Origin of the sequence: Shinella daejeonensis, from assembly GCF_024281235.1 — a bacterium.
Lineage (GTDB): Bacteria > Pseudomonadota > Alphaproteobacteria > Rhizobiales > Rhizobiaceae > Shinella > Shinella daejeonensis.
Genome location: NZ_JAHWXY010000012.1, coordinates 1 through 57291 on the forward strand (window position 1 = coordinate 1; position 57291 = coordinate 57291).

A 57291-nucleotide genomic window follows, 5' to 3' on the forward strand; every position below is an offset into this window, starting at 1 on the left:
GTTCGTCGTCTTGCTTGTCATAGACCCTACTTCTCACGAGTTGGGGTCTCCGGCAAAGCCGGGGCGGTTCATGAGACCGACATCGGCGATATGCGCATGCATCATCCGCTCGACACTCGTGGCATCGCCGTCGAACACGCTTACCGCCACACCGGGATAGGCGTTGATGAAGCTTTTCAGCGCGGGAGCGATCACTTGCGCAGCAACACCCTCCGGGCAAGCGATTGTTACGAGGCCGGTCTTGCCTTCGCTGACCTCCACCATTCCCGCGACCGTGCGTTCAAAGTTCTCAACCAACCGCTCCGCCGACGGTAGCAACGCCGCGCCCACCGATGAAAGCTGGACTGCCTTGCGAGCACGGTCGAAAAGTGGTGCGCCCAGTTTGCCTTCCAACTGACGGATCGCCATCGAGAGGCCGGGTTGTGTCAACAGCAGCACCTCGGCAGCACGCGTAAAGCTTTGAAGGTTTGCAACGAGCACGAATGCACGCATTTCCTGAATTGTAATGCCGCGCTCTGTCAGCATAAGCGGACCTGTTCCCTCATCACGATAACTGATTTTTTCCAAACCCGCTCGGGGTTTAGCGTTGGCTCCCACTGTCATCAAGCACGGAGACCGGCCTTGCACCATCCAGACACAGACCCCGCAACGAAGGCAGGTCCCAGCGAAACGCCGGAAAGGGAATCTCCGGACCTCCAGCGGCTCCGCCGTTATCGATTAGACCAAATCCGTCGCGAACTGAAAGCTGCCGACTATGCCGGCGCGGTTTTTTCGATCCGATCAACGTCCGCTACTGTACGGATAGCCGCAACATGCAGGTCTGGACCCTGCGCAATCCAGCCCGGTATGTGTTCGTCGCGACCGAGGGGCCAGTCGTCATGTTCGAATTTGCGGGTTGTAACCATCTTCTCGTTGGCTTGGACTGTATCGACGAAATACGCCCTGCGACAAGCTGGTTTTACTTTACGTCTGGCCCCCGCATGGCGGACAAGGCGAAGTCATGGGCAGCAGAGATGGCAGACCTTGTCCGTCTCCATGGCGGCGGAAACAAGCGCCTTGCCGCTGACAGGCTGCTTCCGGCAGGCTTCCAGGCCCTAACAGCCCTGGGTATCGACGTCGTCGATGGCCAAGCCATCGCCGAACGGGCGCGATGCAGGAAATCCGTCGACGAAATCCAATGTATGGTCAATGCCATCGCTGTCTGCCAGACGGGCGTCGGCGCACTCGAAGCTGCATTACGCCCCGGCGTAACGGAAAACGAGCTATGGTCCGTGCTGCACGCCGCCAACATTGCGCTTGGCGGCGAGTACATCGAGACCCGGCTCCTGAGCTCAGGCGACCGCACGAATCCATGGTATCAGGAGACGAGTGAAAGGCCTGTCGAGGCCGGCGATCTGGTGGCATTGGATACCGATCTCATCGGCCCCTATGGGTATTTCGCAGACATGTCGCGGACGTTTCTATGCGGTGACGGCCGGGCAAGCGGACAGCAAAGAACCGCATATCGGATGTCATACGAGCAAATTCATCACAACATGTCGTTGCTCCGGCCAGGCGTGAGCTTCAAGGAACTTTCCGAGAAGAGTTGGAAGATGCCGGAGGAATATGTGAAGAACCGTTACATGTCGCTCTTCCATGGGGCGGGCCTCGGCGGCGAATATCCATACATACCCTACTGGCAGGATTATCCGACGAAGGGCTACGACGGCTTGATCGAGGAGAACATGCTCCTCTGCGTCGAAAGCTTCATCGGAAGTGAACACGGCGGCAAGGGCGTCAAGCTGGAGCAGCTTGTGCGCATCACCGAGAACGGCGCGGTTCCGCTGAGCTCGTATCCATTCGACGAGAGGCTTCTTGGCCGCGAGTTCTGATCGCGCGCAAACGTCGTCTTTCGCACCGTTGAGAGGAGCAGTCGTTTATGAAGAACCTGCGCCGCCTTATTCCCTCCACTTGCGAGTTGGTGGCCTTCGAGGCCGCAGCGCGCCTGCAGAGCTTCACGGCTGCCGGACAGGAACTCGGTATGTCGCAGACCGCGGTCTCGCTGGCGATAAAGCGGCTGGAAGACCAACTCGGTTTCAAGCTCTTTGTCCGAGGTCATCGTCGTGTCGAACTGACGCAGCGTGGTTGCCTGTTTTTCACCGATGTGTCGATCGGACTCTCTCATATTCAAAAATCAATATTGCGTCACTCCGAACCTACGGACTGTCGAAAGGTGACCCTCTCCGCTTCAGTTGCGTTTACATCTCTATGGATGGCTCCAAGATTGCAGCGATTTTACGAAGACCTTCCAGATGTGGAACTCTGCATCCACACAAGCGACCGCGACGTAGACTTGGCTTCTGAAGGAATGTCACTGGGTATTCGGCGTGGTGACGAAGCCGATTGGCCTCAATATGACCTGACCATGATCGCGCCAGAGGAAATCTATCCGATCTGTAGTACGGCCTACATTGACTGCTTCGGGACCCCGGATACCGTAGAGAGTCTGCTTGCCCATCGGCTTATCCATTTTTCAAATCCGAACAAAACGGCATGCACATGGCTGGAATGGTTGAAAGCTGGCGGAGTGAAGGTTGTCTCTCCTCTCTCGGGGCTTACAATCAATGACTATGTCTCCGTCATCCAATCCGTTGTTGAGGGCCAGGGGATTGCGCTGGGCTGGGCGCATTTGACCGACCGGCTTGTCGCGTCCGGATCACTGGTTCGCCTTACGGATTTTTCATTTCACACCGGAAAATCTTTCCACGTTGCCCTTCCCAAGAAGCAAAGCCACTCACGGCACATAGATGCAGTCCGGGATTGGCTTGTGAACCAACGTATGGTTCTCTCGCAGGATATACGGTGTGAACCTGTCCGGCTTCGGTCTGCCTGAAACACCCGTTTGCAGTATCAATGATGACGGCATTCTGCTTTCGTGGATATGCTGAACGAACATCTGACCACCTGCGGCAAGTCCGCCGCTTCGAGTTATCTGCGTTGCGCTTTAACTTTTTTCACAAGCAAGAATCGTATTCCGTGGAGCCGGAGCGGCAGGAAGCCTTTTTCACAAGACGTAACCATTTTTCACGGTCGCTGGCTGCGGGAGGCCGGAACCCCTGTTGGCTATGCGGCACTCATCGACGCTTATGATCTGAACGCGCCGATGCCCATCACGCTCTCGGCGATCGGCCAACGTCATAAAGTCTACCAGGCCGATGGGTGGAACCTCTATACGCCGCGCCACCGGCCGGATGCCGACCTTGAAGGGCATCTTGTCTTTGCCCCGCGGTATGAAGAGCTCGATCTCGCCGTCTTGAAGACGCTGTTCCACGCCACCGGCCCGGAACCGATCACCGCAATCGTAAAGGCCTCCCGACCGGAGCCTATGCGCGGCGGCTCTGGTTTCTCTATGAATGGTTGCTCGATGAGCGGCTGGACCTGCCCGATGCGACCCAGGGCAGCTATGCGCTCGTCGTCGATCCGGCGCGGCAGTGGGCCATCGATGCTACAACGTCACCACGTCATCGGGTCAAGAACAACCTGCCGGGAACGCCCGCCTTCTGCCCGATGGTCTTTCGCACATCCACGCTCGATGCGTTCGTGGCTCGTGGCCTGGGCGACGAGGCACGGCAGCTTGTCGCGGATGTACCGGCAAATTTACTATGAAAAAAGCTCAATTATTTCAATCGTTAGATCGGGCGGCAAGACAACATAGGAGAGCTTGATGCACCCGTTCGGGACGTGGGGGTCGAGTGTTCGAATCACTCCACTCCGACCAGCTAAGTCCTTTTACAACAAGGATTACCGCCATCCCGAAGGCTGATGGAAAATCGCTTTCGTGCTGTGAAGTCCGATTCGGCAAGCCCTTTGCGGGGAACCGGCCCGCTCTATCAATTCCTGTGCTTCGATCCTGCGCGTGCACCGCCGCGCGGGCCGGCGAAAGCCTTGGTGCGGAGCCGCGTCCGGGGTATGCGGCCGCCGCCGACGCGCCGGCGGGCGACAAGATGTGTCACATCGGTGTCAAGCGAAGGGGATAGGGAGCGGTGAATTTCCCGGAAGGACGCTCTGCCATGAAAACTCTTGTTTCCGCTGCCGCTCTGCTTGCCGCCAGCTTTTCCGCCATGCCCGCCCTTGCCGCAAACCTCGTGCTCTATACCAGCCAGCCGAACGAGGATGCGCAGGCAACCGTGGATGGCTTCATGGCCGCCAATCCCGACATCAAGGTCGATTGGGTGCGCGACGGAACGCCGAAGATCATGGCCAGGCTCCAGGCCGAGATCGCGGCCGGCAACCCGGTCGCCGACGTGCTGCTGATCGCCGATACCGTGACGCTCGAACGCCTCAAGCAGGACGGCAAGCTCGTCGCCTACAAGTCGCCTCAAGCCGTCAACTACGATGCGAGCCTCTACGACAAGGACGGCTACTACTATTCAACCAAGCTGATCACCACCGGCATCGTCTACAACACCGCAGCCGGCATGAAGCCGACAAGCTGGCAGGACCTGACAAAACCGGAAGCCAGGAACCTCGCCACCATGCCGAGCCCGCTGACCTCGGGCGCAGCCCTCATCCACGCCCAGACGCTGGCCGGCGTCGAAGGCCTCGGCTGGGATTACTACAAGGCGCTCGGCGAGAACGGCGCGACCGCCGCCGGCGGCAATGGCGCTGTCCTGAAGGCCGTCGCCGCGGGCGAAAAGGCCTATGGCATGGTGGTGGACTACATGCCGATCCGCGAAAAGGCCAAGGGCGCGCCGGTCGAGTTCGTCTTCCCGAGCGAAGGCGTCTCGGCGGTCACCGAGCCGGTCGGCATCCTCGCCTCGTCGAAGAACATCGAGGCCGCCCAGAAGTTCGTCGACCATGTCCTGTCGGTCGAGGGACAGCAGGGCTTCGTCAAACTCGGCTATATCCCGGCGCGCAACGGCATCGCCATGCCGGAAGGCTTTCCGGCGCGCGAAACCATCCGCGTCCTGCCGCTCGACGCCGCCACCGCACTGAAGGACACGCAAGCGGACCTGACGTCGTTCTCCGGCTATTTCAGCGCGAACTGAGGCCGGTCGCCGTCTCGATGTCGGGTTACGTTCGACCGGGAAACAGCCAGCCGGCCTTGCTGTTTCCGTTCATCGCCGGCGTTGTCGTCGTGCTCAGCGTGCTGCCGCTCGTCCGGCTTGCGATGACCGGCCTTTCCGCGCTGGCCGCCGGCGGAGCCATTTCCGTCCTCGCCGACCGGGCGCTTTGGGCGGCGGCCTATTACACGCTCGTCACCGCCCTGTGGGGAACGCTGATCTCGGTGGCGATCGGCGCATTCTTCGCCTTCGTGCTGACACTCACCGACATTCCCGGCAAGGGGCCGCTCGGCTTTCTCTTCGTATTGCCGATGATGATCCCGCCGCAGGTGACCGCCCTTGCCTGGGTGCAGATGTCCGGCCCCTCGAGCCCGCTGCTCAAGGCGCTCGGCATGGCCCCGCCGCTCGGCTCGCCGCAGCCGCTCTATTCGGCCGGCGGCATCGCCCTGCTTTACGGCGTGCAGCACGCGCCGCTCGTCTATCTCGCCCTGCGGGCCGGGCTGATGAGCGTCCCGCGTGACGGCGTCGAGGCGGCGCTGCTTTCCGGCGCCTCGCCCTTCCGCACGTTCCGCGATATCGTCCTGCCGCTCGCGCTTCCGGGCATGATCGCCGGCGCGGCGATCGCCTTCGTCTCCTGCATCGGCAATTTCGGCATTCCGGCGATCCTCGGCATCCCCGCCTCGATCTATACGCTATCGACGCTGATCTTCACCAAGTTTTCGGCCTTCACCGATCGCACCTTCGGCGAGGTGGCGCTGCTCTCCGGCATCATCGCGCTGATTTCGGTCGTGGGACTGGCCGTGCAGGAGCGCGCACTCGGCCGGCGCGACTACCGTATTGCCGGCCAGGCCGGCGCACGTGCCACCTTTTCCATCGGCGGATGGAAATTCATCTTCCTGCCCCTGCTCGCCGTTTTACTGTTCTTCATGCTGGTCGCGCCCTTTCTGGCCTTGCTCGCCGGCTCGCTGGTGCCCGCCTATGGCGTTCCGCTCACGTTCCAGACCCTGTCCTTCCATGCCTTCGAAGAGGTCCTGCTGCGCCAGACGATAACCCGCACGGCCTTCGCCAATTCCCTGTTCCTCGCCACGGTCACCGCCCTTGGCCTTCTCGCCCTGTCAGTGCTTGCCGGCTATGTGCTGTCGCGCCGGCGCGATGCGGCGGCGTCTCTCGTGGCGAGCCTCATCGAGATCCCCTACGCGCTGCCCGGCATCGTCGTCGCGGTCGCATTCATCCTCGTCTTCGCGGCTCCCCTGCCGGTGTTCAACGTCACACTCTACGGGACGATCTGGATCATCCTGATCGCCTATTTCGCCAGCTTCTTCGCCGTCAGCCTGAAGCCGGTCGTCAGCGCCTACCGCCAGCTCGATCCCGCGCTCGAAGAAGCCGCGCGGCTGGCCGGCGCCGGCTTCTTCACGCGCCTGAAGGACATTCTCGTTCCGCTCATCGCCCCGGCGGCGGGCGCCTCCGTCATCCTCGTCTTCCTCATTGCCTGCAACGAACTGACGGTCTCGGCGCTGCTCTGGTCCACCGGCACACAGACGCTCGGCGTCGTGATCTACAATCTCGACGACAGCGGCAGCTCCGATGTCGCCTCCGCGCTTTCCGTGCTCGTCGTCATGATGGTCGTCATCATGATGCTGCTGCTCGAAGGCATGGCCAAACACCTTCCGGCAGGGGTGGTCCCGTGGCGAAGCTGATCCTCAATAACGTCAGCAAGGATTTCGGCACGGGACGGCCGGCCGTCAGCGGGCTTTCGCTCGATGTGCGCGAAGGCGGCTTCCTCGCGCTGCTCGGTCCGTCGGGCTGCGGCAAGACGACCGTGCTGCGGATGATCGCCGGCTTCGAAACGCCGAGCGACGGCGCGATCCTTCTCGGCGAGCGGCTGTTGGCGGATCCCTCCCGGTCCCTGCCGCCGGAGCGGCGCAACATGGCGATGGTGTTCCAGTCCTATGCGCTATGGCAGCATATGAGCGTAGCCGACAATGTCGGCTACCCGCTGAAGGTGCGCCGCGTTTCGAAGGATACCTATCAGAGCCGGATCCGCGATGCGCTCGATACGGTGCGCCTTGCCGACTATGCCGATCGCCGTCCCGCCGAGCTTTCCGGCGGCCAGCGCCAGCGGGTGGCCCTGGCGCGCTGCCTCGTCACCCGGCCGGACGTCGTCCTGCTCGACGAGCCGCTCGCCAATCTCGACCGGCACCTGCGCCAGGAGATGGAGGAAACCTTCCGCGAATTCCATCGGCGTTCCGGCGCAACGATGATCTATGTCACCCACGACCAGCGCGAGGCCATGGCGCTCGCCACCGATATCGCGGTCATGTCCCAGGGCAAACTGCTACAGGTCGCCCCGCCCCGCGCCATCTACGCCCGTCCGGAGGGCCGCACCGTCGGCGGCCTGATCGGCCGCGGCGCGGTGCTTTCGCTCGCAGTCCCCGAACAGATGCCCCGGACCCTCGAATGGGACCTGCTGCGTGAGTTGCTGGAAAATCCTCCGCCCGGAAACCGGGCGACGGAGGATATCCTCGTCCGGCCGGAGGACGTGCGGCTCGGCGGCGAGGGAAGCGCCGCGCGCGTCCGGGCAGCGCTTTATGAAGGAGAGCGCTACAGCGTCACGCTGCAACTGGCGAACGGTCAGACCCTTCAGGCCTTCAGCCGTGACGAGCCGAGGCCGGGCGACATTGTCCTTGTGACGATCACCTCCGCCTGGCGGCTTTCGCCGGAGAATACGGCGCGGCCCGCCTGATCGTCCTCTTCCCGCTCCCGGCCGGCGGGTGGCAGGTCGAATTGGCCGACCAGTCCCGCAAGGACCGCCGATTCGTCGGAAAGGCGATGCGTCACGGCGCTGCTTTCCTCGACCATCGCCGTATTCTGCTGCGTGACCGTATCGAGCTGGCGGATCGTCGCGTTGATCTCGTGGATGCCGACCGACTGATCGCGGGCGGCGCGGGCGATCTCCTTGATCTCGGCGTCGATCGCATGGACCTTGCCGGCGATGTCGCGCAGCACGCCGCCGGTCTCGCGCACCAGACCGGCCCCGCGGGCCACCTCATCCGCGGAATGGGTGATCAGCGCCTTGACCTCACGGGCAGCGCTTGCGGTGCGTTGCGCCAGTTCCCGCACCTCCTGGGCGACCACGGCGAAGCCCTTGCCCGCCTCGCCCGCCCGCGCCGCCTCGACGCCGGCATTGAGCGCGAGAAGATTGGTCTGGAAGGCGATGTCGTCGATGACGCCGATGATGTTGCCGATCTCCCGCGAGGAGGTCTCGATCCTGCCGATCGCGTCGACGACATCGTCGACGACCTGTTCCGAGGCGGCCGAGCTTTTCTTCGTGTCAGCGGCGAGGCGCTCGGCAATCGTCGTGCGCTCGGCGGCGGATTGCACGGCCTGGGTCATTTCGGCAAGCGCGCCGGCGGCCTCGCCAAGCGACACGGCCTGACGCTCGGTGCGGCCGGAAAGCTGCAAGAGCGCTTCCTGCATCTCGCTGGCGTCGTCCCGGATGCGATGCGTATTGACATGGACCATGGTCATCGCCTCGGCAAGCCGTTCGACGGAGGCGTTGTAGTCGGAGCGGATGCGGTCGAGCGAGGCGATGAAGGGCGTGGCGATGCGGCCGCTGAGGTCGCCGCCGGCAAGGCGCTGGAGCGCGCCGGCAAGGGACTGGACCGCTTCCTCCGTCCGCGCCTCCTCGGCCTGCCGGGCACGTTCACGCGCGGTTCGCTCCGTCTCCGCATCCTCCCGCAGTGCCGCCGCTTCCGCCCGCAGACGCTCCTTCTCGATCGCCGCATCCCGGAAGACGACGACCGAGCGCGCCATATCGCCGATCTCGTCCCGGCGATCGCGGCCGCTACAGGCGATGGTCGTATCGCCGCTGGCAAGGCGGCCCATGTCCGAGACGAGCGCGGTCATGGGACGGGAGAGGCGGCCGGCGAACAGGAATCCGACCCCGGCGGTCACGACGAGCACGCAGAAAGAAACGAGCAGCGTCCAGTGAACGAGACGCGTGAGGCCGGCGAAGATCTCGTCCGACGTCATGACGGCGGCGACGGTCCAGGTCTGGCCGAGGAAATCGAAGCTCGCGGCGGCGAGCTTCGCCTCCCGGCCGCGGTGATCGGGCAGCGTCGCCCGGGCGATGGCGGCGCCTTCCGGGGGCGTCGACAGCGCCGGGGCGATGCGCATGGAGAGGATATCCTCCTCCCCGCCCCGGGCCGTACGGGTCAGGAAATAGCCATCGGCATTCAGCAGCACGGCTTCGCCGGTTTCGCCGAGGCCGACGGGATTGTTCAGCTTTTCCGTCATGCGCGCCGTCGGCAGGGCGACGACGACCACACCGATCTTGCCGGCGACGGACGCCACGGGGGCGGCGAGAAAAGCCGCCGCGCGTCCGGCCGGCGCATAGGCCCGGAAGTCGGCGAAGGAGACGATCGCCGTATCCGTCCCGGGCGCGGCTTCGGTAAACACGCCGGCAAGGCCGGTCGCGCCGAGCGCCGCGTCACGCGCCACATTGGCGGCAAAATCACCATGCTTTTGCAGCGAATAGACAATATCCCCGCTGAGATTGATCAGAAGGATGTCCTCAAACCCCTGCGCTTCGGCATGACGCTGAAAGAAGCCGTGGTAGCGCCCGTGCAACTGGTCGAACTTGTCGATCCCGGCGGACTTGAGATCGGGCTTGCCGCCATAGCGGCGTTGCAATTCGCCCAGCCGGTCACCTTCGATCGCGCCAAAGGCTCCCGAAAAGGCATCAAGCGCATTGGCGACGACCTTCTGGCCGGCGAGGTCGCGCGTTTCCTTGACGATCGATTGCAGATATTGCGCCAGTTCGTTGCGCCGGCCATCGGCAAGGGTCTCGAGCTTGGTCATCGCCGTGGCCGTCGACTGGCTGGCGCTCAGATAGAGACTGGCGATACTGGTGGCGGAAATGGCGATGACGGCCAGCAACAGGGCGGCAAGCGACAGCTTGATGGAAAGACGCATGGGAACACGGACTGAAAAGGACGCAACGACTGGTCATGCCGGCACCGGCTGTCAAAAAGCGCATCCTGCGGCCGAAGGCATCTCCGGTTCTGACGCCGCCACTATGATGCTGCCTCGTGACAGGCTTGTGACACATTCGCGGAAGAGGACCGGCGCGAGCCCTGACGGCCGGGTTTGAAGGCGTGTTCATGGACCTTCAATTTGTAAATCTTTTGCTTAATCAAATTGACAAAAGTATCAAACTACGGGAGACATAGGGCAGAGACCTTTTCCGCACTGGAGAAACCATGCCCAAAGAAATCCTCGTCGATCCCGACACGCTTTTCCAACCGGGCGAACTCACGTTCGCGACCGTCAGGCTCCACGCCTATGCCACGCCTTTCGAGGACGAACTGGCGGCCTACGGGGCCGATGCGCTGAAGGACATCCTTCGGCACATGCTCATCATTCGCGAATTCGAATCGATGCTCGGCGCCTTCAAGGCGACAGGCGCGTATCGCGAAATTCCGTTCAACTACAAAGGACCGGCACACCTGTCGATCGGCCAGGAAGGCGCGGCCGTCGGCGCCGCGCTCGGCCTGGAGCCGGACGACCACATCTTCGGCTCGCACCGCAGCCATGGCGAATTCATCGCCAAGGGTCTCGCAACCATCCAGAAACTCGACGAGGCGGCGCTCGAAGCGATCATGCAGGGGCATATGGGCGGCAGCCTTCGGGACGATGTGGCGAAATTCATCGGCGGCGAAGGAAAGCAGCTTGCCGAGAATTTCCTGCTGTTCGGCCTGCTGGCGGAAATCTTCATGCGGGCCAACGGCTTCAACGGCGGCATGGGCGGCAGCATGCACGCGTTCTTCCCGCCGTTCGGGGCCTATCCCAACAATGCGATCGTCGGCGCTTCGGCCGGCATCGCGACCGGCGCGGCACTGCGCAAGAAGCTCAGGAACGAGGGCGGCATCTGCGTGGCCAACGCGGGCGACGGCTCGACGGGTTGCGGCCCGGTCTGGGAGGCCATGAACTTCGCCTCGATGGCGCAATTCAGCACCCTGTGGACGGACGCCCGCAAGGGCGGCCTGCCCGTCCTCTTCTTCTTCAACAACAATTTCTATGCCATGGGCGGCCAGACCATCGGCGAAACGATGGGGTGGGACCGGCTGTCGCGGATCGGCGCGGCCGTCAACAGCGCCTCGATGCATGCGGAGACCGTCGACGGATCGAACCCGCTGGCGGTCGCCGACGCGGTCCGGCGGAAACGCGCCCTGCTGCTGGACGGCCAGGGCCCTGCCCTGCTCGATGTCGAATGCTATCGTTCGACCGGCCATTCCACGACGGACGCCAATGTCTATCGCTCCAGAGACGAGCTGAAGCTTTGGGAAAAGCGCGATCCGATCCTCTGCTTCCAGGGGCTGCTGATCGAAAAGGGCGTCATGGACGAGGACGAGGTCGCGGCGATGCGCGAGCGCGTCGTGGCGACCATCGAGGCGGTCACCCGCGCAGCCGTAAACCCCGAGGCCGCGCCGGTCGTCGACGTGCGCAGCGATCCGACGCTGATCGGCAAGCTGATGTTCTCCAATGAGGAGATCCCGGTTCCCTCGACCCCCGCCCCGCTGCTTCAGGAGGTCGGGAAATCCGCCGCCCTGCGGCAGCTTGGACGCAAGGCGCGGTTCGGGCTCAACGAAAGCGGCGAGCCGCTTTCCGGCATGCGGGCGATCACCCTGCGCGACGGCCTGACCGAGGCCACCCTCCATCATATGCTCAACGATCCGTCGTTGATCGCCTATGGCGAGGAGTGCCGGGAGTGGGGCGGCGCGTTCGGCGTCTATCGCGGGCTTTCCGATATCCTGCCCTATGACCGGCTGTTCAATTCGCCGATTTCCGAAGCGGCGATCGTCGCCACCGCCGTCGGCTACGCGCTTGAGGGAGGAAGGGCCCTCGTCGAACTGATGTATGGCGACTTCATCGGCCGCGCCGGCGATGAAATCTTCAACCAGATGGCGAAATGGCGCTCGATGTCGAACGGCATCCTCAAGATGCCCGTCGTCCTGCGCTGCTCCGTGGGCAGCAAATACGGCGCGCAGCACTCCCAGGACTGGACGGCGCTGATCGCCCATATCCCGGGCCTCAAGGTCGTCTATCCGGCAACGCCCTATGACGCCAAGGGGCTTCTGGCCTCGGCGCTCTCCAGCGATGACCCGGTGGTCTTCTTCGAAAGCCAGCGGCTCTACGATACGGTCGAACAGTTCCGCGCCGAAGGCGTGCCGGCCGACTATTACCGCATCCCGCTGGGAGAACCCGACGTCAAGCGCGCCGGCGAAGACGTGACGATCCTGACGATCGGCCCGTCGCTTTACCCCGCCCTCAAGGCCGCCGACGAAATGCAGGAACTCCACGGCCTTTCCGCCGAGATCATCGACGCCCGCTCGCTTGTCCCCTTCAACTACGACAAGGTGATCGAGTCCGTGAAGAAAACCGGACATCTCCTGATCGTTTCGGAGGCCTCGGAGCGGGGAAGCTTCGCGATGACGCTATCGTCCAACATGACGCGCTTCGCCTATGAGCATCTCAAGGCCGCGCCGCGTGTCCTTGGATCCCCGAACTGGATCGTTCCCGGCGCCGAGATGGAATCCACCTATTTCCCGCAGGCCGGAGACATCATCGATATCGTCACATCGGATTTCTATCCCGCGAGGAAAGCCAACCGCCGCGGCATCCGCGATTGGGACGATATCGAACTGGCGCGCAACTCCCTCTAGAACCAATCCGGTGAAATCCGGCTCACCGGAATGGCTATAATATATTGTCTTCACCGCATGATCCGACGCCGAAGCGATCTCGCTTCGGCTGGAAATGCGCCAGTTTCAGGAACAGACCATGACGACACCAATTCTGATGCCGCAACTCGGCAATGAAATCACCGAAGCGGAAGTCACCGAATGGCTGAAGGCCGAAGGTGACGAAGTGACCGAGGGCGACCTGATCGTCGTCATCACCACCACGAAAATGAGCCTGGAGATCGAAGCGCCCGCCACGGGCGTCCTGAAATCCATCGATGTGCCGGAGGGCGAGCTTGCCGAAGTCGGCGCGACACTCGCCACGATCGGACAGCCATGACGGACGCGACGCAAAGCAACCCGGGGCGCGCGACGCTGCATCGTCTCGGCGGCGAGGACGGCGCGCCCGATCTGCTGCTGATCCACGGCTTTGCCTCCGACCGGTTCGCCTGGTCGGCGACGGCGCCGGACTTCTTCAGGACGCATCGGGTGTGGGCCGTCGAACTGCCCGGGCACACCGCCGCGCCGATCGACGCCGGCTCCGGCGATCCGGCCGCGATGGCGCTGGCCGTCATCGCGGCGATCGCCCCGCTTCAGGCCCCGATGACGATCGTCGGCCATTCGCTGGGCGGCGCGGTCGCCGTCGGAATCGCCGCCCGGCGGCCCGACCTCGTCTCCTCCCTGGTCCTCATCGCGCCGGCGGGCGTGGGCGGGAAAACCCGTTCCGATTTCCTGGAGAATTTCCCGGCCCTCGAAACCGCGGACGACGCCCGGCCGCTGCTGGAGCAACTGGTCGCCCGCCCGAAGCTGATCGGCCCGCAGATGGTTCAATACGTGCTGGGCTTCCTCGATGCGCCGGGTCGCCGGGAGGCGCTGCGCCGGATCGGCGACAGGCTTTCGGAAATCGGCGACGTCGGCATTCCGGCCGGCGTTCCGACCGTCGCGGTCTGGGGCGACGCCGACGCGATCAACGTCCCCTCGCCCCGGCTGGCGGAGATCTTCGGCGACCGCCTGCATCTTCTGCAAGGCGTCGGCCACATGCCCCATGTGGAACAGGCCCGCGCGACCAACGCCATCATCCGCGCCGCCCTGAAGCCCGCCGATCCGGCCTAGCGCCTCGCTGTGAAAACGGGATTACCAGACATGCGCCATCCCATTGTTTTCCGAGTGGTTCCGGCCCGGCCGCGCCTTCGAAACCTTCGGTCGCACGCGTCGATCACCGCGCAGCAGGAGCAGCCGTGAGACCGCGATCCGACAACGCGAAAAGCTCCGGCACGGCCGCCCTTCGCGTGCGCGCCGCCTGGCTTTACCACGTCTATGGCCTGACCCAGAGCGAGGTGGCCGACCGGCTCGAAATAAGCCGCGCCACGACGATCCGCCTTCTCGACGAGGCGAAAAAGCGCAACGAGGTGACGGTCTGGGTCACCAGCGACGCCAATGGATGCGCCGAACTGTCCCTGGCGGTGCAGGCGGCCTTCGGTCTGCGTCGGGTCATCGTCGTTCCAAGCGCCGGCCGCAACATGAGCCCGCACAAGGCCGTGGGCGCAGCACTCGGGCGCTTTCTGAGCGAACATGTCGTGGACGGAATGACCGTGGGCGTCGGCTGGGGCAGAACCCTCAACGCGTCCCTCGACACCTTCCAGCCGATGCGGCGGAACGGTGTCAGCGTCGTCTCGCTGCTGGGCGGCTCGATAAATCCGACGCAAATCAATCCGGTGGAATATTCCTGGCGGCTTTCCAGCCTCATGGGTGCCGACTGCCTGCTTTTCCTGTCGCCGCTGATCGTCGATTCCCTCGATACGAAAAGACGCCTTCTCGACAAATGCGGCCTCGACCGGATCGATGCGATCGCCGCGCAACTGGACCTGGCGGTCGTCAGTTGCGGCAGTGTCGATAGCGGTGGCACCTCGCTTGCCCTTGAGCATATCACCGCACCGGAAATCGCAAGCCTGCGCAAGCAGGGCTGCGTCGGCGATATTTTGTGCAATTTCCTGGACAGGCAGGGGCGGACCGTTGCGAATTCGATAAGCGAGCGCGTGATGGCCGTCGATCTGGACGTCATGTCCACCGCCCGCCACATCGTGCTTGCAACGGGAGGCGCGGACCGCGCTGCGGCGCTCGTCGCGGGCATACGCCGCCTGAAACCGGCAACGCTGATCACCGACGAGGCCGCCGCCCGCACCATGCTCACCTTGCAGGACGAGGACTGAGCCGCATCAGGCGGGGCGGCTCGATCGTGACGCCTGTACGCGCATTACCGATCGCCCGGAAAGCGATCCATCGGGGAGGAACACATCATGTATATCGGCCTGGATCTGGGGACTTCGGCGATGAAGGCATTGCTGGTCGACGACGAGGAACGCCTTGTCGCATCGGCGACGATCCCGGTCGCCACAAACCATCTCCAGCAGGGGTGGGCCGAGCAACACCCGCTTGTCTGGATCGAAGCCGCAAAGCGCGCCCTTGCGAAAATCCGCCAGGCCGCGCCCGGCGACTATTCGAAGGCCCGCGCCATCGGACTATCGGGACAGATGCACAGCCTCGTCGTGCTCGACCGTACGAAAGCCGCAATCCGTCCGGCGATCCTGTGGAACGACGTTCGCGGGGACGAGTGGTGCCGGAAAGTGGTCGCCGACCATCCGGACGTCTCGGCGATCACCGGCGTGCGGCCGATGCCGAGCTTCACCGCGGCAAAGCTTGCATGGCTGCGCGAGAACGAGGCAAAGGCGTTTTCCGAAATCGCCCATATCCTTCTGCCGAAGGATTTCGTCCGCCTCTGGCTCACCGGAGAGCTGGCGACCGACGCCTGCGATGCCGGCGGAACCCAGCTCTTCCATCAGGAGAAACGGCGCTGGTCGCGGGACGTCTGCTCGATCCTCGGTATCGATGAGGCGGTGCTGGCGCCCGTATTGGACGGCAGCGAGATTGCAGGATACCTGCGGCCCGCCGTGGCGGCCGAACTCGGACTGGATAAGATCGCGGTGATCTGCGGCGGCGGCGATGCGGCGACAAGTTCGCTCGGGGCCGGTTGCGCGGCCGCCGGCCGCTCCATGCTTTCGCTTGGAACCGGCGCCGTCTATCTCACCATGCAGGACCGTTTCCGCCCCGCGTCGAGCGACAGCGTGCACAATTTCGCCCATTCGCTGCCGGGGCGCTGGTATCATATGGCGGCGCTCCTGAACTGCGGCAGCGCGCTCGAATGGATTTGCGCGGTCACGGGCGGGCAAGCGCCGGCGGAAGCGCTCGGCGAACTTGAACGGCAGGCGGCCTCCCCCTCTCCCGGCCCGTCCCCGGTGATGTTCCTGCCGTATCTCGACGGCAACCGGACGCCGCATTGCGACGCCGGCGTGCGAGGCGGCTTTTTCGGGCTGGAACGCGCCACCTCGAAGACCGATCTCGTTCAGGCGGTGATCGAGGGCATCACCTTCGCGCTTGCCGACGCCGATCAGGTGCTGCTCGATTCCGGCAATACGATCGGCGCGCCGATCCTGATCGGCGGCGGTGCGAAAAGCCTTTACTGGACGCGCCTGATCGCGACGGTTTTCCAGCGGCCGCTGAAACGCGTTGTCGCGGCCGAGACCGGCTCGGCGCTGGGCGCGACGCGACTGGCAATGATCGGCCTCAACAAGGCCGATCCCGACGCCGTGGCGACGGAACCGCCAACCGAAACGGTGGAGCCGGACAGCCGGCTGGTTTCGGCCTATCAGGACAGGCTTGCGGTCTTCCGGCAGATGTATTCGTCGGCCGACCTTTACGCGAGAGCGGGCGGCGGCGCGCGATAGGCCCCCGTCCCGGCGGAACGGCGCCAGGGCATCTCCAGCCGAAGCGAGACTACCTCGGCGTCGGATAATGCTGTAAAAACAATATATTACAGCAATTCCCGCGCCGCGGCTTCATCCGTCACGAGCGTGTGGCATTTCGTGCGCAGCATGGTCGCCCGGATCGCGGTGGCGCGGGCCTTTCCGCCCGAGGCGAGGATGATATGCTTCGCCTTCGAGACGACATCGAGATCGACCGACATGACACGATCATGGATCGGATGGTCGACGGTCCGGCCGTTCTCGTCGAGGAACTGGCAGAGCGCATCGGAAACCGCACCTGCGGCGGTCAACGACGCCTGATCCTCCTTCGACAGGAAATTCCTCGACAGCGAACTGCCGGCGGCGCCGATATCGCCGCAACTGATGATCGCCAGATCGAGCGTCTGCGCGGTCTCGAACAGCTTTTGCAGGCCGCATTTTTCGATCAGCCGTTTCTTGGTGTCATGGGAATCGACAACCAGCGGCGCGAGCAGCAGGAGGCAATCCGCGCCGACCGAGCTTGCGACCCTCCAGGAATATTCGATGGGATTGATCGGCGTGGCTTCCAGCAGGCCGCCGAGCAGCGACACCACCTGCACGTTCTGGCGGATGGCGGGCTTGAACGTGGTCAGGGAGGCGTTCAGCGTCCGGCCCCAACCGACGCCGATGCTGCTATTGTCGGCGATGACGTCAGACAGGAACCTGCCGAGGGCGGCGCCGACATCGCGCGCGGTGTCCTCGGCATTTCCTTCCCCCGGCACGACGATCGCTTCGTCCAGCCCGTATTTCTCTTCCAGTCGCAGTTCGAGTTCCGTGCATTCGTCCGGAGCCTCGTTGATCCAGATCTGGACCTCGCCCCGCTTCTGCGCCTCGTCCAGCATGCGGATGATCGTGGATCGGCTGATCCCCAGCGTCTCCGCGATGTCCTTCTGCGTCAGCCCCCTGTTGTAATAGAGCCATGCGGCGCGGATACGGAGGGACCTGGTGTCCAGCAGACCGGGATTACTTCGAGTGAGCTTGGCCAACGAATACTCCAAAACAGGCTTCCGGGAACGGCACGCCGCCGCGACAGGCCGTCGGCGGCGGGACATGCAGCCAGACAGGCCGTCGATGTCGTGGAACCCCCACGGCAACCTATCGCGGCTTGCCCGATGGAACAAGCGCGCCGCATGCCGGCGGAAGACGGTTCCGCCGGCGGTCAACTCATCCAGTTGCCGCCGTCGACATTGAGCGTCTGGGCGACGACATAGGCGGAATCGTCCGAGGCGAGGAAAACGGCCGGGCCGACGAAGTCCGAGGTCAATCCCATGCGCCCGAAGGGAACGGCCTTGCCGACACGTTTCTTCTTCTCACCCGGCGGCAACCCTTCGTATTTCGCAAAAAGCGCGTCGACCCGGTCCCACATCGGCGTATCGATGACCCCCGGCGCGATCGCGTTCACCCGGATGCCATCGCGGATCAGTTCGAGCGCCATCGACTGCGTGATGCTGATGACCGCCGCCTTCGCCGCGCAATAGAGGATGACGTTGGCTTCGCCGCGCCGGCCCGCCTGCGAGGACATATTGATCACCACGCCGCCCTGCCCGCGGGCGCGCATCCGCTCCGCGACCGCCTGGGTCATGAAGATCAGGCCGCCGACATTGACGTCGAACTGGCGGCGATACATCTCGACGGTGATCTCGTCGAGCGGAGCCATGTCGAACACGCCCGCATTGTTCACGAGAATATCGATCCGTCCGAAGTGCGCCTCCGCCGCGTCGACGGCCCGGCCGATGGACTCCCTGTCCCGCACGTCGAGCGACAGGGCCAGCGCCTTCTCTCCGAGCGCGGAGGCCAGCGCCAGGCCCGCCTCCTTCTCGACGTCGGCGATCACCACATTGGCACCCTCTGCCGCATAGGCCCTGACGATCGCCTCGCCGATGCCTCTGGCGCCGCCCGTGACGATGGCCACCTTCCCCTCAAGCTTCATGTGCCGCTCCCGCGCTGGTCTGTCGATGACGCCATTTCTAATCCTCGCGAATCGACCGGTCAACGACAAATGTCTAATTGATTTATCATATGTTGCACACTAAACTCCCTTGCGCCGCCCGCCCATCGTCTTGACGACGAAGCGTCGGGCGGCCGGATCCCCCGTTACCAACCCGTTTTCCCCGAGGAGGAGAATGCATGTCCATCAGCAACGCCCTGTCGCCTTTCCGAAAAGACCTGTTCCAGGGCAAGACCGTGCTCGTCTCCGGCGCCACGAGCGGTATCGGCATCGAGCTTGCACGGGGGTTTGCGGCCCTGTCCGCCACCGTCATCGCGACCGGAACGTCTAGGGAGAAGCTGGATCGCGAGAGCGGCCGGCCGGAAAATGCCGGGATCGAATTCCGCCAACTGGACGTGCGCGACGAAAGCACCGTGAATGCGCTCATGTCGGACCTCGACCGTCTCGACGTGCTGGTGAATTGCGCCGGCATCAGCCATGGAGGCGCCGAACTCGACGACATGACCAGATTCGCCGATGTGATCGACGTAAACCTCGTCGCCATGATGCGCATGGCGCAGGCCGGCCGCAAGCTGTTGTCCGCCTCCCGGGGAACGATCATCAACATCTCGTCGATGCTGAGCTACCTCGTCGAGGGGAAATCCAACGTGGTGGGCTATACCGCCAGCAAGACGGGCGTGCTCGGGCTGACGCGGGCTCTTGCGCATTCCTACGGGCAGGACGGCATCCGCGTGAACGCGATCTCGCCGGGATACCACAAGACGGACATGACGAAGCCGCTGTGGAGCAGGCCGGAAAGCGAGGCGCTGGTCGCCGGCCGAACGGCGCTCCAGCGCTGGGGCACCACCGCCGATCTGGTTGGTTATGCGGTGTTTCTCGCTTCGCCGGCGGCGGAATATATCACGGCGACCGATCTTCCAGTCGATGGCGGCTACGTCGTCGGCAATGTCGTCTTCTGACCCGGCGAAGGAAACCGGCCGGGTCATGGCCCGGCCGGTTCCGATCCACAAGCGACCCGATATCAGGTGCGCGCGCCGGCCACCCGGTAGCGGTCGAGGGCCACCGCGCCGATGATGACGAACCCCTTGATGATGAACTGCCAGATATCGCTGACGCCGGTCAGGATGAGACCGTTGGACAGGGCGGCGATGATCATCGCCCCGACGAGCGTTCCCCAGATCGAGCCCACGCCTCCGACAAAGCTCGTGCCGCCGAGGATGACGGCAGCGATCGCGTCCAGTTCGTAGGACTGGCCCAGTTGAAGGCCGTTGGCGGCGTAGAGCCTGGCCGCCGACATCGCCCCGCCAAGGCCGGCAAGCAGGCCGGAAACGCCGTAAACGAAAAGCAGGACCCACCAGACCTTGATGCCGGATAGCCGCGCGGCATCCGGATTTCCCCCCACCGCATAGATCCGCACGCCAAGCACGGTCCGCCGCAGGACGATCCAGGACACGACGACCGTCGCCAGCGCGATGACCATGAGCCACGGCACGCCGAACAGTGTCCCGTTGCCGATGAACGCGAACGAAAGGTCCGAGTTGAAGACGGTGTTATCACTGCCGAGGAAACGGGCGAAACCTCGCACCGCCGTCATCGAACCCAGCGTAACGATGAACGGAGGGAGCTTCGCGAAGGCGATCAGCGCGCCATTGACCGCGCCGAGCGCCAGACCGATCAGCAGGGCCGCCGGCAATCCCAGATGCTCCAGGCCGGGCATCAGCGACACCAGCAGGGCGGACATGGCCGATGCGGCGAGGATGGAGCCGACGGAAAGATCGATGCCGCCGGTCAGAATGACGAATGTCATGCCTGCGGCGAGCACCGTGTTGATCGAGGCCTGCTGGGCGACGATGGACAGGTTTCCGATGGAAAGAAACCGGCCGGCCGCCCATGACAGCTCGCCCGTCTCCACATAGGAAGAGAGCACCTGGAAGAGCAATACGATCAGGATAAGGACGGGAAGCATGCCCGCCGCCTGGATCGTCGCCCCGACCGAGCGCTTCCGGATTTCAATCTGTTGTGTCGAAGTGTCTAGCGGTGTCATGTCGTTCCCATCGGATATGAATTCAGGCTAGCCTCATGATCGAGGTCCGGCGGCAAGTTCAGGCGGCGGTGGCGATCGCCATGATGTTTTCCTGCGTGATTTCGGAGCCCTTGAGCGACCCGGCGACGCGCCCCTCGCGCATGACGATCACGCGGTCGCAAATCCCCACGATTTCCGCCAGTTCGGAGGAGATGACGGCCACCGCCATTCCCGATTTCGCGACTTCGTCGATAAGCTTGTAGATTTCGGACTTGGCGCCGATATCCACGCCGCGCGTCGGCTCATCGAGGATCAGGAAGCGCGGGCCCGTTTCGAGCAGGCGCGCCAGAAGGACCTTCTGCTGGTTTCCGCCCGACAGGCCGCCGACGGCGGCATCGGAAGAGGCCGCCTTGATGTTGAGGGCGGCCGTCGCCTTCCGGCTGCGCCGGCGCGCCATGATCCGATCGAGGAATCCGAATTTCGAATCCTTCTCGATCACCCCGAGATTGAGATTCTCCGAGACGCTCATGTCGAGGAACAGGCCAAGCTGCTTTCTATCCTCGGTGAGATAGGCGATGCCGGCTTTCTGCGCGTCGAGAGGGGTACGGATATCGAGTGCCCGGCCCTCCAGTTCTATGGTTCCGCCCGCGCGGTGGTCGGCGCCATAGACGAGGCGGGCAAGTTCCGTCCGTCCCGCCCCGACCAGCCCGGCGATACCAAGCACTTCGCCATGGTGAACATCGAAGCTGCATCCATGGATCCGCCGTCCGTCGCCGACATCGCGGACGCGGACCGCAACCGTTCCCGGCCCCCCGCCGACGGAATGGGCCTTCTTGTAGAAAGAGCCGAGGTCGCGGCCGACCATCATCCGCACGACCGTTTCAGGCGCGATTTCCGGGCGATCGAGCGTTCCGACATACGCACCGTCCCGCAGGACCGAGACCCGGTCGGCGAGTTCGTAGACTTCGCTCATGCGATGGCTGATATATACGATCGCCATGCCCTCGGAGCGCAACTGACGCATCAGCTGGAACAACCGCTCCGTCTCCCGCTCCGACAGCGTGGTGGTCGGTTCGTCCATCACCAGTATCCGGCATTTGAAGTTCAGCGCGCGGGCGATCTCCACGAGTTGCCGCTCGGCGATCGAAAGCCGGGCGACCTTGTCACGGGGACCGAAGCTCGCGTTGAGCCGCCTCAGGATGTCGGCAGCCCCCGCTTCCATCGCCGAACGGCTGACGAAGCGATTTCGCGCGATCTCCCGGCCGAGATAGATGTTCTCGGCAACGGTCAGGTTGGGCGCCAGCGACAGCTCCTGGTAGATGATGGAGATGCCGAGGGTCTGGGCCGACTGGGGACCGGTGATCGAAACGCGGTTTCGGTCGATGAAGATCGCGGAACCCGGATCGGGCAGATAGGCTCCCGACAGGATTTTCATGAGCGTGGACTTGCCCGCTCCATTTTCCCCCATGAGGGCATGGATTTCCCCCAGGCGAACATCGAGCGAGACATTCGACAATGCCTGTATTCGCCCAAAGGTCTTGGAGACATTCTCCATCCGCAGATATGCGGTGTCGGCAGTGGTCATCGGGATCACCTTGTCAGATAAGGCTTCTATCGGGCTTCGCGGCTTTCCGTTCCGCGACGGAACCCGGCGGCCAGCGCCTCCCGGCCTTTCGATGCGACACGAAAAACAGATGCGGATGTCATAGGCGCTCACTCCTCCAGCGACACGACGCAGGACCCCGCCTCTCATCCCGCCATCAGTCCTCCCCGATAGCGGATCCTTGAGGCCGGCCCTTCGCCCGATGACGAAACTATCCGTCAGCGGCAATCACTGTCAACGACTTTTGATGAATAGATTTTACAAAAGTTGCATTTCACGCAATTCATCAATTGAAACATTTGTCGATTAGATTACGCATATGTCTTGACTCTCTGTGACCAGCGCCCATAGCTTGCGCACGGGAGTCCGGACAGGCCGCATCCTGCGGGCCTGCCAAGCCAGGAGGAGCCAGCCCATGAAACTGAAATTGCTTTTCGCCGCAGCGCTCGCAGCCACCGCCATCGTCTCGCCAGCGCATGCGAAGACCCTGTCCAAGATCGGCGTTTCCGTCGGCTCGCTGGGCAATCCCTTCTTCACCGCCATTTCCCGTGGCGTCGAAACGGAAGCGAAAAAGATCAACCCGGACGTCAAGGTCACCGTGGTCGCCTCCGACTACGACCTGTCGAAGCAGATGCAGCAGATCGACAGCTTCGTGGCGGCGGGTGTCGATTTCATCGTTCTTGACGCGGTCGATCCGCGCGCCCTTGGCGCCGCCATCAAGCGCGCCCAGGCGGCCGGCATCTTCGTCGTCGGCGTCGACGAGGAAGCGGAAGGCGAAGACGCCATCTTCATGACGGACAATGTCGCAGCCGGAGAAATGTCCTGCCAGTACATCGTCGACCGGCTCAACGGCGAAGGCAATGTGGTGATCATCAACGGTCCGCAGGTTTCGTCCGTCGTCGCCCGGATCAAGGGCTGCAACCAGGCATTCGAGAAAGCCCCCGGCATCAAGGTGCTTTCCAGCGATCAGGACGGAAAGGGATCGCGCGACGGCGGCCTTGCGGTCATGCAGGCCCTCATGGTGCGCTTCCCGAAGATCGACGCGGTTTTCGGCATCAACGACCCCTCCTCGATCGGCGCCTCGCTGGCGATGCGGCAGGTCAATCGCGACGACTTCTTCATCACCAGCGTCGACGGCTCCCCCGACGTCGAGGAGGCGATCAAGGACCCGGCCACGAAGATCCACGCCTCGGCATCCCAGGACCCTTACGAAATGGCGGTGCGGGCCGTGCGGGCAGGAAACGACCTGTTGAACGGCAAGCAGCCGGAACAGGTGAAGACACTGCTCACACCGGTTCTCATCACCCCGGACAATGTGTCCGGTCACAAGGGCTGGAACGCCGCCGAGTAACCGCTTCCGCCGGCGGGGGAAGGCCCCGCCGGCACCCCTTGCGGCCGCAAGCCGGCGCGGCCCCTTCACCCGGCCCACCGGCCGGTCTGCCCGCCACTGTTGCAAATCCGCAAGATTTCCCGCGCTTCGATCCCGCAAGCCGGCAAAGATCGGCGCAAGCCGATTCCCCTTTCCGGCGGGCTGCGCTATGGCCTTTGCGAACCCGGCGCAAGGCATTTCCCCGCCGCCGCATCGAAGCCCGAGGATAAGACGTCCATGAAGTCCCGCATTGCAATCCTGGCAGGCCTCGCGCTTGCCGCCGCAGGCTGCACCACCGCCTCCGTTGCCTCCAATCCGCTCCAGGCGCGCTGGAACGGCAAGACGGCCGGCAGTTTCTTCGCCGCCTATGGTCCGCCGCTGTCGGACATGGAAGGCCCCGGCGGGACGACGCTCTACAAATGGCGCGGGGGCTATGCCAAGGGCCGCTCCTGCCAGGTGGACCTCACCGTCGACGGCGACTATCGCATTCGCACCATCCGCGCGGCCGTCGACCGCCCGGACCCCAAAGGCGGCCCCTCCCATTGCGAGAAAGTGCTGGACGCCGCCGGCTGACCGGACATGCCGCACGAAAGACGCAGGACCGCGCCAATCCGCGCGGTCTTTTCATTTGCGCCACGGCCGGACGGGCGGCAGGCAAGCGCAAAGACAATATTCCGGCGGGGAAAACGGATGGCTGGGGCGCCTGGATTCGAACCAGGGAATGGCGGTACCAAAAACCGCTGCCTTACCGCTTGGCTACGCCCCAACGCGGCGCGGGCGGCGCGAGCGGCCCGGGCGGGAAGCTGATAGCAAAGCCGAACGCATCGGACAACGGCTAAGTTACCCCCTCTAACGATTCCGGTTCTCACAGAAGCGGTAGAACCGCCCTATCTATTTGTTTTTGCTTTATTTTCGGAAGAAAAACCGCTGCACACTTTTGCTGGAAATGCTCTCGGACACAGTCTTCCACAGGCGCCGGCCCTTGCGGCAATGTCTGCGGACGCCGGAACGGCGGCCGGGACGTCTGGCGGGCGCCGCCCCGCTTTCCGGCCGCTCCCTCTTTGGCATGCGAGTTCCGACAAATGCGCTTGGCAGGCGGGAACGGCGCCGATAGGGTCCCGTGAAACCGGCCATCGTGGCCGGAACCATCCTCCAGGAGCCTGCCATGCCCCCGTTTCGCGCGCGTCCGCCAGCCGTTTCCACCGTCCTTCTCGACGATGCGATGGTGCGCGTGACGCGCTGGGATTTCGAGCCGGGGGCCGACACCGGCCATCACGTCCACGGCCTGGGCTATGTCGTCGTGCCGATGACGGATTGCGAGTTCCTCATCGAGGAGGAAACGGGCGAAAGGCGGGTGCATACGAAGGCCGGCGCGGTCTACCGGCGAGAGGCCGGCGTGGCGCATAACGTCGTCAACGGCGGCAAACAGCCGATGAGCTTCATCGAAATCGAATACAAGTGAGCCGGCCGTGAGCGACGACAGCGAAAACAGACCGCATTTCGACCTCGACTTCCGCCCGGCCCATGGCGAGAGCGTGCCGGTGGCCCCGAACGTCGAGCGCATCACGGTCAACAACCCCGGCCCCTTCACCTTCCATGGCACCAACAGCTATATCGTCGGCGACCGGTCCGTGGCGGTCATCGACCCCGGGCCGGAGGACGACGCGCATTTTTCCGCGCTGATGGCGGCGCTTGCGGGCCGCGAGGTCACCCATATCCTCGTCAGCCATACCCATCGCGACCATGCGCCGCTCGCCCGCCGGCTCAAGGCGGAGACCGGCGCGCTGATCGTCGCCGAAGGTCCCCATCGCGCATCGCGCGAATTGCATGCCGGCGAGACGAACCCGTTTGCCGAAAGCTCCGATACCGGCTTTTCTCCCGACCGGGCGATCCGCCATGGCGAAAAGGTGGAAGGCGACGGCTGGGCGATGACGGCGCTGCTGACGCCCGGCCATACCGCCAATCACGCCGCCTTCGCCCTCGACGGGCCGGAGGGCATCCTGTTTTCCGCCGATCACGTCATGGCCTGGGCGACGACGATCGTCGCCCCGCCGGACGGCTCGATGGCGGACTATATGGCCTCTCTCGACATGCTGCTCCTGCGTGACGACCGCCTGTATCTTCCCGGTCACGGCGGGCCGGTGCGCCAGCCGTCCGCTTTCCTGCGCGGACTGCGCACCCACCGGCGCATGCGCGAACGGGCGGTGCGCGAGCGCATCCGCGCCGGCGACCGGAAGATCCCCGACATGGTGCGGGCCATCTACCGCGACACGGACCCGCGCCTGCATGGGGCGGCCGCCCTTTCGGTGCTCGCGCATCTGGAGGATCTCGTCGCCCGCGGCGACGTCGTGACCGAGGGGCCGCCCGCGCTCGGCGGGCTCTATTTCCCCGCAGCCGGCGGCTGATCAGCCGCCGGCGATGCCCAGAAGCTCGGCGTCGAGCGCCTTCAGATAATCCTCGACGAACGCATCGCCGAGGCCAAGGTCATGCGGACCGTAGCGGGAGGCCGCGCGCATATCGACCAGCGTCGTCTCCGCCTCTTCCCGGAGGCGGATGACGAGATCGAAGCGGAAGCCGGCGACAGGCGAGCGCCATTCCCCCTGGAGGAGAACGTCGTTCGGGCCTTCGACCCGGGGGCCGAGCGGCATCTCCAGCGGGCGCGCCTCCGGGATCGGCACCTCCGCCAGCAGATCCGCACCGGGGCGGACCTCGCCCGACGGCACGACGAGGTCCTCCAGATCGGTCAGGATATTGTCGAGCCCTTCCTCGCGGGCGATCGTGACGCCATAGGCGGCGGCGACCTTGCGCACCCCCTGGTAGACGCGGTCGAGCGCGCCATCATAGCGCCGGCCGGCCAGCCCCGGATAGGCCGCCGCCTGCACGGCGCGGTCGCGCGCGGTCACCGCATGGCGCGGCGGCAGCCAGTCCTGATCGGCGGCGGGCTCCTGAAGCCAGCGGGGCGGCGCGGCGACGTCCGTCGTCACATCGTAGAGCGGCGGGCGCTGCTGATAGGCCAGCGTGAAAATTCCGGTGGCGCCGAGCGGCAGCAGCGACAATAGCAGCGCGGTAAAGGCCGCCTTGCCGCCGCGCGCGCCGACCTGCCACAGCTGCACCAGCCCGATCACGGCCAGCAGCGCCGCGACGGCGGCCAAACCGGCGGAAAACAGCGCAAGCGCCAGGAAATGCGGCGTCGTCAGCGGCCCGAAGCGATGCGAGAGGCCTGCCGCAAGAAAGAGCAGGCAGGCGATCAGCGCCATCCGGCGCGACCAATGCGCCGCGTGGGAAAAGGGCCTTTCGTACCGGATGGTGATCGTCATCGCCTCGCCGTCCTTCCCGCCTCCGTTTCCTTGTTTTACGCCATTCCGGACGGAAAGCCGCTTCGCACTTTTCCTGGAATTGCTTTAGCGCAGGATGGCGCGCATTTCCATCCGGCCGACGCCGGCCCCCTCCTTCATGCGCCCGCCGAAGGCCGCCCTTCGGCGCTTCTGCGACCGGTTGCCGCAAAAATGCCATGCTCGTTAACAAATCTTTCCGAATCCGGGGGACAAAAAGGAGACGAAGATGTTGCAGCCGCAAGACGCTTCCGACCAGCACGCCCCGGCGACGACAGCGGCCGCCGGCCGCGAAGCGGCCCTGCCGCTCGATCTGGTCGAACTGGAACTGGCGCTGGACGGTCTCGACCCCGGCGAAAGCGATTTTGCCGAAATCCTGCGCGTGGCCGCAAAGCGTCTTAACGGCGAGTTCCTGTTCGAACTGCCCGCCTCCGATCTTGCCGACAATTGCACCCGGATCGCCGCCTTGCGCGTACCCGATCCGCAGTCGGAGGACGCGCGGGTGGTGCTCGCCCTGCTCGACGCCGAAGGCCGGACGATCCGGGTCGAATATCCCGACGAGCGCACGGAAGGACTGAAACGGTTCGCGCAGGCCTTTATCGGCCTTCTGGAGCGCCTCTAGAGCATTTCCAGCAAAAGTGTGAAACGGTTTTGCGTCCGGAAATGCGGCTAGAATAAAGAGATAGAGCAATTCCTTGCCGAACGGGCGGCGCTCCTCTATTTCAATGCGCATCCTTCCTCATCCGGGGCACGATCATGACCATCCTTCGCATCACCGCCTTCGCCCTTGTCGCCCTGCTTGCGGCCGGCTGCCAGAGCGTTGCCGAGCGTCGGGCCGCAGACGAGGAGAAATGCCTCTCCTACGGTTTCCGGCAGGGCACCACGGCCTTCGCGGAATGCCTCCAGCGCATCGACCTCAACCGGTCCGCCAATGTCCGCAGCATGCGCTACTACGACACGCATCTGGCCTTTGGCCATGAGCCGAGGGTCTACGTGGTGCGGGAGCGCGAAAGGCGGCGCGACACCCACCGCCCCCGCGATTGCAAGGTCAGGCCCTGCCGTTGAAAGCCGCCTGCGCCGCCGCGAGCCGGGCGATCGGCACGCGGAAAGGCGAACAGGACACATAGTCCAGTCCCGCATCCTCGCAGAAGCGGATCGAGGCGGGATCGCCGCCATGCTCACCGCAGATGCCGAGCTTGAGATCGTCCCGCGTCCTGCGGCCGCGTTCGGCGGCGATGCGGATCAACTCCCCGACACCGTCGAAATCCAGCTGCACGAACGGGTCCTGCTCGACAATTCCCTTCTGGATATAGGTCGTCAGGAAGGCCGAGGCGTCGTCGCGCGAAATGCCGAAGGTGGTCTGCGTCAGGTCGTTGGTGCCGAAGGAGAAGAATTCCGCCGATTCGGCGATGACATGGGCGCGCAACGCCGCGCGCGGCAGTTCGATCATCGTGCCGACGAGATAGTCGATCGTCACGCCCGTCCCGGCGACGACAGAGCGGGCGACGGCGTCGATGCGCGCCTTCACATAATCCAGCTCCTCCTTGAGCCCGACCAGCGGCACCATGATTTCCGGCACCACGGCAGCGCCGGTCTTGCGCGCGGCGACGGCCGCCGCCTCGAAGATCGCGCGGGCCTGCATCTCGGCGATCTCGGGATAGGAGATCGCCAGACGGCAACCGCGATGGCCGAGCATCGGATTGAACTCGTGCAGCGCGTCGACGCGCTGGCGCAACGCCGCCTCGTCGATCGAAAGCGCGGCGGCGACCTCGACGATCTCCGCGTCCGTCTTGGGCAGGAATTCATGCAGCGGCGGATCGAGCAGGCGGATCGTCACCGGCAGGCCGTGCATGATCTCGAAGAGTTCCGAAAAATCCGCGCATTGCATGGGCAGCAGCTTCTGGAGCGCCGCCCGGCGCCCCGCTTCGTCTCCGGCGAGGATCATCTCACGCATGACATTGATGCGGCTGCCTTCGAAGAACATATGCTCGGTGCGGCAAAGGCCGATGCCTTCCGCGCCGAAGGCACGGGCGGCGCGCGCATCCGCCGGCGTCTCGGCATTGGTGCGCACCTTCATGCGCCGCGTCCGGTCGGCCCACTCCATGATGCGGCCGAAATCGCCGGAAAGCTCGGGCTGAAGCATCGGGATCTCGCCCTTCAGCACCTGGCCGGAAGAGCCGTCGATGGTGATGACATCGCCCGCCTTCAGCGTCAGTCCCTGGGCGATCAGCAGATGATCGCGCAGATCGACGCGCAGGGTTCCCGCGCCGGAGACGCAAGGGATGCCCATGCCGCGCGCGACGACGGCGGCGTGGCTGGTCATGCCGCCGCGGGTCGTCAGGATGCCCTCGGCGGCATGCATGCCGTGAATATCCTCCGGGCTGGTCTCGACGCGCACGAGGATGACCTTCCGTCCCTCCCCTTCCGCCTGCACGGCTTCTTCCGAGGTGAAGACGATTTCGCCTGTCGCGGCACCCGGCGAGGCGGGCAGACCCGAGCCGATCACCTGACGGCTGGCGCGCGGATCGATGGTCGGATGGAGGAGCTGGTCGAGGGAGGCGGGATCGATGCGCGATACGGCCTCGCCCTCGCTGATCAGTCCCTCGTCGGCCATATCGACCGCGATCTTCAGCGCGGCCCGGGCGGTGCGCTTGCCGGAGCGGGTCTGAAGCATCCACAGCTTGCCGCGCTCAATGGTGAATTCCAGATCCTGCATGTCGCGATAGTGCCGTTCAAGCCGGTCGCAGATCGCGCAGAACTCGGCGAAGGCCTCCGGCATCAGCTTTTCCAGCGACGGCCGGTCGGAGCCGGAGGAAAGGCGCGCCACCTCGGTAATATTCTGCGGCGTGCGGATGCCGGCAACGACATCCTCGCCCTGCGCATTGACGAGGAACTCGCCGTAAAGCGCCTTCTCGCCGGTGGAGGGATTGCGCGTGAAGGCGACACCCGTCGCAGAGGAATTGCCGAGATTGCCGAAGACCATCGCCTGCACGTTGACGGCGGTGCCCCAGACGGCCGGGATATTGTGCAGCATCCGATAGGTGACGGCGCGGGCGTTCATCCAGCTTGCGAAGACCGCGCCGATGGCCCCCCAGAGCTGGACCTCCGGATCCTGCGGGAAGGGTTCGCCCAGTTCCTCGACGATCATCGCCTTGTAGCGGGCGATCACCTCCTGCCATTCGGCGGCGGAAAGCTCGGTGTCGTGCTCATGGCCGAAATGGGCCTTCTCATCCTCGAGGATATCCTCGAAGACCTCATGATCGAGCCCCATGACGACATCGCCATACATCTGGATGAAGCGGCGGTAGCTATCCCAGGCGAAGCGCGCGTCGCCGGCGTCATGGCCGAGCGCCTCGACCGTCCGGTCGTTGAGGCCGAGGTTCAGCACCGTATCCATCATGCCCGGCATGGAAGCGCGCGAGCCGGAGCGGACGGACAAGAGGAGAGGCTTGCCGGTATCGCCGAAGACGCGGCCGGTGATCGCCTCCATCTGGCGCAAGCCCTGCCGGACCTGCTCCTTCAGCCCGTCGGGAAAGGCGCGGCCGTTTTCATAATAATGGTTGCAGGCGGCAGTGACGATGGTGAGGCCCGGCGGCACCGCAAGGCCGAGATTGCACATCTCCGCCAGATTCGCGCCCTTCCCGCCCAGGAGATTGCGCTCGCCCGCGCCTCCCTCGGCACGGCCCGCCCCGAAGGTATAGACCCACTTCTCCATTACCGCCTCCCAAATGCAGCCCGGGAGCCTACAGGAAGTGAAATCCGTTGGAAATCCGCTGACGCAAGAATTTTGCTGCAATGCACCAATTTATTGAGCGCATTGCAGCATCCGGAAGCGTCATCCGCCGCCCGTCAGTTCCCCTCGATGGAAAGCCCGTCCTCGCCGAGGCGGATCTCGACGCCGTCCGGCTTCTTCTCCTGCTGATAGGCATAATAGGAAAACCCGGCGACCACCACGATAAGCGCGCCGATAATCATGTAAAGTGCGTTTCTGTTCACGAAAATCCCCATGTCTCGAAATCCGCCTGTTCGGGCGAACGGCGATGAAACGATTGGCAGCCTGTTTTGTTCCGGTAGCGGGCTCGTATCGGCGTCAAAGCAATTCCGGACGCAAAGCCGGTTCCGGTTTTCGGAACCGCTCTACGACGCCTCGCGCAGGCGCTCGGCCGCCTGGAGATCCACCGATACGAGTTGGGAGACGCCCTGCTCGGCCATGGTGACGCCGAACAGACGGTCCATGCGCGCCATGGTGATGGGGTTATGGGTGATGATGACGAAACGGGTCTCGGTGGAGGCGGCCATCTCGTCCATCAGGTTGCAGAACCGCTCGACGTTGTGATCGTCGAGCGGCGCGTCGACCTCGTCGAGCACGCAAATCGGCGCGGGATTGGTGAGAAAGACGGCGAAGATCAGCGCCATGGCCGTCAGCGCCTGCTCGCCGCCGGACAACAGCGTCATGGTCTGCGGCTTCTTGCCCGGCGGGCGGGCGAGGATTTCGAGGCCGGCATCCAGCGGGTCGTCGCTCTCGATCAGTTGCAGTTCCGCCGTGCCGCCCCCGAAGAGATGGGTGAAAAGACGCTGGAATTGCACGTTGACGACATCGAAGGCGGCCAGCAGCCGCTCGCGCCCCTCGCGATTGAGGCTCTGGATGGCCGAGCGCAGCTTGCGGATCGCCTCGATGATATCCTCCCGCTCGGCAACCAGCGCGGCGAGGCGCTCGGAAAGCTCCTTCTGCTCCTCCTCCGCCCGGAGATTGACCGCGCCGAGACGCTCGCGCTCGATTTTCAGCCGCTCGAGTTCCCGCTCGCGTTCGCGCGGATCGGGAAGCGGCGCGTCGGCCGGGTGATCGGCGAGCCGCAGCGCCTCATGCGGGCCGCAGGCCAAGGCCTCGCGGATGCGCGCCTCGCCCTCCAGCCGCCGTTCGCGGGCCGAAACGAGGCGTTCCTCCGTCCGGCCGCGCGTCTCGCGCGATTCGGCGAGCTGCGACAGCGCCGTCACGGCGACGCGGTCGGCCTCGCGCTGGCGGTTTTCCGCCTCCTGAAGCGCATCGGCGGCCTCCCGCCGGGCGGTTTCGGCATTGGCGAGGCCGGTCAGCAGCGCCTGGCGCTTGTCCTCGATCTCCTCCGGGGCCTCGGCCAGCCGCTCCATCTCGCCGGCGGCTTCCGCCTCGCGCTCGCGAAGCGTCGCTATGTGGCTTTCCGCATTGGCGGCCCGGCTGGTCCAGGTCTCGCGTTCGGCGGAGATCGTCATCAGGCGGCGGCGGCGATCCGCCATCTCGCGGGAAAGCCCGTCATGACCGGCGCGCGCCTCGGCCACCGTCGCCCGGTCGGTCGCAACCTCCATGGCCAGCGCCGCAAGGCGCGTATCGAGATCGGCAAGGTCGGGGCCCTCCTCCAGCGCGGCGCGGGCGTCCTCCAGACCGACGGCGGCCTCCTCCGCCTGCGCCTCGATCTGAATGCGGGTTTCCGACAGGACGGCGCGGCGGCGGATGAGGTCGCCGGAGGCCCGCTCGGCCTCTTCCAGAGCCTCGCGCGCTTCGCCGAGCGCGCGAGCGGCCCCACGCTGGGCCTCGCGCGCGGCCTGCTGACGCTGCATCTCGGCGCGGATCGTCTCGCCGGCGCGGACAAGCCCGGCTTCGGCGGCGGAAAGCGCGCCGCGCGCCTCTTCCAGTTCGGCCTCCAGTTCGCCGAGCCGGTTCTTCTGCTCCAGCCGCAGCGCCGCAGCACTTGGCGCATCGGCGCCGGTGATATGACCGTCCCAGCGGACGACCGCGCCGTCGCGGGTCACCAGCCGCTGGCCGGCTTTCAGTTGCGGCAGAAGGGCAAGCGCTTCCCCGACATCCGCCGCAACGCCGATCTGGGCCAGCCGCCGCCGCAGCACGGCGGGCGCGCGGACATGCTCGATCAGCGCCGTGACGCCCGCCGGCAGGCCGGGATCGCCCGCCCCGTCGCCAGCGAGCCGCCAATGGGCGGGAGCCTCGGGATCGGCGGGCGAGTCGAGATCGTCGCCGAACGCCGCGCCGAGCGCCGTCTCATAGCCGCGATCCACATGCACGTCCTCGACGACGGGCGCGAAGGAGCCACCGGCCGCACCGGCCTCCAGCATGCGGCGGATGGTGCGCGCTTCGGTCTCGATGCCGCCAAGCCGCGCACGCGCGGCGTCGACAGGGCCGCGCAGGGCCGATTCGGCAAAGCGGGCTTCCTCCAGCGCTTCCTCCACGAGGGCCAGCATCTCGCCGGCTTCCTCCAGCGCCGCCCCGGCCGCCTGGACGGCGGCGCGGCGTTCTTCCGGATCGGGAAGCGCGGCGATGCGGACGTCCATCTCCTGAAGTTCGCGGGCCTGCGCATCGAGCTGCTGGCCAAGCCGCAGGCGACGGTCGGAAAGGTCGCGGATCGCCTTTTCAAGCTGGTTGCGAAGCGCCAGCGCCTCGGCGCGCCGGGCGGTGACATCGGCAAGGGCCTGCTCGCTTGCGGCAAGCCTGGCGGCGGCCGCCTCCATCGTCTCCCGCGCGGCCTCGGCGCGCTCGTCGGCCTCGGCGAGGATCTCGCCGATCTCCGCTTCCTCCGCCTCCAGCCGTTCCAGCACGGCGGCATTGTCGGCCACCATGCGCTCTTCGCGGGAAATATCCTCCGCAAGCTGCACCATGCGGCGGGAAAGCTCGTCACGGCGGCGCGCGAGCCGGACGGAATCCTCTTCCAGTTGCGCGCGGGCGATCTGAAGCCGTTGCAGCGCGGCCGCGAGCTTCGCCTCGTTTTCGCGCAATTCCGGCAGCTTGAGGCTGGCGACCGCCTGCTCCTTCGCCGCCTCCATCTGCGCCTGCGCCCGCGCGGCGACGAGGGAGGTCGCGTTGTTGAGCTGGCTTTCGGCCTCCGCCTCCGCCTCCTTCGCCTGCGTCCAGCGGATATGCAGCAGCATCGCCTCATGGCGGCGGATATCGGCCGACAGCATCCTGAAGCGGTTCGCCTGGCGCGACTGCCGTTTCAGGCTCTCGATCTGACTCTCCAGCTGCGAGGTGACGTCATCCAGCCGTTCGAGATTGGTTTCGGCGGCGCGCAGCCGCAGTTCCGCCTCGTGGCGGCGGGAATGCAGGCCGGAGATGCCGGCCGCCTCTTCCAGCAGCTGCCGGCGGGCCTGGGGCTTGGCCTGGATCAGTTCGCCGATGCGCCCCTGCCCGACCATGGAGGGCGAGCGCGCTCCGGTGGAGGCATCGGCGAAGAGAAGCTGCACATCCCTGGCGCGCGCTTCCTTGCCGTTGATGCGGTAGACCGAGCCGTTCTCGCGCTCGATGCGGCGCGTCACCTGGATCTCGTCGGCATCGTTGAAGGCGGCGGGGGCGGTGCGGTCCGAATTGTCGAGATAGAGGCCGACCTCGGCGGTGTTGCGCGCGGGCCGGTTGCCGGAGCCGGAGAAGATGACGTCGTCCATGCCGGACGCGCGCATGTTCTTGTAGGAATTCTCCCCCATCACCCAGCGCAGCGCCTCGACGAGGTTCGACTTGCCGCAGCCGTTCGGACCGACGACGCCGGTCAGCCCCCGTTCGATGGAGAATTCCGTGGGCTCGACGAAGGATTTGAAACCGAGAAGGCGGAGCCTGGTGAACCTCATGGGCCGGCCGGGCGGCCAGCGCCCCCCTCTTCCGCCGCCGGATGAAAAGCGGGCGTGCGGCTTCCGCCGCCGCCCGCTGCAAGTCCGGCCGGACGATCAGAGCATGCTGTCGATGAGGGCCGACATGGTGTCAACCGACATGGCTCCCGTATAACGCTTGCCGTTGATCAGGAACGTCGGCGTCGAATTGACGCCGAATTCCTTGGCACCCCGTTCGCGTACCGTGTTCACATCATCCAGAAGCTTCTGGTTCGTCAAGCACGCTTTGAAACTATCCTCGGTAAAACCGGCGAGCTTCGACATTTGCAGCAGCGCCGCGCGGCCGTCCTCGGCCGCCGCCCAGGTTTCCTGCTGCTTCATCAGCATGGCGATCATCGGGAAATACTGCTCCGGCGGCGCGCAGCGCGCCAGCATGAAGGCCGCCGCGGCGCGCGGGTCGAACGGAAATTCGCGCAGGATGAAACGCACCTTGCCGGAGTCGATGTATTTCTCCTTGATCGGCTCCAGCGTCTCATTGTGGAAGACGGCGCAATGCGGGCAGGTCGCCGACATATATTCGACGATGGTGACCGGCGCATCGTCCTGGCCGAGCGCCATTTCGGGCAAGGGTCCGGGCTTCAGCACCTCGGCCATGTCGACATTGCCGTCGGAAGCCGGCAATTCCGCGGCGCTCGCCGTCGAGGCCGTGGTCTCGGAGGACACCTGGCCGGCCTCGGGAGCCGCGGCGGTCTCCTTCGTCTCGTCGCTGCAAGCGGCCAGCGTCAGGGCGAGCGTTGCGACGGCGACGCCGGAGAAAAGGCGCTTCATGAGGCGCGGTTCGGAAGGGGACATGATCTCTCCTGTCGGAAGGAATGCAGGTTGTGGCGCGATCACCCGTTATACCCGCTTTCGGGCGGGAACAAGCATGGCCGCCGCCAGACACTTCAAAGAATTGTGACCGCACGATGGTTGCACGCGGGGCGATTGCGCAAGCAGCCTTCAACGCGGCGTTTTCCGCCGGCCGAGCACGCCCGTTCCGAGCCGGCGCAGAGCGGCCTTCAGCGCATCGCCCTCGATGCCGGAAACCAGATCGTCGAGATGGCGGGCGGCCTCGCCGGTCAGCGGGCGCGGCTTCGGGCGGTGGCGCTGCCCGGCCGTCACGGGTTTCTGCACGATGCGCAGCTGGCCGATCGCCGGAAATCCGAAAAACCCGTTGATGCGCTGGACGATCTCACCCTGCCTATGGCTGAGGAAGAGGGCGCGCGCGCCCTCGCAGGCGACGGTGAGGACGCCCGACTGATGGCCGCCGCCCTCGCCGGTCATCTCCGAGGCGCGGCGCGGCCAGGCGATGCGTTCCGGCCGGGTGCATTCGGCGAATTCCGCTCCCGCGATCTCCTCCCAGGAACCCAGCAGCATGGTGTTGATGCCGGCGCGCCGGGCCAGCACCGGATCGATGAGCGCGTTGGCCACTTCGCTGATCTGGACAATGCCGCGCCGGGACGTAGCTTTCATCGCGTCGTCTTTCGAACCTCTGTCTGCCGTTCTTCCGGCCGCGGCTTGAAGATCGCCGCCGGGTCGGCCAGTTATAGGACCGGATATTCCATCAGGCAAATCATGACCGCTACCCCTTCCGCCGAACGCCTTCTTTCCTGGTATGACCGGCATCACCGGGACCTGCCCTGGCGGGTGAGCCCGTCCATGGCGGCGCGCGGCGCGCGGGCCGACCCCTATCGGGTCTGGCTTTCCGAAGTGATGCTGCAACAGACCACCGTTCAGGCGGTGAAACGCTATTTCATCGCCTTCACCACGCGCTGGCCGACCGTTTTCGATCTTGCCCGCGCCGAAAGCGAGGAGGTGATGAAGGCCTGGGCGGGGCTCGGCTATTACGCCCGGGCGCGCAATCTCAAGAAATGCGCCGAGGCCGTCGCCTTCGAACATGGCGGCGTCTTCCCCGATACCGAGACGGCGCTGAAGGCGCTGCCGGGCATCGGCGACTATACGGCGGCGGCGATCGCCGCCATCGCCTTCGATCGGCAAAGCGCGGTGCTCGACGGCAATGTCGAGCGGGTCATCGCGCGGCTCCATGCGGTCGAGACGCCGCTTCCGGCCGCCAAACCCGCCATGCGCGCCCTCGTCGCGGCGATGACGCCGGCGTCACGGCCCGGTGATTTCGCTCAGGCGATGATGGATCTCGGCGCGACGATCTGCACGCCGCGGCGGCCCGCCTGCGCGCTCTGTCCGCTCAACACCGATTGCCGCGTGTCGGGCCGGCAGGACCCGGAGCTTTTCCCGCGCAAGGCGGAAAAGAAGGCCCGGCCGGTGCGCCTCGGCGCGGCCTTCGTCGCCGAGACCGCCGAGGGCGCGATCTATCTGCGCAAGCGCCGGGCAAGCGGCCTGCTCGGCGGCATGACGGAGGTCCCCGGCACCGGCTGGACCGCACGCCAGGACGGCGAAACCGGCGCAGAGGCCGCCCCCTTCCCGGCGGCCTGGCGGGCCTGCGGCGTCATCACCCATGTCTTCACCCATTTCGAACTGCGCCTGAGCGTCTATCACGCGCGCGCGCCGCAGGCCGCCCCGGACGGCGACGGCGATGGCGACGGCTGGTGGCAGCCGCGCGAGACGCTTTCCGGCGAGGCCTTGCCCACCGTCATGAAGAAGGCAATAAGGCAGGCTGTTCCCGAAGCATTTGTGAAAGCGAGGTTTCCATGAGCAATGTCGATATCCGGCACATCGTCTTCGACATCGGCAAGGTGCTGATCCATTACGATCCCCACCTGCCCTTCAGCCGGATCATCCCGGACACGGCGGAACGCGAATGGTTCTTCGCCAACCTCTGCACCCATGAGTGGAACATGGAGCAGGATCGCGGCCGCAGCTGGGAGGAAGCCGAGACGCTGCTGATCGCCGATCATCCGGAGCGCCAGGATCATATCCGCGCCTTCCGCAAGCACTGGCGCGAGATGGTGCCGCACGCCTATGACGACAGCGTCGCCATCATGACGGCGCTGATCGATGAGGGCCGCGACGTGACGATGCTGACGAATTTCGCCGCCGACACCTTCAGGGAAGCGCGGGTCATGTATCCCTTCCTCGAGCTGCCGCGCGGCGTGACGGTCTCCGGCGAAGTGAAGCTGATCAAGCCGGATCGCGCGATCTACGAAAAGCACGCCGGCGACTTCGATCTTGATCCCGCCCATACGCTGTTCATCGACGACACGCCGATAAACGTCGAGGCGGCGCGCGATGCCGGCTGGCAGGCCGTGCATTTTTCCGGCGCGGACAAACTGCGGAGCGATCTGGCCGCATACGGCCTGGCGATCTGACGCTTTCGCCCTCAAAACGAAACGCCCGGGGTCCGACGGACCCCGGGCGTTTTCGCATTTCCGGGACTGAAGGTACGAAAACCGGAAAGGCGATTTCAGCGCATCGACCCCGACCCCGCGCCTTGCGTGGCCGGCTGATGTCTCTGGACGAAAGACTAGGCCGGCGATGGTTAACATCGATTGAACGCGAGGCCCGCCGGACACGAATTTCCGGCCGACGCCGCAGCCCGGAAAACCGATGCGCAAACAGCCACAGCCCCCGGTGCAGGGACACCGGAGGCCGCGGCTGGAGAAAAGCGAAAGACAGGTCCGGCGGCCTATCCGAGGCCGGCCATATCGGCGCGCACGACGGCGCGCAGGTCATCGATCGGTTTCAGCGCCGTGCCGTCGGCATAGTGCCAGAAGGTCCAGCCGTTGCAGGCATCGAGACCCTGGAGCCTGGCGCCGAGGCGATGGATGGAGCCGGCCTCCGCGCCCGAGGCGAGCGTGCCGTCGGCGCGCACGATGGCGCTGTAGCGGCGGCGCGCGTCGGTCAGCACCGTTCCGGGCTTCAGGAGACCGCTTTCCACGAGCGTGTTGAAGGCGACGCGCGGCTCGGCCTTCTTGCCGCTCATCACCGAAAGCGTCGCGTTGCCGAGCGGTTCGACCGCATCGATACGCGCGCGGGCGGCGTCGATATAATCCTGCTCGCGCTCGATTCCGACGAAGCGGCGGCCAAGACGCTTCGCCACCGCGCCCGTGGTGCCGGACCCGAAGAACGGGTCGAGCACGATATCGCCGGGTTTCGTGGAGGCCATCAGGATACGGGCGAGCAGCGCTTCCGGCTTCTGCGTCGGATGGACCTTCTTGCCGTCCGGGCCTTTCAGCCGCTCGTTGCCGTTGCAGATCGGAAACAGCCAGTCGGAGCGCATCTGGACGTCGTCGTTGGCAGCCTTCATCGCGTCGTAGTTGAAGGTATAGCCCTTGGCCTTGGGATCGCGGCTCGCCCAGATCAGCGTTTCATGGGCGTTCTGGAAGCGGCGGCCTTTGAAGTTCGGCATCGGGTTGGATTTGCGCCAGACGATGTCGTTGAGGATCCAGAAATCGAGATCCTGCAACGTCGCGCCGACACGGAAGATATTGTGGTAGGAGCCGATCACCCAGATGGTGCCCGTCGGCTTCAGCACGCGGCGGCAGGCCAGCAGCCAGGCGCGGGTGAAGGCGTCATAGGCCGCAAAGGAGGCGAACTGGTCCCATGCGTCGTCGACGGCGTCGACCAGCGACTGGTCGGGCCGGTGCAGCGTGCCGCCCAGCTGAAGATTATAGGGCGGATCGGCAAAGATCACGTCGACGGACTTGTTCGGCAGGGCTTCCAGCGCCGCGACGCAATCCCCCTTGATGATGGTGTCCAGCCAGCGGGCCTGGCGAGGCGCACGCGCGACGTCTGCAAGCGAAAGAACAGATGGCATTTGATACTCGCTGATACGCTTACTCGGAACTTCGATGCGCTCATGGTTACCGAAGATGGTTACCAAAGCCTGAAAGCCCGGCAAAAAAGATCGCCACGCGACCTTCCTGCGAAACACCGCGCATGGCTCGTCTTCGCAAACGGCAATTGTCCCCGGCGCCCCCTTCGTGTAGGGAACCCCCCGGCTTTACGGGCGCGGTCGCCCTTTGGAAAGACGGCAGGGACATGGACGGTTTCGATCTCATCATCTTCGACTGCGACGGGGTTCTCGTCGATTCGGAAATCATCGCGGCGGAAGTGGAATCGCGGCTTCTGACCGGAGCCGGCTATCCGATCGGCGTCGAGGAGATGGGCGAGCGCTTCTCCGGCATGACCTGGCACAATATCCTGCTGACCATCGAACGGGAGGCGGCGATCCCCCTTTCCGCCTCGCTGCTCGACCAGTCGGAAAAGCTGCTCGACGCGCGGCTCGCCGCCGAGGTCGAGGCGATCGACGGCGTCAAGGCGGCGCTGTCGCGGCTGCGCAAGCCCTATTGCGTCTGCTCCAATTCCTCCTCCGACCGGCTGGCGATGATGCTCGGCAAGGTCGGGCTCCGGGAGGTCTTCGCGCCGCATATCTATTCGGCCAAGGATCTCGGCCCGGACCGCGTGAAGCCGAAGCCGGACATCTTCCTGCACGGCGCAAGGCAGTTCAACGCCAATCCGGCCAACACGCTGGTGGTCGAGGATTCCGTGCACGGCATCCATGGCGCGCGCGCCGCCGGCATGCGCGTCGTCGGCTTCACCGGCGCGTCGCACAGCTATCCCTCCCATGCCGACCAGTTGACCGAAGCGGGTGCGGAAACGGTGATTTCGCGCATGAGCGAGCTGCCGGACGTCATCGCCGCGCTGGCCGAATGGCAGGACGCGATCTGACACGGCGATCCCGTCGAACGGAAAAGACCGCGGCAACGATCGTTCCGCGGTCTTTTTTCCTGTCTGCGGCCGGGGCGGCCTATTTCGTGTTGTAGGGACCCTCGTCGAAGCCGACATAGACCTTCACGAAGCCGCCGGAACCGCCCGGCAGATCGACATTGGCCTGCGTGAAAATGAACTGGCCGGTGCCGGAATCGGCCGGGATCGTCACCTCGAACTGGACGAGTTGCGAATAGAGCGTCTGGGCGCCATCGGTGGCGGCCACGCGGATCGGCAACTTGACGGTCTGCGGCGAGCCGGCCGGCCCGGTCACGATGCGGCCCTGCGCCATCACGGTCATGCGCAGCCCGTTCTCGCTCAGCACGCATTGGCGCGTGGTGTCGGCAAGCGTCGCCTGATAGAGCAGGTTTTCCGCGTCCTCCTTCGCGCGGCCGGCATATTTGCGATGGACGGCGGTGCCCTCGCGCAGATAGACCGGCGGGCAGGCTCCCTGGATGACCGCCGTCTGCTGTTGCTGGCCGGCGGCCGGGCGGGCGCCATCCGATGCCGTCACACCGAGATCGGCGGCACTGTCCGTCTGGTTGCAGCCGGCGGCGAGGACGAGGAGGGAGACGCCGGCGAAGCGGCGGATGATCGTTCCAAACACGTTACTGTAACCCCTGCGACTCTGAGGCCCGCCCTGACGGACCGGCGGCCTTTCGGAACTCTCCTTGCGGGTCTTTTCACGACCCCCGGCGATGGTCTATAGCAGCGGCGCGGCGAAAAATCGATTGTCGAATGACGCCGCCGGCACAATTTCGGATACGCCCCGGCAGGCGGCCTACCCCTGCCCCCATCGCAAGGACGTATGGATATGGACTATGTTTCGACGCGGGGCGAGGCCCCCTCCCTCGGGTTTTCCGACGCGCTTCTGGCGGGCCTTGCACGCGACGGCGGGCTTTATGTGCCGCGCGAATGGCCGGTCTTCTCGAAGAAGGACATCCGGCGGCTGCGCGGAAAATCCTATCAGGAAATCGCCTTCACCGTCCTCCTCCCCTTCGTCGAGGGCGACATTCCGGCCGACCGCTTCCGCACGATGATCGACGAGGCCTATGCGACCTTCCGCCATCCGGCCGTCGCCCCCCTCGTCCAGACCGGCGCGAATGCCTTCGTGCTGGAGCTTTTCCACGGCACCACGCTTGCCTTCAAGGACGTGGCGATGCAGCTTCTCGCCCGGCTGATGGACCATGCGCTCGCCGCCCGCAACGCGCGCGCGACCATCGTCGGCGCCACCTCGGGCGACACCGGCGGCGCGGCGATCGACGCCTTCGCCGGACGCGAACGCACCGACATCTTCATTCTCTTTCCGGAAGGCAAGGTTTCGCCGGTGCAGCAGCGCCAGATGACCACCTCGCCGGAGAAGAACGTCCACGCACTGGCGATCCGGGGCAATTTCGACGATTGCCAGGATCTCGTGAAGGCGATGTTCAATCACACGGGCTTCCGCGACCGGATGAAGCTTTCCGGCGTCAACTCGATCAACTGGGCGCGCATCATGGCCCAGATCGTCTATTACTTCACCAGCGCCGTGGCGCTCGGCGGGCCGGACCGGAAGGTCTCCTTCACCGTGCCGACCGGCAACTTCGGCGATATTTTCGCCGGCTACGCCGCCAGGCGCATGGGGTTGCCGATCGACAAGCTGGTGATCGCCACCAATGAGAACGACATTCTCGCCCGCACGCTGAAGACCGGCCGCTACGAGATGAAGGAGGTCAAGGCCACCACCTCGCCCTCCATGGATATCCAGATCTCCTCCAATTTCGAACGCCTGCTGTTCGAGGCCCACGATCGCGACGCGGACGCCGTGCGGCGCGCCATGGCGAGCCTCCGGCAATCCGGCAGCTTCGACATCGGGGAAGGCGCGCTGAAAGCGATCCGCAAGGATTTCCGCGCCGGCCGCGCCTCGGAGCGTCAGGTGGCGCAGACGATCCGCACGACGCTTGCCGAAACCGGGTATCTGCTCGATCCGCATTCGGCCGTCGGCGTCTTCGTGGCGGCCAGGCACCAGAAGCCGCTGGCGCCCATGGTGACGCTCGCCACCGCGCATCCGGCGAAATTCCCCGCCGCGGTAAAATCCGCCAGCGGTATTGACCCCGCGCTTCCGGCGTGGCTTGCTGGAATGATGCAAAGGGAGGAGCGCTTCGACATCCTGGACGCCGATCTCGACAAAGTGGAAACCTTCATCGGCGACCGCGCCCGGATCCGGGATTAGCGAAACGCAGAAAGTGCGGATGATGACAGTTGACTGCACCCGGCTTGCGTCCGGGTTGACCGTGGTGACCCAATCGATGCCCCATCTGGAGAGCGTGGCTCTCGGCGTGTGGATCAAATCCGGGTCGCGCAACGAAACCACGGACGAGCATGGCATCGCCCATCTTCTCGAGCATATGGCCTTCAAGGGCACCGGCCGCCGCTCCGCCCGGCAGATCGCCGAGGAGATCGAGAACGTCGGCGGCGAGGTCAATGCCGCCACCTCCACGGAAACCACCTCCTATTACGCCCGCGTCCTCAAGGACCATACCTCGCTCGCCGTCGACATCCTCGCCGACATCCTCACGGAATCGGCCTTCGACGAGGAAGAGCTGAGGCGGGAAAAACAGGTCATCCTGCAAGAGATCGGCGCGGCCAACGACACGCCCGACGACGTGGTCTTCGACCGGTTCTCCGAAGTCGCCTATCGCGACCAGATCATCGGCCGGGCCATTCTCGGCACGCCGGAAACCGTGCTCTCCTTCTCGCCGGGCGAGATCCGCACCTATCTCGACCGCAATTACACCACCGACCGCATGTTCGTCGTGGCGGCCGGCGCGGTCGATCATGACGAATTCGTGCGCGAGGTGGAAAGCCGTTTCTCGACGCTGCCGACCGCACCGGGCACGCCGCCGAGCTTCGAGGCCGCGACCTATACCGGCGGCGACGTGCGCGAGACGCGCGACCTGATGGATGCACAGGTGCTGCTCGGCTTCGAAGGCAAGGCCTATCACGCCCGCGACTTCTACTGTTCGCAGATCCTCGCCAATATCCTCGGCGGCGGCATGTCCTCGCGGCTCTTCCAGGAAGTGCGCGAGCATCGCGGCCTGTGCTATTCCATCTACGCCTTCCACTGGGGCTTTTCCGATACCGGCATCTTCGGCATCCATGCCGCGACCGGCGGCGAGAACCTGCCGGAGCTGATGCCGGTCATCTTCCAGGAGCTGCGCCGCGCCTCCGAAGAGATCGACCAGCAGGAAATCGAGCGCGCGCGCGCGCAGATCCGCGCGCAGCTGCTGATGGGGCAGGAAAGCCCGGCCGCCCGCGCCGGCCAGATCGCCCGGCAGATGATGCTCTACGGACGCCCCATCCCCAACGAGGAGATGATGGAGCGCCTCGAAGGCATCACCATCTCCAGGCTCACCGACCTTGCCGGCCGGCTGTTCTTCGACACGGTTCCCACCCTGTCGGCCATCGGCCCCGTGGAACGGCTCATTCCGACCACCGACATCACCCGCTCCCTTTCGCGCCAGCCGGCGCGGCAGCAGCGCGCGGCAAGCTGAACGCCCGCAACGCCCAGGCCGGCATTTGACGCCGGCGGGACGGCGGCCTAGTCTTTTCCGGGACGCCGGCGCGGCGTTCCGGCATCATCATCTCCGCGCGGAGGCACGCATGACACGGTCGGTCTTTCGGTTCCTGTCGCGGCAGTCCGATTCCGTCGAGCTTGCCGGCCCGCGCCATCTTCTCCGTCTTCCCCGTTTCCAGGATTACCGGCAGTGGCATGCGCTGCGCAGCGAAAGCCGCGCCTTCCTCGAGCCCTGGGAGCCGCGCTGGCGGGCCGACGACCTGTCCGAAAGCGCCTTCCGCGCCCGTGTGGTCCGTAACGAACAGGAATACGCCTCGGGCCAGGCCGTGCCGCTCCTAATCTTCTCCCGGCCGGACGAATGCCTGCTCGGCGGGATCACCATCGGCTATATCCGGCGCGGCGCGGCGCAATGCGGCATGATCGGGTACTGGATGGGCGAGCGGCATGCCGGCCAGGGACACATGTTTTCCGCCCTCAATCTGGTCATACCCCATATCTTTTCACGCCTTCAGTTGCACCGTATCGAGGCAGCCTGTATTCCAGACAACGCAAGAAGCATCCGTCTCCTTGAAAAGGCCGGCTTTCAACGGGAAGGCTACCTCAGGGAATACTTGAAGATAAACGGGGAGTGGCGCGACCATCTGATGTATTCGCTTCTGGCCACCGATCGGCGGCCCCAGGTAGTAAGCAGCCGGACGGAAACGGCCGGCACCGCGTGAAGGCGGCGAAGACAGAAGGGATAGAGCGGCAGCCCGGCCTTGCGCCGGATAGCCGCCGCTCTGGCAAGAACGGCCGCGCTCTGCTGGGGCAACCAGGGATCATGCAGTTTCCATGACGTCTTCTTTCACGCCGCAAGGGCTTCGGGCCAACCGTCTTATCGCCTTCCTGCTGCTTGCGGCCGTCCTGTTCGTCACTGGCCTGGCGGGACAGGCCGACGCCATGGAGCCGGTGCGCATTTCCCGCGACGACACCGCGCTCGACCTGACCGCCACGACGGAGATCTACAGCGGCAGGGGCGAAGCCTTCCAGGTCTCCACAGCGCCCGGCACCGACGGCATCGTGCGGCGCATCGAGGTTCGCGCCACCTCCGAGCAGCATCAGGGCGACTGGGCCGTCTTCGCGCTCGCCAACGTCTCCGACGAACAGATCGACCGACTGATCGTCGCGCCGCATTTCCGGCTGGTGCAATCCAAGCTGTTCTGGCCGGACCTCGGCTCCAAGCGCATCTACTCGATCACCCCGAGCGAGGGTTTCGCGCTCGACCGGCAACAAAGCGACGAGGCCGACGTCTTCCGGATCACGCTCAATCCCGGCTCGGTCGTCACCTTCGTCGCCGAACTGGCGACACCCGAGCTGCCGCAGATCTATCTCTGGGAACCGGACGCCTACAAGGACACGGTCAACGCCTTCACCCTCTATCGCGGCATCGTGCTCGGCATCGCCGGCCTGCTTGCCGTCTTCCTCACGATCCTCTTCGTGGTCAAGGGCACCTCGATGCTGCCGGCCACCGCCGCGCTCGCCTGGGCGGTGCTCGGCTATATCTGCGTCGATTTCGGCTTCCTGTCGAAGCTCATCAGCATCACCGCAGGCGACGAACGCATCTGGCGGGCGGGAACGGAGGTGTTCCTCGCCGCCGGCCTCGTCGTCTTTCTCTTCACCTATCTCAATCTCAATCGCTGGCACGCCCATCTTTCCTATGCGACGCTCGCCTGGATTCTCGGCCTCGGCCTGCTGTTCGGCGTGGCGATCTACGATCCCCCGATCGCCTCGGGCATCGCCCGGCTTTCCTTCGCGCTCACCGGCACCGTCGGCATCGCGCTCATCGCCTATCTCGGCTTCAACCGCTACGACCGCGCGATCCTGCTGGTGCCGGCCTGGGCGCTGATCCTCGTCTGGCTGTTCGGCGCCTGGCTGACGGTGACGGGCCAGCTCAACAACGACATCATCCAGCCGGCGCTCGGCGGCGGCCTGGTGCTGATCGTGCTCCTCATCGGCTTCACGGTGATGCAGCACGCCTTCGCCGGCGGCGCCTATAGCCAGGGCCTGTTTTCCGACCTCGAACGCCAGTCGCTGGCGCTCACCGGTTGCGGCGACATCGTCTGGGACTGGGACGTGGCGCGCGACCGGGTCGTCACCATTCCCGACATCTCCATCCAGCTCGGCCTTGCCCCCGGGGTCATGCACGGACCGGCCCGCAACTGGCTGCCGCGTCTCCACCCCGACGACCGCGACCGTTTCCGCGCCACGCTCGACGTGCTGCTCGAACATCGCAAGGGGCGGCTCAACCACCAGTTCCGGGTGCGCGCCGAAGACGGGCATTATCACTGGCTGTCGATCCGGGCCCGGCCGGTGCTGGGCGCCAACGGCGAGATCATCCGCTGCGTCGGCACGATCATCGACATCACGGAGCAGCGCAATTCCGTCGACCGGCTGCTCCAGGACGCGCTGCACGACAATCTTACCGGCCTTCCCAACCATCAGGTCTTCCTCGACCGCTTGCAGGCGATCCTGTCGCTGACGGAGAGCGCGCAGGAGGTCCGTCCGACCGTCCTGACCATCGACATCGATCGCTTCAAGCAGGTCAACGACGCGCTCGGCATCGCCGCCGGCGACAATATCCTGATCGCCCTCACCCGCCGGCTGCGCCGCCTCCTGAAGCCGCAGGATACGCTGGCGCGGCTTTCCGGCGACCAGTTCGGCCTCATCCTGATGTCCGAGCGCGATCCGACCAAGGTGGCGGACTTCGCCGACGCCGTCAGCAAGGCGATCATGCTGCCGATCAATTTCGGCGGCCGCGAAATCATCCTCACCGCCTCCATCGGCCTCGTCTCCTGGGTCGACCAGCAGCAGGACGCCGGCGGCCTGCTCAACGACGCGGAACTGGCCATGTATCGGGCCAAGAAGGCCGGCGGCAATCGCGTGGAGCCTTTCCGCCCGGCGTTCCGCACCTTCGGCGCCGATCGCCTCCAGATCGAGACGGATCTGCGCCGCGCCATCGAACGCAAGGAACTGTCCCTCGTCTATCAGCCCATCGTCAGGCTACAGGATGCCGAAATCGCCGGCTTCGAGGCGCTGATGCGCTGGGATCATCCCAAGCGCGGCAATATTCCGCCGTCCGAATTCATCCCCATCGCCGAAAGCTCCGATCTCATCGGACAGCTCGGGCTCTTCGCCTTCGACCGGGCGGCAAGCGATCTCATGGACTGGCAGATCCAGACGGGCGACCTTCCGGTCTTCGTTTCCGTCAACCTGTCGAGCGCCCAGCTGCTCAACAACGAACTCTATAACGACGTGCGCGCCGTTCTCGCCAAGACGCGCTGCCCGGCCAGGAAACTGAAGCTGGAACTGACCGAATCCGTCGTCATGGAAAACCCGGAACAGGCGCGGCTCATCCTCACCAAGCTGAAGGAGAGCGGCCTCGGGCTGGCGCTCGACGATTTCGGCACCGGTCATTCCTCACTCGCCTATCTCACCCGGTTCCCCTTCGACATGATCAAGATCGACAAGGCGCTGGTGCGCAATGCATCCGACAAGCGCACCGTGCTGCTGCGATCCGTCATCTCGATGACCCGGGATCTGGACATGCAGGTGGTGGCGGAGGGCATCGAGTCCGAGGAGGAGGCCATCGAACTCGGCGGCATGGGCTGCGACTATGGCCAGAGCTATCTGTTCGGCCCGCCGATCGGCTGCGAATCCGTGCAGCGCCTGCTCAAGGAGCGCTTTCCGCTGATGAAGCGCGCCTGAGGCAACGAAAACACCCGCACCGGCCTTTGCCGATGCGGGCGTAAATCCCGGCGGTCTTCCGCCGCCTTCACGCCACGTGGAGCCTGCCGGCCCCCGTCCATCGCTTCCGGCTTACAGGCGGTCGACCGCGCCTTTCACGGCATCCTTCGCCTTGCCGACAGCCTTCTGGGTCTTGCCCTTGGCTTCCTGGCCGGCGCCTTCGGCGCGCAGCTTCGGATTGTCGGTGGCCTTGCCCACCGCCTTCTTGGCCTTGCCGGCCATCTCGTTGGCGGCGCCCTTTACCTTGTCGCTCGTGCTTCCCATTTCGGTCCACTCCGTTGTTGACGACATGATCGTTCATGCCCGCCATCAACGGGGCGAAGCGGCAGATGTTCCGGAGACAGGAAAAAATCCGCTTCAGGCGTGGCCGGCGTCCGCCGACAGCATGCCGGGGGAAATTCCCATCAGCGCCAGCGCGCGCTCGTATTTTTCCTCAAGATTGGTATCGAAGATCAATTCTTCCTGGGCGGGGCAGCTGAGCCAGCCGTTCGCCCCGATCTCGCTTTCGATCTGCCCAGCGCTCCAGCCGGCATAGCCGAGCATCATCATGCCCTGACGCGGGCCGTCGCCGCGGGAAATGGCCTTGACGATATCGAGCGTCGCCGTCAGGCAAATATCGTCGCTGACCGGGATGCTCGATTCCGACATGTAGTCGTCGGAATGCAGCACGAAGCCGCGGCCGCTTTCGACCGGACCGCCGCTGCGGATGGGAAATTCCCGCGTCTCGCCGGGAAGCCGGATCAGTTCGTCCTCCTCAAGGAGCTGAAGATGCAGGAGAACGTCGGAAAAACTCAATTGCTGCGGCCGGTTGATGACGAAACCCATGGCCCCGTCCGCCGAATGGGCGCAGATATAGACCACCGTCCGGGCAAAATTGGAGTCGGCCATATTCGGCATGGCGATCAGGAAATGACCGTCAAGAAAACCGCGTTCCCGTTTGTTTTTCAGCACCGAAATCGTCATAGCCCCATCAGCCTATCAATTCGCAGCCAAATGAAAAGCGTCAATTTCGCCTTGCCGCCCGTCGCGGCGGCGATCAAGCATTTATGATCGCAGCAGGACGAGGGAGGTCTGGAAAGCAATCGCCGGCAGCGCTAGACCAAAGGGCATGAAGTGCCGCACTCTCCTTGCCACCGCCCTCCTGTCCCTCCTGGCGCTGCCGCTGCCGGCGGCGCTCGCCGCAAGCTCCGACTGGACACGGACACCCGGCGGCGATCTGCGCCTCGTGGCGCTGCCGCCCGATCGCGACGGCGCCGTGCGGGCTGTCCTCGACATTCGCCTCAACGCGGGCTGGACCACCTATTGGCGCGATCCCGGCGGCGCAGGCGTGCCTCCGTCGCTGACCGTCAGCGGCGCGACGCTGGAGACGATCGGCTTTCCCGTGCCGAAGCGGCTCGGCACCGACGACCTGCACTACGCCGGCTATGACGCGCCGGTCGGCCTGCCGCTTCGGCTGCGGGCCGCCACCGGACCGATCACCGCCGCCGTTTTTCTCGGCGTGTGCAAGGAAATCTGCATTCCGGTCCAGACGGAACTGACCGTCGATCCCGGCCGCGAACGTTCCGCCGATCCGCTGGAGGAAACCATCGTCGCCGCCGCGGAGGCAGCCCTGCCCGCCGCCGCTTCCGCCGGGCTCGAACCGGTCTCCGGGCGGTGGTCGGCGGACGGCAAGACACTTTTCGTCCGTTTTCGCGCACCGGCGGGAACGCCGCCGCCGGAGGTCTATGTCTCCGGCCCCGCCGGCGTACAGTTCGGCCTTGCCGAAGCCATGACCCGAAAGGGCGACGGCTATCTGGCCGAAGTGCCCGTGCTTTTCCGGTCGAAGCACGCCGATCTTTCGCGCACGCCGCTCCTGCTGGCGCTGCGCGCCGGCGCACGCACGATGGAAGCCCCCCTTCCCCTCGAATAGGGACCGGCGGAAAACGAGGCTTCCGCCTCGCAGTTCCCGGGCGGAAAACCGCTTCGCACTTTTCCTGGAACCGGTTTATCTCACGCAGTTCCCGGGCGGAAAACCGCTTCGCACTTTTCCTGGAACTGCTTATAGTCCGCCGGACTCAAGACAGGGAGATACCCATGACCATTGCCGTTGGAGACACGCTGCCCGAACTGACGCTCAAGGAGCGCACGCCGGACGGCCCGGCCGACATCACCACCGCGGACCTCTTCAAGGGCAAGCGCATCGTTCTGTTCGCCGTGCCGGGGGCCTTCACGCCCACCTGCTCGCTCAACCACCTTCCCGGCTATCTGGAAAACCGCGATGCGATCCTCGGACGGGGCGTGGACGACATCGTCGTCGTCGCCGTCAACGACCATCACGTCATGGGCGCCTGGGCGAAGTCGACCGGCGCGGCCGGCAAGCTGCGCTTCGTTTCCGACTGGGATGCGGCGTTCACCCGGGCGCTTGGCCTCGACGTCGACCTTTCCGCCGGCGGCCTCGGCCTGCGCTCCAGGCGCTATTCCATGCTGGTGGAAGACGGTGTGGTGAAGACGCTCAACATCGAGGAAAGCCCCGGACAGGCGACCGTTTCCGCCGCCGCCACGATGATCGGACAACTCTGAGCGACCGCTCGCACGCGCCCGCCGATCAGCGCGGCGCGTGCTCCTCCCCGCGCCAGCCGTCCAGATAGCTGACGCTCTCCACCCCGGTGAATTTCGCCATGCGGGCAAGCTCCGCCTCCAGCCGCGCCATGCGGCCGGCCGAGGCCCTCACCTTCGGCTCCCACCACAGCCGCCTGACGGCGAGCGTTCCGGCCCGGCGATCCGCCTTCATGTCGATACGCCCGACAAGCCGGTCGCCTTCCAGCAGCGGAAAGACATAATAGCCATATTGCCGTTGCGGGCCGGGCACGAAAATCTCGATACGGTAGGAGAAGCCGAACAGCCGCTCGGTGCGGTTGCGGTCGCGGATCAGTGGATCGAAGGGCGAGAGCACGCGAAGCCGGGCGGGCGGCGCGGGCGCCTCGCCGAAAACCTCCGGAAAGCCGGCAAACGCATGCGCGGCGCGCGGCCTGCCGCCATCGGCCGGCGAAACGAGGACGGGACGCAGTTCCGCACGGTGGGCCTCCACCCAGGCCCGCGCCTCGCCGGGCGTCACCAGATCCCAGAAGGCGGCGATCTCGCCATGGGTGGCGAAGCCCAGCCGCTCCAGCGCGCTGCGGCAGGCCCAGTCTATGAATCCGTCATGCCCGACATCCGGCGCATGATGGCGGGCCGGCAGCACGCGCTCCGTCAGATCGTAGACCTTCTGGAAATTCTCCCGCCGGGCGATCGCCACCTTGCCGGTGCGCCAGAGATATTCGAGCGCCGTCTTGTTGGGATGCCAGTTCCACCATCCGCCGGATTGATGCCCGGCCGCCTTGAGGTCGCGCGACAGCACCGCGCCGCCGTTCCTGATGCGCTCGAACGTTTCGTCGAAGGCCGACTCGAAACCCTCGCCGCGCCATTTGCGCCAGCGCTCGACGATCGCCGCCTCCTCGCGGCGGAAGCGGTGTTTCCAGTAACGGAAGAACGCGCTCGGAATGATCGACGCGTCATGCGTCCAGTTCTCGAAGAGATCGCCGTCGACCTCCAGCAGTTCGGCCAGATGCGCGCGGCGATAGGTCTGGTTGCGCGAAAACAGGATCTGGTGATGCGCCCGCTCGACAGTGGCGATACTGTCCACCTGCACGAAGCCGATGTCATGGATGAGACGCAGCAGGCCCGCCTTGTCGAGAGCCCCGCCGGGCGGCGCACTCAATCCCTGCCGGGCGAGGAAGATACGGCGGGCTTCGGCATTGGACAAAAGAATCGTCATCCCGGATGATAGGCATATATTCTTGTTTTGTTCCAGAGCTGCCGGCATCCCGCTCGCCCTTTTTCGGGCGGCAGGCGAACGCGGCCGAAGAAGGGCTGCCGGAAGCGCCGCGCAGAAAACCGCTTCACACCCTTCGCGCATTTGCTCTATAGCTCCCCCACCCTCTTAACCGGGATATCTGCCGCCTTGGATATCGTCTTCTCCGCCGCCACGATGCATTATGCCGGGCGCGTCGCCCTCCACCCGCTTTCGCTTTCGCTTTGCGAAAGGCGCATCGGCGTCGTGGGGCTCAACGGCTCCGGCAAGACGACCATGGCGCGGATGATCAACGGGCTGGTGAAGCCGACGGACGGACGGGTGACGGTCGACGGACTGGACACGATTACCGACGAGGACGCGGCGCGCGGGAAGACCGGCCTGATCTTCCAGAACCCGCAGCATCAGATGATTCTGCCGGTGCTTGCCGACGACATCGCCTTCGGGTTGAAGAACCGCGGCCTCGACAAGGTCGAGATCGAAAGCCGCACACAGGCGATTCTCGAACGCTTCGGCATCGCGCATCTGGCGCGCCGCCGCGTGCACGAGCTTTCCGGCGGCGAAAGCCAGCTCGGCGCGATCGCCAGTGTCCTGGTGACCGGACCGGAGCTTTTGATCCTCGACGAGCCGACCAACCAGCTCGACCTGAAAAACCGGGCGATGATCGAACGCACGCTGGCCGCCCTGCCGGAGCAGGTGCTGGTCATCACCCACGATCTGCCGCTGCTGGACGGCTTCGACCGGGTGCTGGTGTTCCACGAGGGCCGGCTTGCCGCCGACGAGCGCCCGCAGACCGCAATTTCCGCCTACAAGCGGATCGCATCGTGCTGAACGGGCTCGACATCGAGGGCGACAGCCTCCTGCACCGCCTGCCGGTGCGGCTGAAGCTCGCGCTGCTTTTCGCGGCGGCGATCCTGCTTTTCCTGACCTCCGACCTGCGGTTCCTCCTGCCGGCGCTTTCGCTTGCGCTCGTCCTTCTGCTGTCCACCGGGCTCGGCCCGCGCGAGGCGTTCCGCCGGGTGCGATTCGTGCTCTTCACCGTGCTGCTGGTGGCGCTCGCCAACTTCTTGTTCGTCTCGGCGGCCGAGGGAGCGGCCGTCTTCTGCCGGCTGGCGGCGCTCGTTCTGCTGGCCGCCGCCGTAACCGCCACGACCGGCATTTCCGCCTTCATGGACGAGATTACGCGGCTGCTTCTGCCCTTCGAGCGGCTGGGACTGGTGCGGGCGGCGGACGTCAGCCTCGCGGTCGGCCTCGTCATCCGTTTCGTGCCCGAGATCCTCGCCCGCTATGGCGAGATCGCCGCCGCCCACAAGGCGCGCGGCCTGCCGGTCCGGCCGCTGACACTGCTCATTCCGCTCATCATCCTGACGCTGAAGGACGCCGACACCATCGCCATGGCGATTGACGCACGCGGCTTTCGGCGGCATTGAACGTCACCATCGACAAAGGGAACCCGAGATGACCACCAGAGACATCGTCCTCACCGCACTTTTCACCGCCATCATGATCGTTCTCGGCCTGATGCCGCCGGTGACGCTCGGCTTCATTCCCGTTCCCATCACCGCGCAGTCGCTCGGCGTCATGCTGGCCGGCGGCATTCTCGGCGCGCGGCGCGGCGCGGCCGCCATCGCGCTGCTGCTGCTCCTCGTCGCCATCGGCCTGCCGGTGCTTTCCGGCGGACGCGGCGGCCTCGGCGTCTTCGCCGGCCCGACGGCGGGTTACCTCGTCGGCTGGGTCGCCGGCGCCTATGTCTGCGGCCTCATCGCCGAACGTTTCGTGCGCGAGGGACAAAACGAGATCGCCCAGCTTGCCGCCTTCGTCGGAGCGGCGTTCATCGGCGGTATCGTCGTCGTCTACCTCTTCGGCCTCGCCTGGCTGAGCTACATGAGCGGCAACGCCTTCCTGCCGGCCGTCGTCGCCTCGGCCGCCTTCCTGCCCGGCGACCTGATCAAGGTCGCCATCGCAGCCCTTGCCGGCCGGGCGGTGCTCGCCGGCTACCCGCTGCTGCCGCATCGCGCATAGGACGCAGCGGCAAGCGACCGGTCGCGCCTTGACTGTTGACAAGCCGGAGGGGGCCGGGCGTTTGCCGTGGACCTCACCGGCCGCAAAGGGTAGCCTTGGCGCATGACGACGATCCTCTACGAGAATCCTGTCTTCCTCGAGCATCACACCCCGGAAGGCCATCCCGAACGGCCCGACCGGCTGCGGGCGCTCAACCTGGCGCTGGAACACCCGCGCTTTGCGCCGCTATCGCGGGAAAAGGCGCTGCCGGCCGACGCCGGCCTGGCGCTGCTCGTCCACCCGGAAAGCCACGTCGAGGCGATGCTGCGCGCCATTCCCGAGGAAGGCATCCACGCCATCGAGGCCGACACCTACGCAAGCCCGATGACCCGCGAGGCCGCACTTGCCGGCATCGGGGGCGCGGTCGCGGCGGTCGACGCGGTGTTTTCCGGCAAGGCGGACAACGCCTTCGTGGCGTCGAGGCCGCCGGGCCATCACGCCGAGCGCGAGAAGGCCATGGGCTTCTGCCTTTTCAACAATGCCGCCATCGCCGCCCGCCACGCGCAGAGGGTTCACGGCGCGGAACGGATCGCCATCGTCGACTGGGACGTGCATCACGGCAACGGCACGCAGGATATTTTCTGGGACGACGCCTCGGTGCTGTTCTGCTCCACCCACCAGATGCCGCTCTATCCCGGCACCGGCGCGAAGGACGAGACGGGGCCGCACGGCACGATCGTCAACGCGCCGCTCTCGCCCCATGACGGCAGCGACCGTTTCCGCGAGGCCTTCAAGAGCCGCGTGCTGCCGCAGGTGGCGGATTTCCGGCCCGACCTGATCATCATCTCGGCCGGCTTCGACGCCCATCACCGCGATCCGCTGGCCCAGATCAACCTCGTCGCCGACGATTTCGACTGGGCGACGGCCAGGCTGATGGACCTTGCCGACCGGTCGGCGGGCAACCGCATTGTCAGCCTGCTCGAAGGCGGCTACGACCTGACCGGCCTCGCCGAATCCGCCGCCACCCATATCCACCGCCTGATGAGAGGCTGATCATGACCAATCCCGCCCCCGCCCCCGATGTTTCCGCCCTCACCTTCGAACAGGCCGTCGAGGAACTGGAGAAGATCGTCGCGGCGCTGGAGCGCGGCGACGTGCCGCTCGATCGTTCCATCGAGATCTACGAACGCGGCGAGGCGCTGAAAAAGCATTGCGACGCGCTGCTTTCGGCCGCGGAAAGCCGCATCGAGAAAATCCGCCTCGACCGGGCCGGCCAGCCGCAAGGCACGGAGCCGCTCGACGGCGCGTGACGCGCCCGGCGACACACCGTCAACACCGGCGGCCTATCCACGCCCTTTTCCGCCCGCTAGCATGTGGCCATCGACAAACCACAGGAGAGCGCAATGAGCTTCTTTCCCGGAAAAGACCCGCTGGCCGGCGATGCGGCGGCCTGCGACGCGCTGGAGCACCTGATCATTCCGCGCACCAGCGACATCGGCGGCTTCGAGGTGCGCCGCGCCCTGCCGACCGCCAGACGCCGCCTTGTCGGCCCCTTCATCTTCTTCGACCGCATGGGGCCGGCGCTGCTGCGCGCCGGCGAGGCGATCGACGTCAAGCCGCATCCCCATATCGGGCTTTCCACCGTCACCTATCTTTTCGACGGCGAGATCAAGCACCGCGACAGCCTCGGCACCGAGATGGTGATCCGGCCGGGCGACGTGAACCTGATGACGGCCGGCCGCGGCATCGTCCATTCCGAACGCTCGCCGGAGAACCTGCGCGGGCAGCCGCAATCGATCTCCGGCCTCCAGACCTGGCTGGCGCTGCCCGACAGCCATGAGGAAATGGCCCCGCTCTTCGCCCATACGACGGCGCAGGAGCTGCCGGCCTTTTCGGCGGACGGCGTGACGGGACGCGTCATCATCGGCCGCTACGAGGGCCAGTCCTCGCCGGTCGCCGTGCCGACGGACACGCTCTATACCGACCTGCGGCTGGCGCCCGGCGCATCGGCGCCGCTTGCCGCCGACTGGGAGGAACGCGCCGTCTACGTGCTCTCCGGCAGCCTCGACGTCGCCGGCGACGTCTTTGCGGCCGACCGGCTGCTGGTCTTCCGCCCCGGTGACGACATCACCCTCAAGGCCGGCCCGGACGGCTGTCACATCATGGTCTTCGGCGGCGCGGCGCTCGGCTCGAAACGCCATATCTGGTGGAATTTCGTATCCTCCTCCAAGGAGCGGATCGAGCAGGCGAAAGAGGAATGGCGCACCGGCCGTTTCGACATCGTTCCCGGCGACGAGGAGGAATTCGTGCCGCTTCCGGCCGGATGACCGTAAAAATGCCCGCCGGCTCTGCTTGAAGGCCGCAGGACGCCCTATCGGGAGGTGAAGGCGATGGCGAGGAAGACGACGACAACGACGGGCAAGGGCAAGGGCAAGGCCGGGGCCGGAGAGGCCCCGGTCCTGCTGTCCGGCGGCAATCCGCAAATTCCCAAAGGGTACGGCGACGGGCCGGTGCAGGCCTATATCGCGGCGATGCCGGGCTGGAAAAGCGACGTCGGCCGCCGTCTCGACGCGCTGGTTGAAAAAACCGTGCCCGGCGTCCGCAAGGCGGTGAAGTGGAACTCGCCATTCTACGGCATTGCCGACGACAACTGGTTTTTGAGCCTGCATTGCTTCGCAAAATACATCAAGCTGGCGTTCTTTCGCGGTGCAGCGCTCGATCCGCCGCCGCCGGTCGCTTCCAAAACGGCGGAAACACGTTATTTCCATATTCATGAAGACGACACCTTCGATGAAGCCCGGCTGGCCGAATGGATCCGGCAGGCAAGCCGGCTTCCGGGCGAGCGCATGTGACGGCGAAACGGGCGTTTGCATGGTATCAATCCGGCGAAATACGCTTTAGACTTGTCGAAACGGTTGAAATCACGCGCCGCATTCTGCATGTGACAGGAACGCGCGACCAAAGCCGCAAGCCCTGACCGCCTCCGCACCGGAGAACCCGGCCGCGGGCGTCAACATGAGGCATGAGAGTGACACAAGCCCCCGCCACACCCCTGCTCGACAAGGTGCATTATCCCGCCGACCTGAAGAAGCTGGAGGACCGCGACCTGCCGCAACTTGCCGCCGAACTGCGCGCCGAGATGGTCGACGCGGTCTCGCGCACGGGCGGGCATCTGGGCGCCGGCCTCGGCGTGGTGGAACTTACCATCGCCATCCACAAGGTCTTCGACACGCCGCAAGACCGGCTGATCTTCGACGTCGGCCACCAGTGCTATCCGCACAAGATCCTGACCGGCCGGCGCGACCGCATCCGCACGCTGCGCCAGGAAAACGGCCTTTCGGGCTTCACCCGCCGGGCCGAGAGCGAATACGACCCCTTCGGCGCGGCCCATTCCTCGACCTCGATCTCCGCCGGTCTCGGCATGGCGGTGGCGACCGATCTGGCCGGCGAAAACCGCAACGTCATCGCGGTGATCGGCGACGGGGCGATGTCGGCCGGCATGGCCTATGAAGCGCTGAACAACGCCGGCGCGCTCGACGCGCGGCTCATCGTCATCCTCAACGACAACGACATGTCGATCGCCCCGCCGACCGGGGCGATGAGCGCCTATCTGGCGCGGCTGGCCTCCGGCCGCACCTATATGGGTTTCCGGGAATTCGGCAAGAAGCTGACGGCCTATCTCGGCAAGACGGTCGACCGGGCGATCACCCGCGCCGTCGAACATGCGCGCGGCTATGTCACCGGCGGCACGCTGTTCGAGGAGATGGGCTTCTACCACATCGGCCCGATCGACGGTCATTCCTTCGAGCACCTGCTTCCCGTGCTGCGCAACGTGCGCGACAATTCCAAAGGGCCGGTGCTGATCCACGTCGTCACCCAGAAGGGCAAGGGCTATCCGCCGGCCGAAGCGGCGGCCGAC

At 65.3% G+C, this 57291-nt stretch carries 51 protein-coding genes, 1 tRNA gene and 1 pseudogene (1 of these 53 only partly in view); 35 read left to right on the top strand and 18 right to left on the bottom strand.

Features of this window, described 5'->3' with window-relative positions; all coding sequences use genetic code 11:
- Positions 1-117: 117 nt before the first annotated feature.
- Positions 118-630, bottom strand: a pseudogene (locus KYK29_RS19525) (LysR family transcriptional regulator); the annotation flags it as partial.
- A gap of 182 nt (positions 631-812) precedes the next feature.
- On the opposite strand from KYK29_RS19525, the gene KYK29_RS19530 reads away from it, so the two are divergent.
- The 6 genes from KYK29_RS19530 (at position 813) to KYK29_RS19555 (ending at position 7785) form a co-directional block, all read left to right on the top strand.
- Positions 813-1871 (top strand): M24 family metallopeptidase, encoded by a 1059-nt coding sequence (locus tag KYK29_RS19530; RefSeq protein WP_254692575.1) that lies wholly within the window; start codon positions 813-815, stop codon positions 1869-1871.
- A gap of 47 nt (positions 1872-1918) precedes the next feature.
- Positions 1919-2872, top strand: coding sequence for a LysR substrate-binding domain-containing protein (locus KYK29_RS19535; protein WP_254692576.1), 954 nt, complete (start codon positions 1919-1921; stop codon positions 2870-2872).
- 42 nt (positions 2873-2914) lie between these two features.
- Positions 2915-3694 carry a hypothetical protein gene (locus KYK29_RS19540; RefSeq protein ID WP_254692577.1) on the top strand — a complete coding sequence of 260 codons (780 nt, stop codon included), beginning with the start codon at positions 2915-2917 and terminating at the stop codon, positions 3692-3694.
- Positions 3695-4049: 355 nt separating this feature from the next.
- A complete protein-coding gene (locus tag KYK29_RS19545; RefSeq protein ID WP_254692578.1) occupies positions 4050-5027 on the top strand; it encodes an ABC transporter substrate-binding protein in 978 nt (325 codons plus the stop codon).
- Between the two features lie 17 nt (positions 5028-5044).
- A complete protein-coding gene (locus KYK29_RS19550; protein ID WP_254692579.1) occupies positions 5045-6739 on the top strand; it encodes an ABC transporter permease in 1695 nt (564 codons plus the stop codon).
- The gene (locus KYK29_RS19555; protein ID WP_254692580.1) at positions 6727-7785 is read left to right on the top strand and encodes an ABC transporter ATP-binding protein; all 1059 of its coding nucleotides are present in this window, start codon (positions 6727-6729) and stop codon (positions 7783-7785) included. The genes KYK29_RS19550 and KYK29_RS19555 overlap by 13 nt, the downstream gene beginning before the upstream one ends.
- Here the strand turns inward: KYK29_RS19555 and KYK29_RS19560 are convergent.
- Positions 7683-10016: a methyl-accepting chemotaxis protein gene (locus KYK29_RS19560; RefSeq protein WP_254692581.1), complete on the bottom strand. Its 2334-nt coding sequence runs from the start codon at positions 10014-10016 to the stop codon at positions 7683-7685. The genes KYK29_RS19555 and KYK29_RS19560 overlap by 103 nt on opposite strands.
- 287 nt (positions 10017-10303) lie before the next feature.
- Here KYK29_RS19560 and KYK29_RS19565 point away from each other — a divergent pair, with 287 nt between their 5' ends.
- The 5 genes from KYK29_RS19565 to xylB all read left to right on the top strand — a co-directional run bounded on the left by KYK29_RS19565 (position 10304) and on the right by xylB (position 16566).
- A complete protein-coding gene (locus KYK29_RS19565) occupies positions 10304-12766 on the top strand; it encodes an alpha-ketoacid dehydrogenase subunit alpha/beta (RefSeq protein ID WP_254692582.1) in 2463 nt (820 codons plus the stop codon).
- A gap of 118 nt (positions 12767-12884) precedes the next feature.
- Entirely contained in the window at positions 12885-13124 is a 240-nt protein-coding gene (locus tag KYK29_RS19570; RefSeq protein WP_254692583.1) for a biotin/lipoyl-containing protein, read from the top strand.
- Positions 13121-13897 carry an alpha/beta fold hydrolase gene (locus KYK29_RS19575; protein ID WP_254692584.1) on the top strand — a complete coding sequence of 259 codons (777 nt, stop codon included), beginning with the start codon at positions 13121-13123 and terminating at the stop codon, positions 13895-13897. Before KYK29_RS19570 ends, KYK29_RS19575 begins: the two co-directional genes overlap by 4 nt.
- Before the next feature lie 125 nt (positions 13898-14022).
- Complete coding sequence (locus KYK29_RS19580; RefSeq protein WP_254692585.1) at positions 14023-14994, top strand: sugar-binding transcriptional regulator; 972 nt, start codon at positions 14023-14025, stop codon at positions 14992-14994.
- Positions 14995-15081: 87 nt separating this feature from the next.
- Complete coding sequence (gene xylB, locus KYK29_RS19585; protein WP_254692586.1) at positions 15082-16566, top strand: xylulokinase; 1485 nt, start codon at positions 15082-15084, stop codon at positions 16564-16566.
- Between the two features lie 86 nt (positions 16567-16652).
- Here the strand turns inward: xylB and KYK29_RS19590 are convergent, their stop codons facing one another.
- Together KYK29_RS19590 and KYK29_RS19595 are read right to left on the bottom strand one after the other, a co-directional pair.
- Positions 16653-17609 (bottom strand): sugar-binding transcriptional regulator, encoded by a 957-nt coding sequence (locus KYK29_RS19590; RefSeq protein ID WP_254692587.1) that lies wholly within the window; start codon positions 17607-17609, stop codon positions 16653-16655.
- A gap of 173 nt (positions 17610-17782) precedes the next feature.
- Positions 17783-18553 carry an L-iditol 2-dehydrogenase gene (locus KYK29_RS19595; protein ID WP_254692588.1) on the bottom strand — a complete coding sequence of 257 codons (771 nt, stop codon included), beginning with the start codon at positions 18551-18553 and terminating at the stop codon, positions 17783-17785.
- 197 nt (positions 18554-18750) lie between these two features.
- Here KYK29_RS19595 and KYK29_RS19600 point away from each other — a divergent pair, with 197 nt between their 5' ends.
- The gene (locus KYK29_RS19600; protein ID WP_254692589.1) at positions 18751-19530 is read left to right on the top strand and encodes an SDR family NAD(P)-dependent oxidoreductase; all 780 of its coding nucleotides are present in this window, start codon (positions 18751-18753) and stop codon (positions 19528-19530) included.
- Between the two features lie 62 nt (positions 19531-19592).
- Here KYK29_RS19600 and KYK29_RS19605 read toward each other — a convergent pair whose 3' ends face one another.
- Positions 19593-20615, bottom strand: coding sequence for an ABC transporter permease subunit (locus tag KYK29_RS19605; RefSeq protein WP_254692590.1), 1023 nt, complete (start codon positions 20613-20615; stop codon positions 19593-19595).
- Between the two features lie 58 nt (positions 20616-20673).
- Positions 20674-22179 carry a sugar ABC transporter ATP-binding protein gene (locus tag KYK29_RS19610; RefSeq protein WP_254692591.1) on the bottom strand — a complete coding sequence of 502 codons (1506 nt, stop codon included), beginning with the start codon at positions 22177-22179 and terminating at the stop codon, positions 20674-20676.
- A 433-nt stretch (positions 22180-22612) separates the two neighbouring features.
- On the opposite strand from KYK29_RS19610, the gene KYK29_RS19615 reads away from it, so the two are divergent.
- Both KYK29_RS19615 and KYK29_RS19620 read left to right on the top strand, forming a co-directional pair.
- Positions 22613-23548: an ABC transporter substrate-binding protein gene (locus tag KYK29_RS19615; RefSeq protein ID WP_254692592.1), complete on the top strand. Its 936-nt coding sequence runs from the start codon at positions 22613-22615 to the stop codon at positions 23546-23548.
- A 255-nt stretch (positions 23549-23803) separates the two neighbouring features.
- On the top strand, positions 23804-24139 hold the full coding sequence (locus KYK29_RS19620) for a hypothetical protein (protein ID WP_254692593.1): 336 nt from the start codon (positions 23804-23806) through the stop codon (positions 24137-24139).
- A gap of 118 nt (positions 24140-24257) precedes the next feature.
- On the opposite strand, the gene KYK29_RS19625 is transcribed toward KYK29_RS19620, so the two are convergent.
- Positions 24258-24332 (bottom strand) — tRNA-Gln (locus KYK29_RS19625).
- A 399-nt stretch (positions 24333-24731) separates the two neighbouring features.
- Between KYK29_RS19625 and KYK29_RS19630 the strand changes: the two genes are divergently transcribed.
- Entirely contained in the window at positions 24732-25028 is a 297-nt protein-coding gene (locus KYK29_RS19630; RefSeq protein WP_254692594.1) for a cupin domain-containing protein, read from the top strand.
- A gap of 7 nt (positions 25029-25035) precedes the next feature.
- Entirely contained in the window at positions 25036-25971 is a 936-nt protein-coding gene (locus KYK29_RS19635) for an MBL fold metallo-hydrolase (protein WP_254692595.1), read from the top strand.
- On the opposite strand, the gene KYK29_RS19640 is transcribed toward KYK29_RS19635, so the two are convergent.
- Positions 25972-26877, bottom strand: a complete 906-nt coding sequence (locus KYK29_RS19640; protein WP_254692660.1) for a DUF1499 domain-containing protein — start codon at positions 26875-26877, stop codon at positions 25972-25974.
- Between the two features lie 250 nt (positions 26878-27127).
- Here KYK29_RS19640 and KYK29_RS19645 point away from each other — a divergent pair, with 250 nt between their 5' ends.
- Both KYK29_RS19645 and KYK29_RS19650 read left to right on the top strand, forming a co-directional pair.
- Positions 27128-27520, top strand: coding sequence for a hypothetical protein (locus KYK29_RS19645; RefSeq protein WP_254692596.1), 393 nt, complete (start codon positions 27128-27130; stop codon positions 27518-27520).
- Between the two features lie 134 nt (positions 27521-27654).
- Positions 27655-27963, top strand: a complete 309-nt coding sequence (locus tag KYK29_RS19650; protein WP_254692597.1) for a hypothetical protein — start codon at positions 27655-27657, stop codon at positions 27961-27963.
- On the opposite strand, the gene ppdK is transcribed toward KYK29_RS19650, so the two are convergent.
- From ppdK to KYK29_RS19675, 5 genes are all read right to left on the bottom strand, one after another.
- Positions 27947-30613: a pyruvate, phosphate dikinase gene (gene ppdK / locus KYK29_RS19655; RefSeq protein WP_254692598.1), complete on the bottom strand. Its 2667-nt coding sequence runs from the start codon at positions 30611-30613 to the stop codon at positions 27947-27949. The two genes, KYK29_RS19650 and ppdK, sit on opposite strands and share 17 nt — an antisense overlap.
- Before the next feature lie 134 nt (positions 30614-30747).
- Entirely contained in the window at positions 30748-30894 is a 147-nt protein-coding gene (locus tag KYK29_RS19660; RefSeq protein ID WP_254692599.1) for a hypothetical protein, read from the bottom strand.
- A 141-nt stretch (positions 30895-31035) separates the two neighbouring features.
- The gene (locus KYK29_RS19665; protein WP_254692600.1) at positions 31036-34500 is read right to left on the bottom strand and encodes a chromosome segregation SMC family protein; all 3465 of its coding nucleotides are present in this window, start codon (positions 34498-34500) and stop codon (positions 31036-31038) included.
- Positions 34501-34596: 96 nt separating this feature from the next.
- On the bottom strand, positions 34597-35331 hold the full coding sequence (locus KYK29_RS19670) for a DsbA family protein (RefSeq protein WP_254692601.1): 735 nt from the start codon (positions 35329-35331) through the stop codon (positions 34597-34599).
- Positions 35332-35478: 147 nt separating this feature from the next.
- Positions 35479-35991: a DUF721 domain-containing protein gene (locus tag KYK29_RS19675; protein ID WP_254692602.1), complete on the bottom strand. Its 513-nt coding sequence runs from the start codon at positions 35989-35991 to the stop codon at positions 35479-35481.
- A gap of 102 nt (positions 35992-36093) precedes the next feature.
- On the opposite strand from KYK29_RS19675, the gene mutY reads away from it, so the two are divergent.
- Together mutY and KYK29_RS19685 are read left to right on the top strand one after the other, a co-directional pair.
- Positions 36094-37188 carry an A/G-specific adenine glycosylase gene (gene mutY, locus KYK29_RS19680; RefSeq protein WP_254692603.1) on the top strand — a complete coding sequence of 365 codons (1095 nt, stop codon included), beginning with the start codon at positions 36094-36096 and terminating at the stop codon, positions 37186-37188.
- Positions 37185-37802 (top strand): HAD family hydrolase, encoded by a 618-nt coding sequence (locus KYK29_RS19685; RefSeq protein WP_254692604.1) that lies wholly within the window; start codon positions 37185-37187, stop codon positions 37800-37802. Before mutY ends, KYK29_RS19685 begins: the two co-directional genes overlap by 4 nt.
- A 317-nt stretch (positions 37803-38119) precedes the next feature.
- On the opposite strand, the gene KYK29_RS19690 is transcribed toward KYK29_RS19685, so the two are convergent.
- The gene (locus KYK29_RS19690; RefSeq protein ID WP_254692605.1) at positions 38120-39250 is read right to left on the bottom strand and encodes a site-specific DNA-methyltransferase; all 1131 of its coding nucleotides are present in this window, start codon (positions 39248-39250) and stop codon (positions 38120-38122) included.
- A gap of 224 nt (positions 39251-39474) precedes the next feature.
- Between KYK29_RS19690 and KYK29_RS19695 the strand changes: the two genes are divergently transcribed.
- Positions 39475-40164 carry an HAD family hydrolase gene (locus KYK29_RS19695; RefSeq protein ID WP_254692606.1) on the top strand — a complete coding sequence of 230 codons (690 nt, stop codon included), beginning with the start codon at positions 39475-39477 and terminating at the stop codon, positions 40162-40164.
- A gap of 79 nt (positions 40165-40243) precedes the next feature.
- On the opposite strand, the gene KYK29_RS19700 is transcribed toward KYK29_RS19695, so the two are convergent.
- Positions 40244-40810: a hypothetical protein gene (locus KYK29_RS19700; RefSeq protein ID WP_254692607.1), complete on the bottom strand. Its 567-nt coding sequence runs from the start codon at positions 40808-40810 to the stop codon at positions 40244-40246.
- Between the two features lie 207 nt (positions 40811-41017).
- Here KYK29_RS19700 and thrC point away from each other — a divergent pair, with 207 nt between their 5' ends.
- The 4 genes from thrC to KYK29_RS19720 all read left to right on the top strand — a co-directional run bounded on the left by thrC (position 41018) and on the right by KYK29_RS19720 (position 47503).
- The gene (gene thrC / locus KYK29_RS19705) at positions 41018-42415 is read left to right on the top strand and encodes a threonine synthase (protein WP_254692608.1); all 1398 of its coding nucleotides are present in this window, start codon (positions 41018-41020) and stop codon (positions 42413-42415) included.
- A gap of 22 nt (positions 42416-42437) precedes the next feature.
- Entirely contained in the window at positions 42438-43736 is a 1299-nt protein-coding gene (locus KYK29_RS19710) for a M16 family metallopeptidase (RefSeq protein ID WP_254692661.1), read from the top strand.
- Positions 43737-43845: 109 nt separating this feature from the next.
- A complete protein-coding gene (locus KYK29_RS19715; protein WP_254692609.1) occupies positions 43846-44478 on the top strand; it encodes a GNAT family N-acetyltransferase in 633 nt (210 codons plus the stop codon).
- A 112-nt stretch (positions 44479-44590) separates the two neighbouring features.
- Complete coding sequence (locus tag KYK29_RS19720) at positions 44591-47503, top strand: EAL domain-containing protein (protein WP_254692610.1); 2913 nt, start codon at positions 44591-44593, stop codon at positions 47501-47503.
- A gap of 111 nt (positions 47504-47614) precedes the next feature.
- Here KYK29_RS19720 and KYK29_RS19725 read toward each other — a convergent pair whose 3' ends face one another.
- Complete coding sequence (locus tag KYK29_RS19725) at positions 47615-47806, bottom strand: CsbD family protein (protein ID WP_254692611.1); 192 nt, start codon at positions 47804-47806, stop codon at positions 47615-47617.
- Positions 47807-47899: 93 nt separating this feature from the next.
- Positions 47900-48505 (bottom strand): YqgE/AlgH family protein, encoded by a 606-nt coding sequence (locus tag KYK29_RS19730; protein ID WP_254692612.1) that lies wholly within the window; start codon positions 48503-48505, stop codon positions 47900-47902.
- 145 nt (positions 48506-48650) lie between these two features.
- Here KYK29_RS19730 and KYK29_RS19735 point away from each other — a divergent pair, with 145 nt between their 5' ends.
- Together KYK29_RS19735 and KYK29_RS19740 are read left to right on the top strand one after the other, a co-directional pair.
- On the top strand, positions 48651-49451 hold the full coding sequence (locus KYK29_RS19735) for a protein-disulfide reductase DsbD domain-containing protein (RefSeq protein ID WP_254692613.1): 801 nt from the start codon (positions 48651-48653) through the stop codon (positions 49449-49451).
- A gap of 164 nt (positions 49452-49615) precedes the next feature.
- Positions 49616-50101: a peroxiredoxin gene (locus KYK29_RS19740; RefSeq protein WP_254692614.1), complete on the top strand. Its 486-nt coding sequence runs from the start codon at positions 49616-49618 to the stop codon at positions 50099-50101.
- Between the two features lie 25 nt (positions 50102-50126).
- On the opposite strand, the gene KYK29_RS19745 is transcribed toward KYK29_RS19740, so the two are convergent.
- Positions 50127-51335, bottom strand: coding sequence for a winged helix-turn-helix domain-containing protein (locus KYK29_RS19745; protein WP_254692615.1), 1209 nt, complete (start codon positions 51333-51335; stop codon positions 50127-50129).
- A gap of 186 nt (positions 51336-51521) precedes the next feature.
- Between KYK29_RS19745 and KYK29_RS19750 the strand changes: the two genes are divergently transcribed.
- From KYK29_RS19750 to dxs, 8 genes are all read left to right on the top strand, one after another.
- Positions 51522-52202, top strand: a complete 681-nt coding sequence (locus KYK29_RS19750) for an energy-coupling factor ABC transporter ATP-binding protein (RefSeq protein ID WP_254692616.1) — start codon at positions 51522-51524, stop codon at positions 52200-52202.
- Positions 52196-52801: a CbiQ family ECF transporter T component gene (locus tag KYK29_RS19755; RefSeq protein ID WP_254692617.1), complete on the top strand. Its 606-nt coding sequence runs from the start codon at positions 52196-52198 to the stop codon at positions 52799-52801. The genes KYK29_RS19750 and KYK29_RS19755 overlap by 7 nt, the downstream gene beginning before the upstream one ends.
- 28 nt (positions 52802-52829) lie before the next feature.
- Positions 52830-53393, top strand: a complete 564-nt coding sequence (locus KYK29_RS19760) for a biotin transporter BioY (protein ID WP_254692618.1) — start codon at positions 52830-52832, stop codon at positions 53391-53393.
- A gap of 102 nt (positions 53394-53495) precedes the next feature.
- Positions 53496-54425: a histone deacetylase family protein gene (locus KYK29_RS19765; RefSeq protein WP_254692619.1), complete on the top strand. Its 930-nt coding sequence runs from the start codon at positions 53496-53498 to the stop codon at positions 54423-54425.
- 2 nt (positions 54426-54427) lie between these two features.
- Positions 54428-54682, top strand: coding sequence for an exodeoxyribonuclease VII small subunit (locus KYK29_RS19770; RefSeq protein ID WP_254692620.1), 255 nt, complete (start codon positions 54428-54430; stop codon positions 54680-54682).
- A gap of 93 nt (positions 54683-54775) precedes the next feature.
- The gene (locus KYK29_RS19775) at positions 54776-55699 is read left to right on the top strand and encodes a pirin family protein (protein ID WP_254692621.1); all 924 of its coding nucleotides are present in this window, start codon (positions 54776-54778) and stop codon (positions 55697-55699) included.
- Positions 55700-55762: 63 nt separating this feature from the next.
- Positions 55763-56224, top strand: a complete 462-nt coding sequence (locus KYK29_RS19780; protein WP_254692622.1) for a DUF1801 domain-containing protein — start codon at positions 55763-55765, stop codon at positions 56222-56224.
- 170 nt (positions 56225-56394) lie between these two features.
- A protein-coding gene (gene dxs, locus KYK29_RS19785) for a 1-deoxy-D-xylulose-5-phosphate synthase (protein ID WP_254692623.1) crosses the window boundary here: on the top strand, positions 56395-57291 show its start. 1029 nt of this gene lie beyond the right edge of the window; the window shows 897 of its 1926 coding nt (coding positions 1-897); its start codon is at positions 56395-56397; the stop codon falls past the right edge of the window.

Excerpts from the sequence above, each read along its gene's own strand:
- KYK29_RS19530 (WP_254692575.1), top strand. The coding sequence starts at position 813 with ATGCAGGTCTGGACCCTGCGCAATCCAGCCCGGTATGTGTTCGTCGCG.
- KYK29_RS19535 (WP_254692576.1), top strand. The coding sequence starts at position 1,919 with ATGAAGAACCTGCGCCGCCTTATTCCCTCCACTTGCGAGTTGGTGGCC.
- KYK29_RS19545 (WP_254692578.1), top strand. The coding sequence starts at position 4,050 with ATGAAAACTCTTGTTTCCGCTGCCGCTCTGCTTGCCGCCAGCTTTTCC.
- KYK29_RS19550 (WP_254692579.1), top strand. The coding sequence starts at position 5,045 with ATGTCGGGTTACGTTCGACCGGGAAACAGCCAGCCGGCCTTGCTGTTT.
- KYK29_RS19560 (WP_254692581.1), bottom strand. The coding sequence starts at position 10,016 with ATGCGTCTTTCCATCAAGCTGTCGCTTGCCGCCCTGTTGCTGGCCGTC.
- KYK29_RS19565 (WP_254692582.1), top strand. The coding sequence starts at position 10,304 with ATGCCCAAAGAAATCCTCGTCGATCCCGACACGCTTTTCCAACCGGGC.
- KYK29_RS19570 (WP_254692583.1), top strand. The coding sequence starts at position 12,885 with ATGACGACACCAATTCTGATGCCGCAACTCGGCAATGAAATCACCGAA.
- KYK29_RS19575 (WP_254692584.1), top strand. The coding sequence starts at position 13,121 with ATGACGGACGCGACGCAAAGCAACCCGGGGCGCGCGACGCTGCATCGT.
- xylB (WP_254692586.1), top strand. The coding sequence starts at position 15,082 with ATGTATATCGGCCTGGATCTGGGGACTTCGGCGATGAAGGCATTGCTG.
- KYK29_RS19595 (WP_254692588.1), bottom strand. The coding sequence starts at position 18,553 with ATGAAGCTTGAGGGGAAGGTGGCCATCGTCACGGGCGGCGCCAGAGGC.
- KYK29_RS19600 (WP_254692589.1), top strand. The coding sequence starts at position 18,751 with ATGTCCATCAGCAACGCCCTGTCGCCTTTCCGAAAAGACCTGTTCCAG.
- KYK29_RS19605 (WP_254692590.1), bottom strand. The coding sequence starts at position 20,615 with ATGACACCGCTAGACACTTCGACACAACAGATTGAAATCCGGAAGCGC.
- KYK29_RS19610 (WP_254692591.1), bottom strand. The coding sequence starts at position 22,179 with ATGACCACTGCCGACACCGCATATCTGCGGATGGAGAATGTCTCCAAG.
- KYK29_RS19615 (WP_254692592.1), top strand. The coding sequence starts at position 22,613 with ATGAAACTGAAATTGCTTTTCGCCGCAGCGCTCGCAGCCACCGCCATC.
- KYK29_RS19620 (WP_254692593.1), top strand. The coding sequence starts at position 23,804 with ATGAAGTCCCGCATTGCAATCCTGGCAGGCCTCGCGCTTGCCGCCGCA.
- KYK29_RS19630 (WP_254692594.1), top strand. The coding sequence starts at position 24,732 with ATGCCCCCGTTTCGCGCGCGTCCGCCAGCCGTTTCCACCGTCCTTCTC.
- KYK29_RS19645 (WP_254692596.1), top strand. The coding sequence starts at position 27,128 with ATGTTGCAGCCGCAAGACGCTTCCGACCAGCACGCCCCGGCGACGACA.
- KYK29_RS19650 (WP_254692597.1), top strand. The coding sequence starts at position 27,655 with ATGACCATCCTTCGCATCACCGCCTTCGCCCTTGTCGCCCTGCTTGCG.
- ppdK (WP_254692598.1), bottom strand. The coding sequence starts at position 30,613 with ATGGAGAAGTGGGTCTATACCTTCGGGGCGGGCCGTGCCGAGGGAGGC.
- KYK29_RS19665 (WP_254692600.1), bottom strand. The coding sequence starts at position 34,500 with ATGAGGTTCACCAGGCTCCGCCTTCTCGGTTTCAAATCCTTCGTCGAG.
- KYK29_RS19670 (WP_254692601.1), bottom strand. The coding sequence starts at position 35,331 with ATGTCCCCTTCCGAACCGCGCCTCATGAAGCGCCTTTTCTCCGGCGTC.
- KYK29_RS19675 (WP_254692602.1), bottom strand. The coding sequence starts at position 35,991 with ATGAAAGCTACGTCCCGGCGCGGCATTGTCCAGATCAGCGAAGTGGCC.
- mutY (WP_254692603.1), top strand. The coding sequence starts at position 36,094 with ATGACCGCTACCCCTTCCGCCGAACGCCTTCTTTCCTGGTATGACCGG.
- KYK29_RS19685 (WP_254692604.1), top strand. The coding sequence starts at position 37,185 with ATGAGCAATGTCGATATCCGGCACATCGTCTTCGACATCGGCAAGGTG.
- KYK29_RS19690 (WP_254692605.1), bottom strand. The coding sequence starts at position 39,250 with ATGCCATCTGTTCTTTCGCTTGCAGACGTCGCGCGTGCGCCTCGCCAG.
- KYK29_RS19695 (WP_254692606.1), top strand. The coding sequence starts at position 39,475 with ATGGACGGTTTCGATCTCATCATCTTCGACTGCGACGGGGTTCTCGTC.
- thrC (WP_254692608.1), top strand. The coding sequence starts at position 41,018 with ATGGACTATGTTTCGACGCGGGGCGAGGCCCCCTCCCTCGGGTTTTCC.
- KYK29_RS19710 (WP_254692661.1), top strand. The coding sequence starts at position 42,438 with ATGACAGTTGACTGCACCCGGCTTGCGTCCGGGTTGACCGTGGTGACC.
- KYK29_RS19715 (WP_254692609.1), top strand. The coding sequence starts at position 43,846 with ATGACACGGTCGGTCTTTCGGTTCCTGTCGCGGCAGTCCGATTCCGTC.
- KYK29_RS19720 (WP_254692610.1), top strand. The coding sequence starts at position 44,591 with ATGACGTCTTCTTTCACGCCGCAAGGGCTTCGGGCCAACCGTCTTATC.
- KYK29_RS19725 (WP_254692611.1), bottom strand. The coding sequence starts at position 47,806 with ATGGGAAGCACGAGCGACAAGGTAAAGGGCGCCGCCAACGAGATGGCC.
- KYK29_RS19730 (WP_254692612.1), bottom strand. The coding sequence starts at position 48,505 with ATGACGATTTCGGTGCTGAAAAACAAACGGGAACGCGGTTTTCTTGAC.
- KYK29_RS19735 (WP_254692613.1), top strand. The coding sequence starts at position 48,651 with ATGAAGTGCCGCACTCTCCTTGCCACCGCCCTCCTGTCCCTCCTGGCG.
- KYK29_RS19740 (WP_254692614.1), top strand. The coding sequence starts at position 49,616 with ATGACCATTGCCGTTGGAGACACGCTGCCCGAACTGACGCTCAAGGAG.
- KYK29_RS19745 (WP_254692615.1), bottom strand. The coding sequence starts at position 51,335 with ATGACGATTCTTTTGTCCAATGCCGAAGCCCGCCGTATCTTCCTCGCC.
- KYK29_RS19760 (WP_254692618.1), top strand. The coding sequence starts at position 52,830 with ATGACCACCAGAGACATCGTCCTCACCGCACTTTTCACCGCCATCATG.
- KYK29_RS19765 (WP_254692619.1), top strand. The coding sequence starts at position 53,496 with ATGACGACGATCCTCTACGAGAATCCTGTCTTCCTCGAGCATCACACC.
- KYK29_RS19770 (WP_254692620.1), top strand. The coding sequence starts at position 54,428 with ATGACCAATCCCGCCCCCGCCCCCGATGTTTCCGCCCTCACCTTCGAA.
- KYK29_RS19775 (WP_254692621.1), top strand. The coding sequence starts at position 54,776 with ATGAGCTTCTTTCCCGGAAAAGACCCGCTGGCCGGCGATGCGGCGGCC.
- KYK29_RS19780 (WP_254692622.1), top strand. The coding sequence starts at position 55,763 with ATGGCGAGGAAGACGACGACAACGACGGGCAAGGGCAAGGGCAAGGCC.